This window comes from Arthrobacter sp. 9AX (assembly GCF_902506095.1).
Classification (GTDB): domain Bacteria; phylum Actinomycetota; class Actinomycetes; order Actinomycetales; family Micrococcaceae; genus Arthrobacter.
In genome coordinates this window covers 1,473,769-1,530,549 of the sequence record NZ_LR733293.1, presented here as the reverse complement: position 1 = coordinate 1,530,549, position 56,781 = coordinate 1,473,769, and the positions used below count along the sequence as shown (strand labels likewise).

The 56,781-nt window shown below is 66.0% G+C and carries 54 protein-coding genes, 1 tRNA gene and 1 pseudogene (2 of these 56 cut by a window edge); 20 read left to right on the top strand and 36 right to left on the bottom strand.

Features of this window, described 5'->3' with window-relative positions; genetic code table 11:
* The 4 genes in view from BACI348_RS07060 to manA are tightly spaced (at most 34 nt apart) and all read left to right on the top strand, a layout consistent with a single transcriptional unit that may run on beyond the window.
* A protein-coding gene (locus BACI348_RS07060; RefSeq protein ID WP_159824570.1) for a 5-(carboxyamino)imidazole ribonucleotide synthase crosses the window boundary here: on the top strand, window positions 1–828 show its 3' portion. The gene continues 369 nt to the left of window position 1, outside the view; only the last 828 of its 1,197 coding nucleotides appear in the window; the start codon falls outside the window, past its left edge; its stop codon occupies window positions 826–828.
* Window positions 825–1,409: a 5-(carboxyamino)imidazole ribonucleotide mutase gene (gene purE, locus BACI348_RS07055; protein WP_159824569.1), complete on the top strand. Its 585-nt coding sequence runs from the start codon at window positions 825–827 to the stop codon at window positions 1,407–1,409. Before BACI348_RS07060 ends, purE begins: the two co-directional genes overlap by 4 nt.
* 10 nt (window positions 1,410–1,419) lie before the next feature.
* Entirely contained in the window at window positions 1,420–3,081 is a 1,662-nt protein-coding gene (locus BACI348_RS07050) for an LCP family protein (RefSeq protein ID WP_159824568.1), read from the top strand.
* A gap of 34 nt (window positions 3,082–3,115) precedes the next feature.
* Window positions 3,116–4,363 carry a mannose-6-phosphate isomerase, class I gene (gene manA, locus BACI348_RS07045; protein ID WP_159824567.1) on the top strand — a complete coding sequence of 416 codons (1,248 nt, stop codon included), beginning with the start codon at window positions 3,116–3,118 and terminating at the stop codon, window positions 4,361–4,363.
* A 92-nt stretch (window positions 4,364–4,455) separates the two neighbouring features.
* On the opposite strand, the gene BACI348_RS07040 is transcribed toward manA, so the two are convergent.
* On the bottom strand, window positions 4,456–5,511 hold the full coding sequence (locus BACI348_RS07040) for a lipid II:glycine glycyltransferase FemX (RefSeq protein ID WP_159824566.1): 1,056 nt from the start codon (window positions 5,509–5,511) through the stop codon (window positions 4,456–4,458).
* An 86-nt stretch (window positions 5,512–5,597) separates the two neighbouring features.
* Window positions 5,598–6,620, bottom strand: coding sequence for a class II fructose-bisphosphatase (glpX, locus tag BACI348_RS07035; protein WP_201298497.1), 1,023 nt, complete (start codon window positions 6,618–6,620; stop codon window positions 5,598–5,600).
* 239 nt (window positions 6,621–6,859) lie between these two features.
* Here glpX and BACI348_RS07030 point away from each other — a divergent pair, with 239 nt between their 5' ends.
* From BACI348_RS07030 to BACI348_RS07010, 5 genes are all read left to right on the top strand, one after another.
* Entirely contained in the window at window positions 6,860–7,540 is a 681-nt protein-coding gene (locus tag BACI348_RS07030; protein WP_159829887.1) for a DUF4245 domain-containing protein, read from the top strand.
* Between the two features lie 10 nt (window positions 7,541–7,550).
* The gene (locus tag BACI348_RS07025; protein WP_159824564.1) at window positions 7,551–8,165 is read left to right on the top strand and encodes a carbonic anhydrase; all 615 of its coding nucleotides are present in this window, start codon (window positions 7,551–7,553) and stop codon (window positions 8,163–8,165) included.
* Window positions 8,166–8,241: 76 nt separating this feature from the next.
* Complete coding sequence (locus BACI348_RS07020) at window positions 8,242–9,672, top strand: class II fumarate hydratase (protein ID WP_159824563.1); 1,431 nt, start codon at window positions 8,242–8,244, stop codon at window positions 9,670–9,672.
* Between the two features lie 143 nt (window positions 9,673–9,815).
* Window positions 9,816–10,487 (top strand): TetR/AcrR family transcriptional regulator, encoded by a 672-nt coding sequence (locus BACI348_RS07015; RefSeq protein WP_159824562.1) that lies wholly within the window; start codon window positions 9,816–9,818, stop codon window positions 10,485–10,487.
* A complete protein-coding gene (locus BACI348_RS07010) occupies window positions 10,484–12,166 on the top strand; it encodes an MDR family MFS transporter (protein ID WP_159824561.1) in 1,683 nt (560 codons plus the stop codon). Before BACI348_RS07015 ends, BACI348_RS07010 begins: the two co-directional genes overlap by 4 nt.
* A gap of 132 nt (window positions 12,167–12,298) precedes the next feature.
* Here BACI348_RS07010 and BACI348_RS07005 read toward each other — a convergent pair whose 3' ends face one another.
* Window positions 12,299–12,769, bottom strand: coding sequence for an NUDIX hydrolase (locus tag BACI348_RS07005; protein ID WP_159824560.1), 471 nt, complete (start codon window positions 12,767–12,769; stop codon window positions 12,299–12,301).
* A gap of 55 nt (window positions 12,770–12,824) precedes the next feature.
* Window positions 12,825–13,379: a prepilin peptidase gene (locus BACI348_RS07000; RefSeq protein ID WP_159824559.1), complete on the bottom strand. Its 555-nt coding sequence runs from the start codon at window positions 13,377–13,379 to the stop codon at window positions 12,825–12,827.
* A 58-nt stretch (window positions 13,380–13,437) separates the two neighbouring features.
* On the opposite strand from BACI348_RS07000, the gene BACI348_RS06995 reads away from it, so the two are divergent.
* Together BACI348_RS06995 and BACI348_RS06990 are read left to right on the top strand one after the other, a co-directional pair.
* Complete coding sequence (locus BACI348_RS06995) at window positions 13,438–14,229, top strand: hypothetical protein (protein WP_201298391.1); 792 nt, start codon at window positions 13,438–13,440, stop codon at window positions 14,227–14,229.
* A 42-nt stretch (window positions 14,230–14,271) separates the two neighbouring features.
* Window positions 14,272–14,919, top strand: a complete 648-nt coding sequence (locus BACI348_RS06990) for a GNAT family N-acetyltransferase (RefSeq protein ID WP_159824558.1) — start codon at window positions 14,272–14,274, stop codon at window positions 14,917–14,919.
* A 166-nt stretch (window positions 14,920–15,085) separates the two neighbouring features.
* Here BACI348_RS06990 and phoH2 read toward each other — a convergent pair whose 3' ends face one another.
* Both phoH2 and BACI348_RS06980 read right to left on the bottom strand, forming a co-directional pair.
* Entirely contained in the window at window positions 15,086–16,504 is a 1,419-nt protein-coding gene (gene phoH2, locus BACI348_RS06985; protein ID WP_159824557.1) for an RNA 5'-3' helicase PhoH2, read from the bottom strand.
* 239 nt (window positions 16,505–16,743) lie between these two features.
* A complete protein-coding gene (locus BACI348_RS06980; RefSeq protein WP_159829883.1) occupies window positions 16,744–17,505 on the bottom strand; it encodes an isoprenyl transferase in 762 nt (253 codons plus the stop codon).
* Between the two features lie 152 nt (window positions 17,506–17,657).
* On the opposite strand from BACI348_RS06980, the gene trhA reads away from it, so the two are divergent.
* Entirely contained in the window at window positions 17,658–18,401 is a 744-nt protein-coding gene (gene trhA, locus BACI348_RS06975) for a PAQR family membrane homeostasis protein TrhA (protein WP_236557482.1), read from the top strand.
* Between the two features lie 23 nt (window positions 18,402–18,424).
* On the opposite strand, the gene BACI348_RS06970 is transcribed toward trhA, so the two are convergent.
* Together BACI348_RS06970 and mca are read right to left on the bottom strand one after the other, a co-directional pair.
* Window positions 18,425–18,781, bottom strand: coding sequence for a hypothetical protein (locus BACI348_RS06970; protein WP_159824556.1), 357 nt, complete (start codon window positions 18,779–18,781; stop codon window positions 18,425–18,427).
* Between the two features lie 98 nt (window positions 18,782–18,879).
* Window positions 18,880–19,785: a mycothiol conjugate amidase Mca gene (mca, locus tag BACI348_RS06965; RefSeq protein ID WP_159824555.1), complete on the bottom strand. Its 906-nt coding sequence runs from the start codon at window positions 19,783–19,785 to the stop codon at window positions 18,880–18,882.
* Between the two features lie 128 nt (window positions 19,786–19,913).
* Between mca and BACI348_RS06960 the strand changes: the two genes are divergently transcribed.
* Both BACI348_RS06960 and greA read left to right on the top strand, forming a co-directional pair.
* On the top strand, window positions 19,914–20,381 hold the full coding sequence (locus BACI348_RS06960; protein ID WP_159824554.1) for a DUF4307 domain-containing protein: 468 nt from the start codon (window positions 19,914–19,916) through the stop codon (window positions 20,379–20,381).
* 142 nt (window positions 20,382–20,523) lie between these two features.
* Window positions 20,524–21,018, top strand: coding sequence for a transcription elongation factor GreA (gene greA / locus BACI348_RS06955; protein ID WP_159824553.1), 495 nt, complete (start codon window positions 20,524–20,526; stop codon window positions 21,016–21,018).
* Between the two features lie 84 nt (window positions 21,019–21,102).
* Here greA and BACI348_RS06950 read toward each other — a convergent pair whose 3' ends face one another.
* The 4 genes from BACI348_RS06950 to BACI348_RS06935 are packed head-to-tail and all read right to left on the bottom strand — an operon-like array spanning window position 21,103 to window position 25,339.
* The gene (locus BACI348_RS06950) at window positions 21,103–21,738 is read right to left on the bottom strand and encodes a rhomboid family intramembrane serine protease (protein ID WP_159824552.1); all 636 of its coding nucleotides are present in this window, start codon (window positions 21,736–21,738) and stop codon (window positions 21,103–21,105) included.
* Between the two features lie 9 nt (window positions 21,739–21,747).
* Window positions 21,748–22,986: a threonine ammonia-lyase gene (gene ilvA / locus BACI348_RS06945; RefSeq protein WP_079595700.1), complete on the bottom strand. Its 1,239-nt coding sequence runs from the start codon at window positions 22,984–22,986 to the stop codon at window positions 21,748–21,750.
* Between the two features lie 3 nt (window positions 22,987–22,989).
* The gene (locus BACI348_RS06940; protein WP_159824551.1) at window positions 22,990–24,339 is read right to left on the bottom strand and encodes an AI-2E family transporter; all 1,350 of its coding nucleotides are present in this window, start codon (window positions 24,337–24,339) and stop codon (window positions 22,990–22,992) included.
* A 25-nt stretch (window positions 24,340–24,364) separates the two neighbouring features.
* Window positions 24,365–25,339, bottom strand: a complete 975-nt coding sequence (locus BACI348_RS06935) for an aldose 1-epimerase family protein (protein WP_159824550.1) — start codon at window positions 25,337–25,339, stop codon at window positions 24,365–24,367.
* A 131-nt stretch (window positions 25,340–25,470) separates the two neighbouring features.
* Between BACI348_RS06935 and galT the strand changes: the two genes are divergently transcribed.
* Window positions 25,471–26,631, top strand: coding sequence for a galactose-1-phosphate uridylyltransferase (galT, locus tag BACI348_RS06930; protein WP_159824549.1), 1,161 nt, complete (start codon window positions 25,471–25,473; stop codon window positions 26,629–26,631).
* Window positions 26,628–27,815, top strand: a complete 1,188-nt coding sequence (gene galK, locus BACI348_RS06925) for a galactokinase (RefSeq protein ID WP_236557481.1) — start codon at window positions 26,628–26,630, stop codon at window positions 27,813–27,815. Before galT ends, galK begins: the two co-directional genes overlap by 4 nt.
* A gap of 97 nt (window positions 27,816–27,912) precedes the next feature.
* Here galK and BACI348_RS06920 read toward each other — a convergent pair whose 3' ends face one another.
* Window positions 27,913–28,854 carry a Bax inhibitor-1/YccA family protein gene (locus BACI348_RS06920; protein ID WP_159824548.1) on the bottom strand — a complete coding sequence of 314 codons (942 nt, stop codon included), beginning with the start codon at window positions 28,852–28,854 and terminating at the stop codon, window positions 27,913–27,915.
* 487 nt (window positions 28,855–29,341) lie between these two features.
* Here BACI348_RS06920 and BACI348_RS06915 point away from each other — a divergent pair, with 487 nt between their 5' ends.
* The 4 genes from BACI348_RS06915 to BACI348_RS06900 are packed head-to-tail and all read left to right on the top strand — an operon-like array spanning window position 29,342 to window position 33,494.
* Window positions 29,342–30,637 (top strand): branched-chain amino acid ABC transporter permease, encoded by a 1,296-nt coding sequence (locus BACI348_RS06915; RefSeq protein ID WP_442858493.1) that lies wholly within the window; start codon window positions 29,342–29,344, stop codon window positions 30,635–30,637.
* A gap of 9 nt (window positions 30,638–30,646) precedes the next feature.
* A complete protein-coding gene (locus BACI348_RS06910; protein ID WP_159824547.1) occupies window positions 30,647–31,615 on the top strand; it encodes a branched-chain amino acid ABC transporter permease in 969 nt (322 codons plus the stop codon).
* Window positions 31,612–32,715 carry an ABC transporter ATP-binding protein gene (locus BACI348_RS06905; protein ID WP_236557479.1) on the top strand — a complete coding sequence of 368 codons (1,104 nt, stop codon included), beginning with the start codon at window positions 31,612–31,614 and terminating at the stop codon, window positions 32,713–32,715. Before BACI348_RS06910 ends, BACI348_RS06905 begins: the two co-directional genes overlap by 4 nt.
* Entirely contained in the window at window positions 32,712–33,494 is a 783-nt protein-coding gene (locus BACI348_RS06900; protein WP_159824546.1) for an ABC transporter ATP-binding protein, read from the top strand. The genes BACI348_RS06905 and BACI348_RS06900 overlap by 4 nt, the downstream gene beginning before the upstream one ends.
* 72 nt (window positions 33,495–33,566) lie before the next feature.
* On the opposite strand, the gene BACI348_RS06895 is transcribed toward BACI348_RS06900, so the two are convergent.
* The 23 genes and pseudogenes from BACI348_RS06895 to BACI348_RS06785 form a co-directional block, all read right to left on the bottom strand.
* A complete protein-coding gene (locus tag BACI348_RS06895) occupies window positions 33,567–34,919 on the bottom strand; it encodes an ABC transporter substrate-binding protein (RefSeq protein WP_159824545.1) in 1,353 nt (450 codons plus the stop codon).
* A 214-nt stretch (window positions 34,920–35,133) separates the two neighbouring features.
* Window positions 35,134–35,210: transfer RNA gene (locus tag BACI348_RS06890), tRNA-Leu, on the bottom strand.
* A 20-nt stretch (window positions 35,211–35,230) separates the two neighbouring features.
* Window positions 35,231–36,241 (bottom strand): N-acetyltransferase, encoded by a 1,011-nt coding sequence (locus BACI348_RS06885; protein ID WP_159824544.1) that lies wholly within the window; start codon window positions 36,239–36,241, stop codon window positions 35,231–35,233.
* 136 nt (window positions 36,242–36,377) lie between these two features.
* Window positions 36,378–37,859 carry an NAD(P)/FAD-dependent oxidoreductase gene (locus BACI348_RS06880; protein ID WP_159824543.1) on the bottom strand — a complete coding sequence of 494 codons (1,482 nt, stop codon included), beginning with the start codon at window positions 37,857–37,859 and terminating at the stop codon, window positions 36,378–36,380.
* 60 nt (window positions 37,860–37,919) lie between these two features.
* A complete protein-coding gene (locus BACI348_RS06875; RefSeq protein ID WP_159824542.1) occupies window positions 37,920–39,302 on the bottom strand; it encodes a S8 family serine peptidase in 1,383 nt (460 codons plus the stop codon).
* Window positions 39,303–39,308: 6 nt separating this feature from the next.
* The gene (locus BACI348_RS06870) at window positions 39,309–40,256 is read right to left on the bottom strand and encodes a Ppx/GppA phosphatase family protein (RefSeq protein ID WP_159824541.1); all 948 of its coding nucleotides are present in this window, start codon (window positions 40,254–40,256) and stop codon (window positions 39,309–39,311) included.
* Window positions 40,253–40,924, bottom strand: a complete 672-nt coding sequence (locus tag BACI348_RS06865; protein WP_159824540.1) for a DUF501 domain-containing protein — start codon at window positions 40,922–40,924, stop codon at window positions 40,253–40,255. The genes BACI348_RS06870 and BACI348_RS06865 overlap by 4 nt, the downstream gene beginning before the upstream one ends.
* Window positions 40,925–40,952: 28 nt before the next feature.
* Window positions 40,953–41,633, bottom strand: coding sequence for an FtsB family cell division protein (locus BACI348_RS06860; protein ID WP_159824539.1), 681 nt, complete (start codon window positions 41,631–41,633; stop codon window positions 40,953–40,955).
* 123 nt (window positions 41,634–41,756) lie between these two features.
* The gene (gene eno / locus BACI348_RS06855; RefSeq protein WP_159824538.1) at window positions 41,757–43,037 is read right to left on the bottom strand and encodes a phosphopyruvate hydratase; all 1,281 of its coding nucleotides are present in this window, start codon (window positions 43,035–43,037) and stop codon (window positions 41,757–41,759) included.
* A 133-nt stretch (window positions 43,038–43,170) separates the two neighbouring features.
* A complete protein-coding gene (locus BACI348_RS06850; protein WP_159824537.1) occupies window positions 43,171–43,782 on the bottom strand; it encodes a MazG nucleotide pyrophosphohydrolase domain-containing protein in 612 nt (203 codons plus the stop codon).
* Between the two features lie 76 nt (window positions 43,783–43,858).
* Entirely contained in the window at window positions 43,859–44,995 is a 1,137-nt protein-coding gene (locus tag BACI348_RS06845) for an adenosine deaminase (RefSeq protein WP_159824536.1), read from the bottom strand.
* Window positions 44,996–45,022: 27 nt separating this feature from the next.
* Window positions 45,023–45,763 (bottom strand): DedA family protein, encoded by a 741-nt coding sequence (locus BACI348_RS06840; RefSeq protein WP_159824535.1) that lies wholly within the window; start codon window positions 45,761–45,763, stop codon window positions 45,023–45,025.
* A gap of 125 nt (window positions 45,764–45,888) precedes the next feature.
* Window positions 45,889–46,518 (bottom strand): DedA family protein, encoded by a 630-nt coding sequence (locus BACI348_RS06835; RefSeq protein ID WP_159824534.1) that lies wholly within the window; start codon window positions 46,516–46,518, stop codon window positions 45,889–45,891.
* A gap of 6 nt (window positions 46,519–46,524) precedes the next feature.
* Complete coding sequence (locus tag BACI348_RS06830; protein WP_201298496.1) at window positions 46,525–47,829, bottom strand: thymidine phosphorylase; 1,305 nt, start codon at window positions 47,827–47,829, stop codon at window positions 46,525–46,527.
* Between the two features lie 23 nt (window positions 47,830–47,852).
* Window positions 47,853–48,260 carry a cytidine deaminase gene (locus BACI348_RS06825; protein WP_268892327.1) on the bottom strand — a complete coding sequence of 136 codons (408 nt, stop codon included), beginning with the start codon at window positions 48,258–48,260 and terminating at the stop codon, window positions 47,853–47,855.
* Between the two features lie 4 nt (window positions 48,261–48,264).
* The gene (locus BACI348_RS06820) at window positions 48,265–49,590 is read right to left on the bottom strand and encodes an ABC transporter permease (RefSeq protein ID WP_159824531.1); all 1,326 of its coding nucleotides are present in this window, start codon (window positions 49,588–49,590) and stop codon (window positions 48,265–48,267) included.
* The gene (locus tag BACI348_RS06815; protein ID WP_159824530.1) at window positions 49,587–50,960 is read right to left on the bottom strand and encodes an ABC transporter permease; all 1,374 of its coding nucleotides are present in this window, start codon (window positions 50,958–50,960) and stop codon (window positions 49,587–49,589) included. The genes BACI348_RS06820 and BACI348_RS06815 overlap by 4 nt, the downstream gene beginning before the upstream one ends.
* The gene (locus tag BACI348_RS06810; protein ID WP_159824529.1) at window positions 50,953–52,545 is read right to left on the bottom strand and encodes an ABC transporter ATP-binding protein; all 1,593 of its coding nucleotides are present in this window, start codon (window positions 52,543–52,545) and stop codon (window positions 50,953–50,955) included. Before BACI348_RS06810 ends, BACI348_RS06815 begins: the two co-directional genes overlap by 8 nt.
* A gap of 182 nt (window positions 52,546–52,727) precedes the next feature.
* Window positions 52,728–53,835: pseudogene (locus BACI348_RS06805) on the bottom strand (BMP family lipoprotein).
* Between the two features lie 256 nt (window positions 53,836–54,091).
* Window positions 54,092–55,111, bottom strand: a complete 1,020-nt coding sequence (locus BACI348_RS06800) for an NADP-dependent oxidoreductase (RefSeq protein ID WP_159824528.1) — start codon at window positions 55,109–55,111, stop codon at window positions 54,092–54,094.
* On the bottom strand, window positions 55,108–55,536 hold the full coding sequence (locus BACI348_RS06795) for an organic hydroperoxide resistance protein (protein ID WP_159824527.1): 429 nt from the start codon (window positions 55,534–55,536) through the stop codon (window positions 55,108–55,110). Before BACI348_RS06795 ends, BACI348_RS06800 begins: the two co-directional genes overlap by 4 nt.
* Window positions 55,537–55,570: 34 nt before the next feature.
* Window positions 55,571–56,005, bottom strand: a complete 435-nt coding sequence (locus BACI348_RS06790) for a MarR family winged helix-turn-helix transcriptional regulator (RefSeq protein WP_159824526.1) — start codon at window positions 56,003–56,005, stop codon at window positions 55,571–55,573.
* 201 nt (window positions 56,006–56,206) lie between these two features.
* Window positions 56,207–56,781, bottom strand: the 3' portion of a protein-coding gene (locus BACI348_RS06785; RefSeq protein ID WP_159824525.1) for an amidohydrolase. The gene runs 625 nt beyond the window's last position; 575 of the gene's 1,200 nt are visible here — the last part of the coding sequence; its start codon lies beyond the right edge, outside the window; the stop codon is at window positions 56,207–56,209.

The following is a 56,781-nucleotide window of genomic DNA, read 5'->3' as shown; positions in this document are numbered from 1 at the left end:
TCCAACGTGGCAGGACTGGTCAGCTTTGGCGAGGAGACCGGCTGGCCGGTTGTCCTGAAGACACCGCGCGGCGGCTACGACGGCAAGGGCGTACGGATCATCTCCTCCCCGGACGAGGCCGCCGAAACCACTGACTGGTTCGACGCCATGAGCCCCCTCCTCGTTGAAGCGAAAGTGGAATTCAGCCGCGAACTGTCCGCCCTGGTTGCCCGGACTCCTGACGGCGAAGCCCGGGCATGGCCAGTAGTGCACACGGTCCAGGTGGACGGCGTCTGCGACGAAGTCATTGCCCCTGCGCTGGATATCCCGGTGGAGGTTGCCGCCGCGGCGGAGGACGCCGCCCTGCGGATCGCCAATGAACTGGGAGTAACAGGGGTCCTGGCCGTGGAGCTTTTCGAAACGCCTGGAACCGGGGCCGGCTTCCTGATCAACGAACTCGCCATGCGGCCGCACAACACCGGCCACTGGACGCAGGACGGCTCCGTGACCAGCCAGTTTGAGCAGCACCTCCGGGCCGTCCTGAACCTGCCGCTGGGCGCCACGGATGCGCTGGCGCCGGTTGTGGTGATGAAGAACTTCCTTGGCGGCGACAACCGGGACCTGTTTTCCGCCTATCCGCTGGCCCTTGCCAGCGAACCGGCCGCCAAGGTGCACTGCTACGGAAAGTCCGTGCGCCCGGGCCGAAAGATCGGCCACGTCAACCTGGCAGGAACGTCGACGGCGGAGGTTGACTCCGTCCGGCGCCGCGCCGCACTGGTGGCAGGCATCATCCGCGACGGGCGGGTGCCGGCCGAAGAACCGCCAGCAATTCTTGAGGAGAACGCATGAGCGCCGAAGCCAACCCCGCCAAAAGTTCCGCCGCAAGCCCCTTGGTGGGCCTGGTGATGGGTTCGGATTCCGACTGGCCCGTTATGGAGGCAGCAGCCGACGCCCTGGCGGAGTTCGGCATTCCCTTCGAAGCTGACGTTGTGTCCGCCCACCGCATGCCCCTGGAGATGATCCGCTACGGCCAGACGGCGCACGAACGCGGCATAAGGGTCATCATCGCGGGGGCCGGCGGCGCCGCCCACCTGCCCGGAATGCTGGCCAGCGTCACACCACTTCCCGTCATCGGTGTGCCCGTACCGCTGAAGACCCTGGACGGGATGGACTCGCTGCTCTCGATCGTCCAGATGCCGGCCGGAGTTCCCGTGGCCACGGTATCCATCGCCGGAGCCCGCAACGCCGGGCTCCTGGCGGTCCGGATGCTGGCGGCGGGCACCGATGAACTTGCCTCCTCCCTGCGTTCGGACCTCATCGAGTTCGCCGCAGACCTCAATGCCGTGGCTACCCGAAAGGGGGCCAACCTCCGGCAGAAGGTCAGCGAGGTCTTCGCAGAAGGCAACGGCACGCTCCGGGGCAGCCGTTAGGAAGGCGGCCATGTCCAGCAGCAAGATCCAGCAGTCGCCCTCGGACACTGCACTGACCGATCCCGTCCGGTACCCGGTAAGCGCCTCTGCCCAGGTCCGGACGAAGCGCGGCTTTGTGCTTGTCCTGATGACCCTCCTGGTTCCGGGCAGCGCCCAGCTCGTGGCCGGCGACCGCAGACTCGGCCGGGCCGCCCTCCGGGTGACGCTCTGCGTCTGGGCAGCACTCGTGCTGGCCATCATCCTGCTGCTGGCCAACCGGACCCTGCTCCTGAACATCATCACCAATCCCTTCGCCTCGCTTGTCCTCATCATCGTGATGGTGGCACTCGCCGCCGGGTGGGCGGTCCTGTTCATCAACACCCTGCGGCTCATCCGCCCGGTGCTGCTGGCACCGCAGGCCCGGCCCGCCGTCGTCATCGCCCTGGTGCTGGCGATGGTGGCAGGCAGCGGCTCGCTGGGGTACGCCGCCTACCTGCTGAACGTGAGCCGGAACGCGATCGGCAGCATCTTCTCCGCCGGCCCTGCCATCGAGCCGGTGGAAGGCCGCTACAACTTCCTGATGATGGGCGGCGACGCCGGTGACGACCGCACCGGACGGCGCCCCGACAGCCTGTCCGTTCTCAGCGTCGATGCCAAGACGGGCCAGACGGCCATCATCTCCATTCCCCGCAACTTCCAGAACGCCCAGTTCAGCGCGGACTCTCCCATGCGCGCCATCTACCCCGACGGGTACAACTGCGGCGACGAATGCCTGATCAACGCCATCAACACCGAAGTCACCAACGAGCACGCCGACCTCTACCCGGGCGTCGCCGACCCCGGCGCTCAGGCCACCCTTGAGGCCGTGTCCGGGACGTTGGGCATGGATATCCAGGCCTACGTGCTGGTGGATATGGATGGCTTCGCCAAGCTCATCGACGCCATGGGCGGGATCCGGATCAAGGCCGGCGGCTGGGTCCCCATCAGCGGTGAGACCATCGACGAGGCCAACGGCATCCACGGCATGCCGCTGGGCTGGATTCCGGCCGGCGACAACACGCTCGACGGCTTCCATGCCCTGTGGTACGGCCGCTCACGCGAATTCGTGGATGATTACGCCCGGATCGCGCGCCAGCAGTGCGTCCAGCAGGCCATGCTCAAGCAACTCGATCCTGCCACGCTGCTGGCCAAGTTCGAGGACATCGCCAACGCCGGAACCAAGGTGGTTGACTCCAACATCTCCTCCTCGCAGCTGGGCAGCTTCCTGGACCTGGCCATCAAGGCCAAAGGCAAGGAAGCGAAACGGCTGACCCTCGGCCCGCCGGACTTTGATGCATCGTTCTCCACCGTTCCCAACTTCGACATCATCCACGACCGTGTGGACCAGCTGCTGGCCTCGGCGTCGGAAGCCCAGTCCGCAGGCGCGCCCGACGACACCCTGGTGGCCCCGTCCGACGCCGCAGGACACCTGCAGGCCGCACCGGCCCCGGCCGCACTAGCCCCGGCCGCCCGGCCGGCAGCCGGGGGCATCCCGGCGCAGCAGTCTCCCGCGCCGTCGGACTTCACGCCGGTGACCACCACCCCTGACGGTGAGCCGATTACCGAGGAGCTGCTCAACGGGCTCAAGCGCCAGGGCAACGAACAGGCCATCCGTGAACTGGTGGCAACCAACGGCCAGTGCGCCCCGTTGTAGGGCACCGTTCCCGCCAAACCTAGGAGACAGCAACTTGTACGAGATTCAGAACGTCCTCCGGGATTACGCCTGGGGATCAACCACGGCGATCGCCGCCCTGCTGGGGCGTGCTGAGTCCGGGCGGCCGGAAGCGGAGCTGTGGATCGGGGCGCACCCCGACTCCCCCTCGGTGGCCCGCGTACCCGAGGACGGCTCGGACACCGCCCTGGACGCCTTGATTGCCCGCGACCCCGAGCATTTCCTCGGCGCGGACTCGGTAGCGCGGTTCGGGCCCAGGCTGCCCTTCCTGGCCAAGATCCTGGCCGCCGCCCAGCCGCTGTCGCTGCAGGTCCACCCCAGCCTTGAGCAGGCAAGGGCCGGTTTTGCCCGGGAGAACGCGGGCGGCGTTGCCGCGGACGCGCCCCACCGGAATTACCGGGACGACAACCACAAGCCCGAGATGATTTACGCCCTGACGCCCTTTGAGGCGCTGTGCGGTTTCCGGCCGGCAGCCCAGACCCGGGAAATCCTGCAGCATGTGGCGGCAGCCTTTGATGCCGTGGAAGGCGACGCGCCCGCGCTGATCGGTGCCCTGCTGGCGGATCTCCAGACAGCCGACGAGAGTGCCGGCCTCCGGGCTGCCTTCGAGCGGCTGATCACCGGCGGCAGGCCAGTGGCTGAGGATACTGCCCTGGTGGTTGCCGCGCTTCTGTCCGGCGCCCCGCTGGCACCCTATGAAACCGAGCTTGGCACGGTCATCAGCCTCAATGAGAAGTACCCCGGTGACCCCGGAGTCCTGATTTCGCTGCTGCTCAACCGGATCTCGCTGGAACCCGGTGAAGCGGTCTACCTGCCGGCAGGGAACGTGCACGCCTACCTGCACGGGCTGGGCGTGGAGGTCATGGCGTCCTCGGACAACGTGCTGCGCGGCGGGCTCACGCCCAAGTTCATTGACGTCCCAGAACTGCTGCGGACCATTGATTTCCAGCCTGTCGCCGTGCCGATGCTCCCGGCGGAGCGGACGGTTATGGACCAGGAGCTGTTCCGCCCGCCGTTTGGGGAATTCCAGCTCCAGCGGATCGAGCTTGCCCCGGACGCCGGACCCGTTCCGCTGGCACAGTCCGGCGCCGCCGTGGTGATCGTAGTGGCCGGGGATATCTACCTGGACTCCCCCAAGGGCGACCTGCAGCTCTCCCGGGGCGGCAGCGCTTTCCTGGCCGCGGCCGAGGCGCCCGTCAACGTCCACCCGGTCGCCGGCAGCACGGAGCCTGCACTGGCGTTCGCTGTCACCACCGGCCTTTAGCGGCGCTCAGCCCGCTAGAGCAAAGGGCGACGGCGGCACCTTGGTGGGTGCCGGCGTCGCCCTTTGCCTGTGGTGCAGTCAGCTGCCTGAAGTCAGCTGCCCGGGCGCAGCTTCCGGATCAGTGGCCGGACGCGCCCGGCGGCGGTCTTCAGGAGCCGGCGTCCCTGCTGGAGTCCGCGGCGGGCCAGGGGCATGGCCTGGGCGTAGGCGGGGTAGAACGGCGAGAGCGGTTTTTCCCACGTGCCCAGGAGCATGTTTTCGTGCTTGGCGAACTGTTTCTTGAAATCGGAGATGCCGTCGTTGAGCAGGCCGTTGAAGTCGTAGCGGGAGCACCCGTCCTCGCGCATGGCCTGCAGCGCGGCCCACTTGACGCCGTAGTTCACGCGCTGCTTCTGCCCTTCGGCGGAAACCCCGCCGTAGAGTTCAAAGGCGGTGGACCCGCTCCTGGCCAGCCAGACGAAGGCCAGCATCTGCTCGCCGTCGAACGCCGCGATGATCGGTGACCCGTCGCCCAGGTTCCTGAAGATATCCCGGTAGTACTGGTCCTCGTGGATACCGAAGCCGGCGCGCTCGGCCGTGTCGTGGTAGATCGCCAGGACCTGTTCCAGCTCGGAATCGTTTTTGACCTTGCGGAACTCGACGTCGCTGCGCATGGCTTTGCGGATGTTCGCCCGGGTGGACTTGGACATCTCTGCCATCAGATCGTCATCGGTCCGGGTCAGGTCCAGGATCAGCGTCCGCGGGATCAGCACCGTATTGGTGGTGGCCCGGAAACCGGCCGAGGCTACGGCGCCCGCGAAGGCCGAGTCCGCATCCCAGTCCGGTTCGATGCTCAGCGCCACTGTGCGGTGGCGGACGGCCGCGTGGTCCGCAAGGCTGGCCAGGACGGCCGGAGCGTCCTCCACCGAACACATCGGGCCGCGGGGGATGTACACCAGGGCGCGGAAGGGGAACGGGAGGCGCCGGATGAGCAACTGGGCGCATCCAATGGTGTTGTCACCGTTGTTGACCAGCACCCGGTCCACCGACCAGCCGTGCATTGCCTTGGTTTCGCCCCAGCCCCATAACTGCTGCGGATGTCCCTGAAACCGGTCAACATGTTCGTCCCAGAGGGCGCGGTCAGTACAGGGAACAACAGCAGGAATCATGGCTTCAACCCTATACCAAGGCCTCAAACGGCAGATCCCCGGAGCGCGCGGGGCGCTCCGGGGATCTGCGGCAGACGGGAAGGGGCTCAGCTCTTGCGGGCGTATCCTTCCCACTTGCTGGCCTGGTGCTCACCTTCCACGAACCGGATGGTGCCGGACTTGGAACGCATCACGATGGACTGGGTCAGGACCTTGTCCTTGGAGTAGCGGACGCCCTTGAGCAGGTCGCCGTCGGTGATGCCGGTGGCGGCGAAGTAGCAGTTGTCGCTGGAGACGAGGTCGTTGGTGGACAGGACCCGGTCCAGGTCGTGGCCGGCGTCGAGGGCCTTCTGCTTCTCTTCATCGCTGGTGGGCCACAGACGGCCCTGGATAACCCCGCCCAGTGACTTGATGGCGCAGGCAGCGACGATGCCTTCGGGGGTGCCGCCGATGCCCATCAGGGCGTCCACGCCGGTGCCGGAGCGTGCGGCGGCGATGGCGCCGGCAACGTCACCGTCCATGATGAATTTGGTGCGGGCTCCTGCTTCGCGGATTTCCTCCACAAGCGGGCGGTGCCGGTCGCGGTCCAGGATCATCACGTTGAGCTGGTTGACCTTCACGCCCTTGGCTTTGGCAATCAGGTGCAGGTTCTGCTTCACGGGCAGGCGGAGGTCCACCATGTCCGCAGCTTCCGGCCCGGTGACGAGCTTCTCCATATAGAACACCGCGGAGGGATCGAACATCGAGCCACGCTCAGCCACGGCCAGGACGGCGAGGGCGTTGTTGATGCCCAGTGCGGTCAGGCGGGTTCCATCGATGGGGTCGACGGCCACATCGCATTCCGGGCCGGTGCCGTCGCCAACGCGTTCGCCGTTGAACAGCATGGGGGCTTCGTCTTTTTCGCCTTCACCGATGACCACAACGCCGTTGAAGTGGACCGTCTGCAGGAAGGAACGCATGGCATCAACGGCCGCGCCGTCTGCCGTATTCTTGTCGCCGAAACCTACCCAGTGCCCGCCGGCGATGGCTGCGGCCTCGGTGACGCGGACCAGCTCAAGCGCAAGGTTGCGGTCCGGCTCGTCATTGCCCACGGCCAGGGACGGGGAGATCGTTGAGTACTTCTGGGTCATGGACGCTGGTGACACGTGAACCTCTTCTTCGAGTGGCGATCATTGAACCCGCTGGCGCCGGAACAGCAAAAGCGGTGATTCCTCTAATACCGATCATAGTCGCGGCGCGGGTTTGGCGGATGCGCGATGACGTGGCCTCGCAATGTTCCTGCCGGCCACACAGCAGGCAGGACTCCCGTGCTCCACCCGGAGAGTGTGAGTTGTGCACCGGCATGGGGGACTATGGAGGGGTGAGCGACATGCAGGAAAAGACCAATCCAACCCCCGAACCGGCCGGATCCGGAAGCAGCAGCGAACCCGGTGCAGCCGGCGGGCCGGCCCCGGTTAGGCCTGTGATTCCGGCGGCGGCAGCCAAGCGGGCCAACGCCTCGGTGATCGGGATGATCATCGCGCTGGTTGTCAGCATTGCGGCCTTCCTGCCCATCGTCCTGATGAACCCCTCCCCCAAGAATGACGGCTACCGGCCCGACATCGATGTCAGCGCCGCAGCCCGTAACGCAACGGATGTGGCAGGATTCACACCGGCGGCCCCGGACACGGGCAACGCCTTCCGGCCCAATTACGCCCGCTGGGAGGCCGGCACGGGCAGTGGGGTGCCCGCCTGGGAGGTGGGATACATCACGCCAAAGGAGTCTTTCATTGGACTCATCCAGACCCGGGCCGCCAACCCCACCTGGCTCCTCCAGCAGACACAGAACGCACCGGTCACCGGCTCCCGGAACGCGGGCGGCCGGGAGTGGGAACTCCGCGATACCGGCAAGGGAGACAAATCCATGGTGCTGGAGTACCGGGGAACCACCGTGATCCTCGCCGGGTCCGCGCAACTGGACGAATTCGCCACCCTGGCGGCCGCCGTCGTGAAATCCCTGGACAGCAACCCCGCCGTCACAGATTCCCCCGCGGCCACCCCCGCCCCCTAAAGTAAGGAGGGTGACTACCAACCTGACTCCTGCCCTTGCCTGGCGCCGGATGCGCGAAGGAAACGAACGCTTCGTGGCCGGCGAATCCTCACACCCGAACCAGGATTCCTCGCGCAGGTCCTCCCTCGTGGAGAACCAGCACCCCTTCGCCGTGATTTTTGGCTGCGCGGACTCCCGGCTCGCCGCAGAGATCATTTTCGACGTCGGCCTCGGCGACGTCTTCGTGGTGCGGACCGCAGGACAGGTTATTGACGACGCCGTGCTCGGGTCGCTGGAGTACAGCGTGGGCGTGCTGGGCGTACCGCTGATTGCAATCCTGGGCCACGACAGCTGCGGCGCCGTCAGCGCCACCAAGTCGGCCGTGGAAACCGGTGCGATGCCGGCGGGATTCATCCGCGACCTGGTGGAACGCATCACGCCGTCAGTGCTGACCTCCATCCGCAACGGCCAGCACGAGGTCAACGACATGGTGGTGGAGCACGTCAAGCAGACGTCCCAGCGCCTGGTGGACAGCTCGCGTGTGATTTCGGACGCAATTGAAAGCGGACGCACCGCCGTCATCGGCCTCTCGTACAGCCTGTCCGAGGGCCGCGCCAACGTTGTTTCCGGGATCGGCGAGCTCTAGTGCCCAGGTAAAAACCCGCCCGTAGCATGCTCTTCACGGTTTTCGATGAGGTGCCTGATCGCCCTAAGCTAGCCCCATGACTTCCACTGAAGAGTTCCGCATTGAACATGACACGATGGGCGAAGTCCGCGTCCCCGTGAACGCACTGTACCGCGCACAGACGCAGCGGGCAGTGGAGAACTTCCCGATTTCCGGCAAGACCCTGGAACGTGCCCACATTGAGGCACTGGCCCGGGTCAAGAAGGCCGCTGCCCAGGCCAACGCTGAACTGGGTGTGCTCGACGGCGAGCTTGCCAAGGCCATCGCAGACGCGGCGGACGAGGTGGCCACCGGGAAGTACGACGGCGACTTCCCCATCGACGTCTTCCAGACCGGTTCCGGCACGTCCTCGAACATGAACACCAACGAGGTCCTGGCGGAACTGGCCACGCGCGCCCTCAAGGCCGCGGGCAGCGACAAGGTGGTCCACCCGAACGACCACGTCAACGCCTCGCAGTCCTCCAACGACGTGTTCCCAACGTCGGTGCACGTTGCCGCCACCTCGGCACTGATCAACGACCTCATTCCCGCCCTCGGTTACCTGGCCGAGTCGCTGGAGCGCAAGGCCGTGGAGTTCAAGGACGTTGTTAAGTCCGGCCGCACGCACCTGATGGACGCCACCCCGGTGACCCTCGGCCAGGAATTCGGCGGCTACGCAGCGCAGGTCCGCTACGGCATCGAGCGCATCAACGCCTCCCTCCCCCGCGTTGCGGAAGTTCCCCTCGGCGGCACGGCCGTGGGCACCGGCATCAACACCCCGGCAGGCTTCCCGGAGCGCGTGATCGAACTCCTGGCCACCGACACCGGCCTCCCCCTCACCGAGGCCCGCGACCACTTCGAGGCCCAGGCCAACCGCGACGGCCTGATCGAGGCATCCAGCCAGCTGCGCAACATCGCCATCTCGTTTATGAAGATCAACAACGACCTCCGCTGGATGGGTTCAGGCCCCAACACCGGCCTGGGCGAGATCGCCATCCCCGACCTGCAGCCGGGCTCGTCGATCATGCCGGGCAAGGTCAACCCGGTCATCTGCGAGGCCTCCATCATGGTGGCCGCCCAGGTCATCGGCAACGACACCGCCATCGCCTGGTCCGGTACCAACGGCGCCTTCGAGCTGAACGTCGGCATCCCGGTCATGGCCGCCAACCTGCTCGAGTCCATCCGCCTGCTGGCCAACACCAGCCGGGTCATGGCGGACAAGATGATCGACGGCATCACCGCCAACGTGGAGCGCGCCCGCTTCCTGGCCGAGGCTTCACCGTCCATAGTTACCCCCCTGAACAAGTACATCGGCTACGAGAACGCGGCCAAGATTGCCAAGACGGCAGTGGCCGAGGGCCTCACCGTGCGCCAGGCCACCGTGAAGCTCGGCTTTGTCGGTGACGGGGAAGGCAAGGTTTCCGAGGCGGACCTGGACAAGGCGCTGGACGTCACCACCATGACGGCCCCGGCGCACAAGGCCCAGTAACAACCCAAGCGGCTCCGCGCTCAAGCACGACGGCGGCCGCTCACCTTCGCGATGAAGGTGGGCGGCCGCCGTCGTGCTTTAACCGCTAAAGCCCGGGAAAGCTGAAATTGCACTGAAGCCGAAATAGTGTAAAACTTTACTTTGTGAATGAAAGTGCAGTAATTGAAGGCGGGCTCCGGGAGCGGAAGCGCGCCGCCACCCGGGCGGCCATTACCGCTGCCGCCCGCGCCCTGACCGCCGAGCGCGGCCTGACCGGCTACACGGTCGAGGAAGTCTGCGAGCGCGCGGACATCTCCCGCCGGACGTTCTTTAACTATTTCCCCGCCAAGGAAGACGCCGTGATCGGCCACGCCGACGAGGACATGCCCGCCGGGATCCTCCAGGAGTTCATCGACGGCGGCTCCCCCTCACCCGCGGGTGACATCTCCCCCACACTGTTCCGCGACCTCGTCCGGCTGTCACTGAAGCTCTCTGAGGACATGGAGGCCTCGGAGGAGGAAACCCGTCAGCTGATCGCCGTCGTCAAGAAAGAGCCCCAGCTGATCCTGCGGCTCATTGGCGTCACCGAGCGGCGGGAAGCGCAGTTCGCCCGGGACGTGGCCCGGCGGGAAGGCGTCGCCACCGACCACCCCGTGGTCCAGATGGCCGTCACCCTGCTCAGCACCATCGCCCGGAAAAGCAGCATGGCCTACTTCGCCGACGGCAACACCCGCCCCTACAAGGAGCTCCTGATGGAGAACATCTCCGCCGCCAGCCTGCTCTTCTCACAGCCATTCGAACAGCCGGAAACCACCGTCGCAGAAGGACAACCATGAGCATCGCCACCAAACCGGCAGCGGGTCCGCTGCTGCTGACCCAAAAACGCATCTGGATCATCTTCTCGGCGCTGATCGCCGGAATGCTGCTCTCCAGCCTGGACCAGACCATCGTCTCCACCGCCATGCCCACCATCGTGGGCAAGCTGGGCGGCGTGGAGCACCAGGCCTGGATCACCACCGCCTACCTGCTCGCCACCACCATCGTGATGCCCATCTATGGCAAGTTCGGTGACGTCCTGGGCCGGCGCAACCTGTTCCTGATAGCCATCGCCCTCTTCACGCTCGCGTCCGTGGGCTGTGCCCTTGCCACCGATTTCTGGGGCTTCGTGATCTTCCGGGCCATCCAGGGCCTGGGCGGCGGCGGCCTGATGATCCTCTCGCAGGCCATCATCGCGGACATCGTGCCGGCCAAGGACCGCGGCAAGTACATGGGACCGCTCGGCGCCATCTTCGGCCTCTCCGCCGTTGCCGGTCCGCTGCTCGGCGGCTTCTTTGTGGACCACCTGACCTGGGAATGGGCCTTCTACATCAACATCCCCATCGGTATCGCAGCCTTCGCCATCGCCTGGTTCACCCTGACGCTGCCCAACAAGAAGGCCGAAAAGCGGATCGATATCCTGGGCGTGATCCTGCTGTCTGCCGCCACCACATGCCTGATCTTCTTCACCGACTTCGGCGGCAAGAAGGACGAAGGCTGGGACTCCCCCCTTACGTGGGCCTTCGGGGCCGGCATGGTCCTGTCCGCTGCCGCCTTCGTGATGGTGGAGCGCCGCGCGGAGGACCCCATCATCCCGCTCAGCCTGTTCCGCAACCGGATCTTCGTCAACGCCACGGCCATCGGCTTCACCCTGGGGCTGGGCATGTTCTCCGCGATCGCGTTCGTGCCCACGTTCCTGCAGATGTCCTCCGGCACCTCCGCGGCTGAGTCCGGCCTGCTGATGCTGCCCATGATGGCGGGCCTGATGGGCACCTCCATCTACTCCGGCATCCGGATCTCCAAAACCGGCAAGTACAAGATGTTCCCCATCCTGGGTGCGGCCTTCACCATGGCTGCCATGTTCTGGATGACTACCCTCGCCGCCAGCACCCCCATCTGGGTCATCTGCGTGCAGCTGTTCATCTTCGGCGCAGGCCTGGGCCTGATCATGCAGGTGGTGGTCCTGGTGGTCCAGAACTCCGTCCCGGCCAGCCAGATCGGCACCGCCACCAGCACCAACAACTACTTCCGCGAAGTAGGTGCGGCAATGGGCGTGGCCATCTTTGGCTCCATCTTCACCAACCGGCTCTCGGAGTCCCTCACGGGCGCCTTCACCGGCGCCGGCGCGTCCGCGGACCAAGCGGCCCAGTCCACCAGCACGCTTGACCCGCAGGCGCTGAACCAGCTTCCGGAACAGCTGCGCGACGCCATCGTCAACGCATACGCGGATTCACTGGCACCGGTGTTCTGGTACCTCATCCCGTTTATTGCCGTGGCGCTGCTCCTGGCGCTCACCCTGAAGCAGATCCCGCTCTCGGACACTGCCGGAATGGTGGCCCGCGGTGAGGCCGTGGGCGGTGAGGAGGCCGAACGCCTCGCCGCAGGGCTGACGGGCGCCGCTGCCAACCGGGCTGTCACTGTTGAGGAGTCCGCCACGGTGAAGGACGACGACGGCGAGCTGGTCTCCCAGCGCAGCTGACCGCCGTGCCACTCCTCCCGGCCGTGGTTCAGGAGTGGCTGAAGAACCGGCAGGGGCGCCGCAATCCTGGGGGGTGCGGCGCCCCTGTTGGGGTGTTCCTTCGCGAATGAGGGTTGCGCGAGGGTATGAAGGTCAGGGTTCGAAGTGGGCGGCTTCAGCCGGTTCCAGCGCGCGCCGGATACTGGTGAGGTGCCCTGCCATCAGGTCGGGAAGTTCGTCAAGACCGAACCAGCCGACGGCGAGGGACTCGTCATCATTCACCCTTGCCGTACCCGAGACGTAGCGGCAAAGGAACACCACATCCAGGAATTCGCACACGTCGCCGTTGGGGTAGGTGACGGGGCCAACGGCCCCGACGGAAACCACGCGCTCCGGCTCGGCCACGACAGCCGTTTCCTCAAAAATTTCCCGCACCAGGCCCCGCGCCGGCTGCTCCCCCGGATCGAGCATTCCGCTGATCAGGGCCCACTGCCCGTTGTCGGCCCGCCGGGCGAGCAGGACCCGGCCGGAGTCATCAACCACCACGCCCCGGACGCCGGGGACCCACAGTGGGTCGTTGCCGATTTTCTTGCGGAGTTTCAGGATGTAGTCAGGTGCAGGCACCCCGCCAGCCTATCGAAGTGACCGGGAGCAGCACCGATCCGGCCCGTCATGGCCGTTACGCCGGCAGGAGCATCGCAGCCGCCGTCCCGGCCAGCATAAAAGGGCCAAACGGGATGGACGACTTCAACGTCCCCAGGCGCGCCGCCAGCAGGGCAACGGACCACAGGCCGCCCAGGAGGAACGCCAGGAAGGTGCCTGCGAAAAGGTGGCCCCAGCCGAGGTAGCCAAGGTACATTCCCAGGACGCCGGCGAGTTTGACATCACCAAACCCCATTCCCGGCGGGTAGGCAAACCGCAGGATGAAATAGAAAAGCCAGAGGATCGCGGCCCCGGCCACGATGCGGAGGGCGGGCATGGCCAGCACGCCCTCCGGCGGCCCACCGGCCCCTGGGGCCGTGCCGCTGCCGATATCTCCAAAGACTGCAGCCGCGAGCAGGAGGACACCAGCCACGGCGTAGGACGGGAAAACGATCCGGTTGGGCAGGAGGTGGTGCTGCACGTCGATCACAGTGAGCCTGACGGCCATCACCGCGAAGTAGGCGCAGGCGGCAACGACCAGCCAGAAGGCCAGCGGGGTGTGCTGCCAGAGTTCGCCCAGTCGTTGGATCACCCTCGGATGCTACTGGATTTCCGCTGGCCCCCGCACTGCCCGCGCGTAAACTGTGGATATGGCGACCTGGGACTCCCGGCACCGGATGATTCCGGACAGCAGCTCGGCCGCCGCTGACCCGGCCCTGTTCCGGAATCTTTGCAGGTCCTCACCCTGGAAGTGGCAGTCGCTGCGCTTTGAATACTGGGACGAGCCCTTCGCCGAGGCACCCAGCCCGGCCGCGCCCCTGGTCCGGGCATGGCTGCGCCGGCCGGGCGCACTCCGGCTCGAAACTGCGGACGGACTGGTCCTGCACAGCACCACGGGAATCAACGATTCGAAGGACGGACTGTACGTCAGCGCCACGCGGAAGTCCTGGCTCCTCCCGCCGCACCTGGTCACACCCGTCTACGACGACCACGGACTGGTGCGCCGTCGCCCGGAAGCCGCCTATGGTGAGCCGGGATTTGGCAACGGCCGGTTCTCCGCCGCCCTGGACCCGGTGGAACTGGCCGGCAACGCCCCGGTGCCCATCGAATTCCCCGGCAGCAATACAGTGGAGATACACGAGGTCAACCGCCGGGAGCACGAGGGCCGCCCCGTCCTGGAAGCCGTAGTGAGCCCCACGGCCGCGTACCATCCCACCCACCCGGCAGCCCCCCTCTGCCTGCCCGGACAGTCGCGGATCCGGGTGGACCTGGGGACGGGTGTGTGCGTGGCCAGCCAATCCCTCGAACCCGGGACGGATGAATACGGCCACTGGCTTCGTATCATCGGCGTGGACGAGTACATGCTGGACGATCTGTTCGTTGCGCAGTCAATGAGCCTCACGGACGTCCGGCAGCACATCAGCTGGGACGTCCCCGCCTGACCGTGACATGCCAGGCTGCAGTCCTTCGGCTAGGCTTCGCTGATGATTCCACTGAACGACGTCTGGCCGCTATTCGGCCTGCGGCTGACCACGCCCCGCCTTGAACTCCGCCCCATCCGGGACGAGGACATCCCGGCGGCCGTAGAAGCCGCCCGCAGTGGGATCCACGAGCCCAGCCGGAATCCTTTCAGTACGCCTTGGACCGAACTTCCTGCCGATGAACTCGGCCCCAACATGGCCCGCTGGTACTGGCGTTGCCGCGGTGAATCCATACCCGAATCCTGGACCCTGCTGCTCGGCATCTGGCACGAGGGCGAGTTCATCGGCTGCCAGGACGTCGGTACCAAGGACTTCGCCGCGCTCAAGACCATCTCCACCGGGTCGTGGCTGAAGCAGTCCGTACAGGGCCGCGGCCTCGGCAAGGAGATGCGTGCCGCCGTCGTCCTTTACGCCTTCGGCTGGCTGCGTGCGGAAGTAGCCGAATCCGAAGCGGCCCTTTGGAACGAAGCGTCCATCGGCGTGTCCCGGTCCCTCGGCTACGAACTGAACGGCACCACCCGGAAGGCGTGGGGCCCCAAAGTCGAAACCGTCCAACACGTCCGCCTCACCCCGGAGACGTTCAAACGCCCCGACTGGGAGTTGCGGGTAGAAGGCCACAAAGCAGCAGCGAAGTTCCTCAAGGTCACCTGAGTCCGTTTCCTCGACTGGGGTTCGTCCGTCCCCAGCACTTCGCCGTCGCTTAGACACCTCCCGCCGCGCCGCTTCGGTCGCTGGGCGACCTGCGCACCGCTCTGGTCGGCGATGCGCTCCTAAGCGAAGCACTGGGACCGGCCTCGCACCTGTCAGGACAGGCGACTTATCCTTCGAGCAGTTCCGTGACCAGGGCTGCGATCGGCGAGCGCTCGGAGCGGGTCAGGGTGATGTGGCCGAAGAGCGGGTGTCCTTTCAGGGTTTCGACGACGGCGGCGATTCCGTCGTGGCGGCCGACGCGGAGGTTGTCGCGCTGGGCGACGTCGTGGGTGAGGACGATCTTCGAGTTCTGGCCCATCCGGCTCATGACCGTGAGCAGGACGTTCTTTTCGAGCGACTGGGCCTCATCCACGATCACGAAGGCATCGTGCAGGGAGCGGCCGCGGATGTGGGTGAGCGGCATAACCTCGAGCATGCCGCGGTCCATGACCTCCTCCACCACTTCCTGGCTGACCAGCGCACCGAGGGTATCGAAAACAGCCTGGGCCCAGGGGTTCATTTTTTCGGATTCGGAGCCGGGCAGGTAGCCGAGTTCCTGGCCGCCCACGGCATACAGGGGCCGGAACACAATCACCTTGCGGTGTTCGCGGCGCTCCAGCACTGCCTCCAGGCCGGCACACAGGGCGAGTGCGGATTTGCCGGTTCCGGCCCGGCCCCCGATGGACACAATCCCGACGGCGGGGTCCATCAGCAGGTCGATGGCCAGCCGCTGCTCAGCGGACCGCCCGTGCAGGCCGAAAACGTCACGGTCACCCTTGACAAGGCGGACCTGCTTGTCGGCGCCCACGCGGCCCAGCGCCGAACCCCGGTTGGACAGCAGGACCAGGCCGGTGTTCACCGGAAGTTCTGCCGCCGCCGGGATGAACACCGGCTCGTGCCCGTAGAGGGTGTTGATTTCCTGTTCGCCGGCTTCCACCTCGGCCACGCCGGTCCAGCCCGAGTCCTTTACGAGCTCGTTGCGGTACTCGTCGGCGGTGAGCCCCATGGCGGAGGCTTTGACGCGCATGGGCAGGTCCTTGGACACCACGGTGACGTTCCGGCCCTCGTTCGCGAGGTTCTTCGCGACGGCGAGGATGCGGCTGTCGTTATCTCCGCTGCGGAAGCCCAGCGGCAGCACCTCGGCGGAGATGTGATTCAGTTCCACCATCAGGCTGCCGCCGTCGTCGCCGATGGGAATCGGCTGGTTCAGGCCGCCGTGTTTGACCCGCAGGTCGTCGAGGAGCCGGAGGGCCTTGCGCGCGAAGTAGCCAAGTTCGGGGTCGTGCCGCTTGGCCTCAAGCTCGGTGATGACCACAACCGGAACAATGACCTCATGTTCGGCAAACCGCAGCAGCGCCCGTGGGTCGGAAAGCAGGACAGAGGTGTCGATCACGAAAGTGTGGATGGTGGCTTCCCTTCCAGAGACAGCAAAACCGGCCGCGGCTTCTTCCGCTGCACCGGTTTCCAGAATGGCTCGCTTGGCGCGAGAGGTAGCTTTCTCTCCCTGGTCGGAAAGGACCGGGGGCAGTTGTTCAGAAATAGCCACATCGACTCCAGCCCCGGGCGCAAGCCCGGATGTGTTAGTGGTGAGCCGGCTCGGCCGTGAGGCCGGGTCCGGCCTCCCATACAACCGGTGCGATGTCTCGCTCCATGTACTGGCCTCCCCGATCAGCCGGCGGTTTTGCCTGCTGATGGATATAACGTAAATCCATCGGCAGTAATTTCCGCAACCATTACGCGGCGATTTCTGTTGCGGCCTCGTAAACTCCCGGTAAACCGCGGATGTCAGGCCCCGAAGCGCCGCTGCCTGCCCGCGTAATCGCGGAGGGCACGCAGGAAATCGACCTTGCGGAAGGCAGGCCACAGCGCTTCGCAGAAGTAGAACTCGCTGTACGCGCTCTGCCACATCAGGAACCCGGAAAGGCGTTGTTCGCCGGACGTGCGGATCACCAGGTCCGGATCAGGCTGGCCCCGCGTGTAGAGGAAGCGGGAGATGTCGTCCACACAGAGTTCGTCTGCCAGCTTGCTGATGTCCTTGCCTTTGGCCACGGCATCGTGCAGCAGCTCCCGGACAGCATCGACGATTTCCCGCCGGCCCCCGTACCCCACGGCAACGTTGACGTGGATTTTCTCCCGGACCGGGGTGCGCGCCGTCAGCTTGTTGAGCCGCTCCGCCAGGTAATCCGGCAGGAGCTCAGGAGCGCCCATGGCATGCACGGAGACATTGGCGTCCTCGTCCAGCCGGTCCAGGGTGTTGGCGATGATGCCCATCAGCAGGTCAAGTTCTTCACTGGACCTGTTCATGTTGTCCGTGGACAGCATGTACAGCGTGACCACCTTGATTCCGAGTTCCTGGCACCAGCCCAGAAACTCATGGATCTTGTCCGCGCCGGCCTGGTGGCCCTGGCTGGTGGGGGCATTGAACTGCTTGGCCCAGCGCCGGTTGCCATCCACCATCACGCCGATGTGCCGCGGAATGCGGTCCCGGGCAAGGTCCTTGAGCAACCTGCGCTCATAAAAGCCGTAGAGGAACCCGGGCAACTCCACGCGCTCACTCACCTGACTTCCTTGCTGTACGTTCCGCTTTGCACATCCTAGGCTACCGTCCGCAGCGGCAGGGGCAGTCCCGGCAGGACAATCCGAAATAAGCCCCAGGTTACCCGCGGGTAACTTACCGGGCCGTAAGTTATTCTGGAGCAATGAACAGCGACACCCCGGAGGCTCCCCGGACGCCGCCGAGCCACGATTCAACCGCCGGATCCGGCTCTGCAGCGAACCCCGTGGACGAGGCCGCTGTCCGGCTCGCCGGGCTCCTGATGATCAAGCCCAAATGGCGCGGCTGGATCCACACCGTCACCGCTCCGCTGGCATTGGCGGCGGGCATTGTGCTCATTGCTCTGGCCCCCACAGTGGACCGCAAGGTCACGTCAGGCATCTTTGCGGCCACCGGAGTGCTGCTGTTCGGCATCAGCGCCGTTTACCACCGCGGCAACTGGTCCCCGAAGGTCAAGAGGGTCCTCAAACGCCTGGACCACACCAACATCATGCTGGTGATTGCAGGAACCTACACGCCGCTGGCCTGGACCCTCCTGGAACGGCCCCAGGCAGTCCTGCTGCTCTGGGTCATCTGGTCCGGCGCCATCCTGGGCGTCCTGTTCCGTCTGCTGTGGACGGATGCGCCGCGCTGGCTGTACGTTCCCATCTACATTGCCCTGGGCTGCGGATCCCTGTTTTACCTCCCGCAGTTCTTCCAGGCAAGCATTCCCGCTGCCGTACTGATCTGCGTGGGCGGCGTCCTGTACATCACCGGGGCGGTTTTTTACGCGCTGAAGAAGCCGAACTTCAGCTACCACCACTTTGGCTTCCACGAGCTTTTCCATGCCCTGACGGTGGTTGCGTTCGCCGCACACTTCACGGCCATCACCCTGGCCGTCCTCAGCTAGGTAACCGCAACTCGGCCGGCCGCCTAGTGGCGGCGACCGCCGGGACCGGCGTCAGTACCGCCGTCGGCCGGGCCCTGGAAGGGCTCGCCGGCCGACGAACCCGCAGATGAATCAGCAGGCCGTTCCTCGGCCTCTGCCGCTTCGACGTCGGCGGCAGCGGCCGCTGCCATGCGCTCCTCCTCCACCTGCGCGCGGTAGCGGACACGGCGGATGCGGCGGACCATGTCCACGATGAGCAACGCCGTGGCCACCACAAAGAAGGCCGTCATGATGAAGCCCAGGAGGCCCGGGGTGACCTGGTCCTCCGAGATCCCCTCACGCAGCGAAGGCGTGGGCAGGGGCGTGGGCGTGGTGGCCAGGCTGAGGAGCAGACGGTGCACGTTAAATACCTTCTATGGAACGGGTGTCAGCAGGCAGCAGATGCAGCCGTCCGGATCCGGACGCTTCTTCTACGCGGCATAGAAATTGCCCGCCGGTTCTATCTTAGCCCCGCGAAGAGGTCCTTTTCGGGCAGTTCGGCGGGCACCCGGGAGCTGATCAGTGAGTAATCCTCCCAAGGCCACGCCCGGCGCTGCATCTCCGGGGACACAGCGAAGAAGAACCCCAGCGGGTCCACCTGCGTCCTGTGTGCCCGCAGGGCGTCGTCGCGCACTTCAAAGAAGTCGCCGCAGTCCACCTGCGTGGTGGTGGGGTGGGGTGCCGGCGGCGGAGTGTGGCCCTCGGCGTCGGCCTCCAGCCACGCCGCCAGCCGCTCGGCGTACGGCGACTGCAGGCCCGCCTCCTCCAAGGCGAAGTGCAGGGCACGGAAGCGTTCGGGGCTGAAGGCCCGGTCGTAGTAGAGCTTGCTGGGCTCCCACGCTTCCCCGGCCCCGGGGTAGCGTTCCGGATCGCCGGCCGCTTCGAAGGCCTCAACGGCCACGCGGTGGGCCATGATGTGGTCCGGATGGGGGTAGCCGCCGTTTTCGTCGTAGCTCAAGATCACGTGCGGCTTGTAGGACCGGACCAGGCGCACCAGGGGGGCGGCGGCATGGTGCAGCGGCAGCGTGGCGAAGGATCCGGCGGGCAGGGGCGGCAGCGGATCGCCCTCGGGCAGGCCCGAGTCCACGAAGCCCAGCCACCGTTGCCTGATGCCCAGGATTTGGGCCGCCCGTTCCATTTCGAGGCGCCGGGCACCGGCCATGTCCCGCCGGGGGTGCGGTTCGCCTTCCACTGCCGGGTTCTGGATGTCTCCGCGCGATCCGTCGGTGCAGGTGGCCACCATGACTTCCACCCCCGAGGCCGCGTACTTTGCCATGGTGGCGGCACCCTTGCTGGACTCGTCGTCCGGGTGGGCATGGACGGCGAGCAGCCGGAGCGGCGCCTGGGAGTTGCTGGACGCTGTCATCGAAGGACTGCTCCTCTATTCTTCATATCTCGGCTTGTGGCTGCTGTTTGTATCACTGGGCGGGCGGTGGACCCCGGCCGGTGCCGCCGGTCGGGAAAGCGCCGGCGGAAGGGCACTAAACTGGTCTGGTGACTTCCCCGGACCAGCCGGCCCCATCCGAGCCCGCGAACACTAGCCTAGCCAATCGTTATGGCGCTAAAAAGCGCAGGCTCTCCCCTGCCGCCCGGCGGGCCATCGGCGGCGTTGCGCTGGCCGCGGGCATCGGATTCATGGCCTGGGTATCGACGTCGAATTCCCTCTCCAGCGTGAGCTTCAAGGACGTCGGCTACGCCACCACCGACGCCACCTTGGCCGAGGTGGACTTCCAGGTGACCAGGGAACCGGGGACGGCCGTCAAGTGTGCCATCAAGGCGTTGGACTCCAAGTTCGCCGTGGTGGGCTGGAAGGTGGTGGACATTCCGCCGTCGCAGGCTGAGGAAACAGCCGACGGCGGGCGGACGGTTTCGCAGCGGGTCGCCGTCCGCACTGAGTCCCTTTCCGTGTCGGGCGTGGTGGACAGCTGCTGGATCCCGGGCGGTTCCGACCGGAAGATGTGATCCGCGCCGCTTCCATGTTGGGTTAAGTCCACAGGATTGACTACAATGGAGCAATACCTTTACCCCGCTGAGCTGGTTACTGTTCCACAAGTGGCCACCGTGGCGGGGTCTTTTGCATGTAGGACCATTAGAGGAGAAGTCCGTGTCTACCACCAACAGCGCAGCTGCAGCCTGGCTTACCCAGGAAGCTTTTGACCGCCTGAAGGCAGAGCTGGACCACCTTTCCGGCGCTGGCCGCGCGGAGATCGTCCAGAAGATTGAGGCAGCCCGGCAGGAGGGTGACCTCAAGGAAAACGGGGGTTACCACGCCGCCAAGGAGGAGCAGGGCAAGATCGAGGCCCGCATCCGCCAGTTGACTGCCCTGCTTCGGGACGCCCACGTGGGCGAGTCTCCGGCCGATGACGGAATCGTTGAGCCCGGCATGATCGTGGTTGCCAGGATCGCCGGTGACGAAGAGACCTTCCTGCTCGGTTCACGCGAGATCGCCGGCGATTCCGATCTGGACGTCTTCAGTGAGAAGTCCCCGCTGGGTGCTGCCATCCTTGGCCACAAGGAAGGCGAGACGCTCAGCTACACGGCGCCCAACGGCAAGGACATCAAGGTAGAGATCCTTTCCGCCAAGCCGTACGCCGGATAGCGGCAGTCCGGACAAAAAGCGCTGGCCACCCCGAGGGGTGGCCAGCGCTTTTTTGGTGCAGGAACGGTCCTTCGACGGCGGCACTCAGAACTCGTTCAGTACCGCGGTTTTGCGGGGGCGGAGGAGCAGCGCCGCCACCACTCCCCCGGCGGCTCCTCCCAGGTGCGCCTGCCACGAGACATAGCCGGCAACCAACGGCAGTACGCCCAGCAGGATGCTCCCGTAGCCCATGAACAGCACTACCGCCAGGAGGATCTGCCGCCAGCTGCGGTTGAAGAATCCGCGGACCAGGAGGAAGGCGAACAGCCCGAACACCAGGCCGGAGGAACCCACGGTAATGCCGCCGTTTCCGATGAGCCAGACCGTCAGCCCCGAGCCGAGCCAGCTGAGCGCCAGCGCTGTCAGGAATACCCGCAGACCGGACAGGAACACCAGGAAGCCGAAGATTATCAGCGGCAGGCTGTTGGACAACAGGTGGTTCAGGTTGGCGTGCAGGAGCGGGAAGGTGAAGATGTCCAGCAACCCGTCGGCGCTCCTGGGGCGCAGGCCGAACGTCCGGTTGAGCGAACGCAGCATCAGTGCGTTGAACAGTTCGATGGCAAAGAGGAGCGCCACGAAGCTGCCCAGCACCAGCAGGCCGCCCTTGGCCCGGGCGGCAATGGTCCGCCGGTCTCCGAAGTCCTTGCCTCCGAAACCTTTGTACCCCGTCAGTCCGGCCATCCAGTCCCCCTAGTGCACCACGATCGGTTGGAATCCCTCGGCCCGGAGCGCGCTGAGCACCTGCTCCCCGTGCTGGTGGCCCTTGGTTTCCAGGTTAACGGTGATGGAGACGTCACCCATGCTGATGGACCCGCCCACGCGCGTGTGGTCCAGGCCCGTGACGTTGGCGTCGTTCTCGGCGATGATCCTGGCGATCGTCGCGAGCGAGCCCGGGCGGTCGTCGAGCATCATGCGGACCGTCATGTAGCGTCCCGCGGCGGACAGGCCCCGCTGGATGACTTTGAGCATCAGCATGGGGTCGATGTTGCCGCCGGAAAGGACTACGGCAGTGGTCCCGGGATTTTCGATCTTGCCGTCCATGAGGGCTGCCACACCCACGGCCCCGGCAGGCTCCACCACCATCTTTGCCCGCTCCAGCAGGAAAATCAGGGCCCGTGCGAGGGAGTCCTCGCTGACGGTCACAACATCGTCCACCAGTTCGCGGATGATGCTGAAGGGCAGCTGGCCGGGCCGGCCCACTGCGATGCCGTCAGCCATGGTGGAGACCTTCTTCAAGGGCACCAGTGCGTCAGCGGCGAGTGAGGGCGGGTAGGCTGCGGCGTTCTCGGCCTGAACACCGATGATCCGGATTTCGCGGCCCAGTTCCTTGGCCCGGGCTTTGATGGCGACGGCGACACCTGCCAGGAGCCCGCCCCCGCCGACGCCCATGAGGACTGTGTCCACGTTGGGCACCTGCTCCAGGATTTCCAGTCCCAACGTTCCCTGGCCGGCAACGACGTCCACGTTGTCGAACGGGTGGACAAAGACCGTGCCGGTCTCGTTGCTGTAGCGCTGGGCTTCAGCCAGGGCCTCGTCCACATTGTGCCCGTGCAGGATGACCTCAGCACCGTGGCTGCGGGTCGCGGCCAGTTTGGGCAGGGCTACGCCCAGCGGCATGTAGATGCGGGCTTTGATGCCCAGGCTCTTGGCGGCCACTGCGACGCCCTGGGCGTGGTTGCCGGCGGACGCGGCCACCACACCGCGCTTCTTTTCCTCCGGCGACAAGCGGGCCATCCGCACATACGCGCCGCGGACCTTGAACGATCCTGCACGCTGCAGGTTCTCGCATTTGAAGTAGACGTCCCCGCCGACCATCGCTCCCAGGGCCCGTGACGATTCCACAGGGGTCCGCGCAATAATCCCGTCGAGCAGCTTCTGCGCCTCCAGGACATCGTCCAGCGTGACGGGAAGGGTTTCAAGGATGTTCACGGACTAATCTCCTCTGGATTTCGGCCCCGGCGCCGCGTCGTTGGTGCGGGCGTCGGGATGTTCTGCGTGTGTGCCGGCCGCGGCGCCGCTCCCCTCACGGAGGGCGTCCGGCGGGTCAACATGCGAAATGGTGTTGTCCGGGCCGGCGCCGGTCACCGAGGGGCCGCCGGGCGCTGCCAGCACTTGATCATGTTCCCACGTTCTGGCGGCGATGTAGCGAACGGCCGAATTTGCGACGGCGAGGATGGGCACCGAGAACAGCGCCCCGGGGATCCCGGCCAGGTAGGAACCGGCCGCTACGGAGAGGATCACGGCCACCGGATGCAGGGCTACGGCCTTGCCCATCACGAGCGGCTGGAGGATGTGGCTTTCGAGCTGCTGGACCAGCAGCACGATCCCGAGCATCACCAGGGCGTTGACCGGTCCATTGGCCACGAGCGCCAGCAGGACCGCGATGACACCGGTGACCAGGGCACCCACCACCGGGATGAAGGAGCCAATGAACACCAGGACGCCAAGCGGCAGGGCCAGGGGCACACCGATGATGGCGGCACCGACACCGATGCCCACGGCGTCCACCATGGCGACGAACAGCTGGATCCGGGCGTAGCTGACCATGGACGACCAGCCCTTCCGCCCTGCGCCGAACGCCGCGGCCCGGGCTTTCCTGGGCAGGAGCCGGACCAGGAAGGCCCAGATGCGGTCGCCTTCGAGGAGGAAGAAAATCGTCACAAACAGCGCCAGGAGCATTCCCGCGGCGAAGTGGCCTGCGGTGCTGCCGAAGGACAGGGCGCCGCTGAGGATGCTGCTGCTGTTGCTCTGCAGCGCGTCGGTGGCTTCCTTGACGTACTGGTCAATCTGGGCGGCGGTCAGGTGCAGGGGTCCGGCCGAAAGCCAGTCCTGGACCTGCTTCACGCCCTCCAGCGCTTGGGACCAGAGCTCACCGAATCCGATGAGGAGCTGCCTGCCCACCAGTGCCAGGGAGCCCACGATCAGTCCGATGAATCCGAGGACCGTCACGGCCACCGCGAGGCCACCGGGAAGTCCCCGCCGCCGCAGCCAGGCGGTCACCGGGCTGAGGAGGCCTGCGAGGAGCGCGGCCACCATCACCGGGATGATCAGGAAGCTGACCTGCCGCAGCAGCCAGACCAAGGCACCGGCCACCAGGAGGATGAGGCCCAGCCGCCAGGCCCAGGAAGCGGCGATGCGCACGCCGTAGGGAATGTCCTGGTCCAGCTCACGGTCCGTCAGGACCCGCAGCGGCGGCCCTGCCTGCGCCGGTACGGGCGGGGCGGTTGGCTGCCGTACTGGCTGTTGAGGGTCGGGCGTTACGGGATCCTCGGCTGGCGTCATAGCCTAATACTTCCGCAGCCGTGCCCTAATGGGAAACTGCTGCCCCCTCGGCGTCCGGGGCGTAGTCGATTCCCCACGACATGGTGAACGATTCCCCGGGCGGCAGCCAGCGCAGGCCGTCCCCGGTGTTGAAGGCATTCGCCGGCCCGGTCATGGGTTCGACTGCCACTGCGCGGCTGCGGCCCGGGTACTGCGTGCTGACAAAGACGTGGACGTACCGGCAGGTTTCGTCCTGCCAGAGGCTGACCCGGCCGCCGCCGGACGCCGCGAGGGTGTGGCGGGCCCTGCCGCCGTCGAACGTCAGGTCGGTGAGGGCAACGTCCACGCTCAGGGGCGCAATATGCTGGCCGGCCCGGAAGTCGGTGTCCCTTTCCACCGGAGCGCTGCTGCGCGGGATGAGCCGCTCATCGGCGAGCAGCTGGGTGCCGGCGGAAACAGTCAGCACCAGGTCCTCAACGGGAGTGTCGCCGAGCCGCAGGTACGGGTGGGCGCCGAGGACGAAGGGCGCCGGCGATTTGGCGTCGTTGGCCAGCGTCTGGCGGACAACAAGCCCAAGGTCCTCCGCCAGCAGGTACTGCACCCGGTGCCGCACCAGGAAGGGATAGCCGTGCTGGGGGAAGATGGTGGCTTCCAGCGTGACTGAGTGTTCCGACTCGTCCACCAGCGCGTAAGAGGAGTTCCGGAGGAGTCCGTGGCTGGCGTTGTTGCGTGCCACCTCGGTGATGTCCAGCTGCTGCTTCCTGCCGTCCAGGAACCACTGCCCGTCTTCAACCCTGTTGGCCCAGGGAGCCAGGGTGATGCCGCATCCGCCCGGCGGAATCTGGTCATCGCCGAAGGTCTCCGTCAGCTGCACTCCACCCCGGCTGTACAGCCTCAGTCCGGCTGCCAGCTCAGTGACGACGGCCAGCGCATCTCCCCGGCGCAGTTCGTACTGCCGGCCCGTGGCATACGCCCGGTAGCCTGAATCGGCGCTGGTTTCGAGGGACGAATCGGAAGTCATGAGCAATACCGTACAACCCAACCCGCGACCGCGCACTCCAACGGATGTTACTTTTTGTTTGATTCTATTCTTTTTTGAGCACACTGTGGCAGAATGGTGTTAAGTCGCTGCACCACCAAAGGACGGGATCCATGACCGGAATCACCAGCACCAGGCTCTCTGACGGCCGGGAATTGATCTACTTCGACGACGCCCACGCCCCCAAGGCGCGTACAGCGGAAACCACCACCGACCACCGCGGCCTGCCGCCGCGGGGCGAACCGGGAGAAGTCCGTTTTGATGCCCTGACCGGCGAATGGGTTGCTGTCGCCGCCCACCGCCAGAGCCGCACGCACCTTCCGCCGGCGGACCAGTGCCCGATCTGCCCCACAACGGCCGGCAACCCGTCCGAGATTCCGGCCGATGATTACGACGTGGTGGTCTTCGAGAACCGCTTCCCCTCGCTGGGACCCGCCCTTGGTCCGGTACCGGAAGAAGCCGGCTGGGGAACAAAAGGGCCCGCCTATGGCCGCTGCGAGGTGGTTGCCTTCACCCCCGCCCACACCGGCTCCTTCAGCGGATTGACTGAGGCCCGGTCCCGCACCGTCATTGAGGCATGGGCACAGCGCACCGAAGCGCTCAGCGCCCTTCCGGGAATCAAGCAGGTCTTCCCGTTCGAAAACCGCGGCGCGGACATCGGCGTGACGCTGCACCACCCGCATGGCCAGATCTACGCCTACCCCTATGTGACCCCGCGCGCAGGAGTCCTGGGGGCAGCCGCCCGTCAGTTCTACGACGCAGCCGACGGCCGGCAGACGCTCACGGGTTCACTGCTGCGCTCCGAGCGCGAAGACGGCAGCCGGATGGTCATGGAGGGCCAGAACTTCAGCGCCTATGTTCCGTTCGCCGCCCGCTGGCCCCTGGAGATCCATCTGGTTCCCCACCGCCAGGTGCCGGACCTGGCGGCCCTGAGCGGAGAGGAGAAGGATGAACTGGCACACGTCTACCTCGACCTGCTCAAACGCCTGGATGCCATCTACCCCACCCCCACTCCGTATATCTCGGCGTGGCACCAGGCGCCCATCGACTCCCTGCTGCGCCCCGCAAGCTACCTCCACCTCCAACTGACATCGCCGCGCCGTGCCGCGGATAAGCTGAAGTTCCTCGCCGGGTCGGAGGCAGCCATGGGTGCCTTCATCAACGACACCACACCCGAAAGCGTGGCCGAGCGGCTGCGCAACGTCACCGTTCCGGCGTCCACCCCCTCCCCCGCTGCCCTGCAGGCAGCCCTGCCTGAAGGAGCAACAGCGTGAGCGCTGTCCGTGATTCTTTGACCGCGCCCGGACCGGCAAGTGCCCACGACCTTGCAGCCCGCTTCACCCGGGAATTCGGCGGCCCTCCGGCAGGCGTCTGGCAGGCGCCGGGCCGGGTCAACCTGATCGGCGAGCACACCGACTACAACGAGGGCTTTGTGCTGCCCTTCGCCATCGACCGGACCGCCCGGGTGGCTGTGGCCGTCCGTCCGGATTCCGGCGTGCGGTTGCTGTCCACCTACGGTGACCAGGGAGTAGTGACCACCTCGCTGGATTCCCTCCAGCCCGGTTCAGCCAAGGGCTGGACCAAGTACCCCCTGGGAGTCATGTGGGCACTCGGGCAGCGGGGCATCGATGTTCCCGGCATCGACCTGCTGCTGGACTCCAATGTTCCGCTGGGCGCCGGGCTGTCCTCATCCCATGCCATCGAGTGTGCGGTCATCTCAGCGCTGAACGATCTGACCGGGGCCGGGCTGAAGGCCGAGGAGATGGTCCTTGCCACGCGGCAGGCCGAGAACGACTTCGTGGGGGCACCCACCGGGATCATGGACCAGTCCGCGTCGCTGCGCGGGGCAAAGGGCCATGCCGTGTTCCTGGATTGCCGGAACCAGGACGTCAGCCTGGTCCCGTTCGAAACGGAGCCGGCGGACCTGGTGATGCTGGTGATCGATACAAAAGTTTCGCACTCCCATGCCGACGGCGGGTACGCGTCCCGGCGCGCGTCCTGTGAGCTGGGCGCAGAGGTCCTCGGAGTCAGGGCGCTGCGGGACGTCCAGGTGGGCGATCTCGAAGAGGCCTCCGGCCTGCTGGACGAACTGACATTCCGGCGCGTCCGTCACGTGGTCACGGAGAACGACAGGGTCCTGCAGACCGTGGAGCTCCTGGCGTCCGCGGGGCCGGCGGCCATCGGCGCCCTGCTGGATGCAAGCCACGCGTCCATGCGCGACGACTTTGAAATCTCCTGCCCGGAACTGGACCTGGCGGTGGAGGCCGCCCGCGCCAACGGTGCCATCGGTGCCCGGATGACCGGAGGCGGTTTCGGCGGAGCGGCGATCGCCCTCACACCGGTGGGCTCCGGGCAAAAGGTGCGGGACGCCGTCGTCAAGGCCTTTGCCGGCGCCGGATTCACTGCGCCGGACATCTTCACGGTGACCCCGGCGGCCGGTGCCATGCGCATCGGCTGAGTCTTCGGTTAAACAGCTGAGGGCTCCACCATCGGTGGGGCCCTCAGCTGTTTATTGGTTACTTAAGCGCGTACCACGGCGGGACGCGCCTCTGCGGTTAGTCGTCCCCGCGCAGGATGGCCAGCAGGCGGATGATCTCCACGTACAGCCAGACCAGGGTGACGGTGAGGCCGAAGGCCGCGGTCCAGGAGAATCGCTGCGGGGCGCCGCTGCGGACGCCGGCTTCGATGCTGGTGAAGTCCATGACCAAGGAGAAGGCGGCCAGGCCGATGGCGAGCACGCCAATGACAACGCCCACGATGCCGCTGCGCAGGCCGAACGGTTCCTGGGTCACGCCGGTCATCATGAGGACCAGGTTCACGACGGAGAACAGTGCGTATCCGACCAGGGCGATCATAAAGAACCGCATGGCCTTGGGCGTGGCCCGCACCTTGCCGCTCTTGAACAGCACCAGGGTTACGGCAAATACGGAGAGGGTACCGATCACGGCCTGCAGGCCGACGCCCGGGTATTGGGTGTCGAGGATGCGGGTCAGGCCGCCAAGGAACAGGCCTTCAAGCCCGGCGTAGGCAAGGATGAGCGCCGGGGAGGGCTGCTTCTTGAAGGTGTTGACCAGGGCCAGCACGAAGCCGCCCAGGGCGCCGACAATCATGAGCAGCGAGGCCAGCCCCAGGCCCACAGTCAACGTGACCGCGGCACCCAGCACAACAAAACCGAGGCAGGCAGCGGTCTTGACGATGACGTCGTCGAACGTCATCCGGCCGGTGTCTGCAGGACCGGCTGCAGGCTGGTTGTACATCTGCTGCAGCTGCTCGTCGGTCATGGGCTGCTGTGCGTAGCCCTGCTGGCCGTAAGGGGCCTGTCCATACGGCTGCTGCCCATAGCCTGGCTGGCCGAAAGGCTGCTGGCCGTACGGGGCCTGCCCGTAGGGAGCCTGTCCGTAGGGAGCATGTCCGTATGGAGCCTGCGGGACAGGCGGTGCCTGGGTGGCTCCACGGAAGCTCTTTCCGTTGAAGATCGGGTTGCCGCCAAGTGCCATTGCGGGATTCCTCCATGTGGTGGGTGTGTGTTGTGTTCCTTGTGGTTCACGCTACCAATTTTCACGTCGCGGCACCCGTAAAAGTTCCCGCCGGGACAGCGGTGAAACCCAACCGTGACGTGGACCGGCCGTCCGGCGGCTGCACGATCGGAACCGGCCCGGGCGGACCGGCCAAAGGAAGCACTGCCACTCAACAAAGGTTTTCCCCTGCTGCTCCACTCCGTTCTGGAATCCGGGGGCGCCAGTTGTTACCTGATCGCTACCAACAAGGCCGGAACCACGGTATTTGCGGGTTCTTTTGCGCTGTAGCATAAGCCAAGCAGGGTGACGGAACTCACAATCGTGATGGGTGCCGGGCCAGTGGGTGCCATCCCCGTCCTGCGACCGTTCGCAACGGCTGCAGAGGCGCAGCCGAGACCGCCCCCACGTGGAGGTTTTCACTTTGAGAAGTACACCCCAAGGCCAGCCGGCCGCAAGACGCGGTGGATTGTTGAGACTGCTGGGAGCCATCAGTGCTTCCATCCTGGCAATCCTCCTCGTGACCGCACCGGCATCCCAGGCCGCTTCCCCCTCACCGACACCATCCCCGTCGAACCAGACCTTCCAGAACAACATCAGCGGATTCCTCCGCGACGACACGCGGGCACCACTGGCAGGTGTGACCATTACTGCCAAGAGCGGCGATTTCACCGGAACCACCAAGTCGGCCGCCAACGGATCCTGGAACATCGGCGTGCCGCAGCAGGGCACCTACACGGTGGAACTGGATGAGTCCACCCTGCCGGAAGGCATTAAGCTGGCGGACGGCCAGGAGAACCCACGTGACGTGACGTTCAGCCAGACCTCCAACCTTTCCGTGATCTTCGCCTTCGGCAAGGGCATTGTGGTGCAGCAGCAGGACTTCGGGCAGAACCTGCTCAACCGGCTCGTTGCGGGACTCAGCTTCGGTCTCCTGCTGGCCCTCGCCTCAGTTGGCCTGTCGCTTATTTTCGGCACTACCGGCCTGACCAACTTTGCCCATGGTGAGATGGTGACGCTGGGTGCGGTCCTGGTGTTTGCCTTCAACGCCATTGGCCTTCCGTTCTGGCTTGCACTGATCCTGTCCGTACTGGGCGGCGGCCTTTTCGGGTATGCCCAGGACAGGGGCCTGTGGCGGCCGCTGCGCCGCCGCGGCACCGGCCTGGTGCCCATGATGATTGTCAGCATCGGCCTGGCCCTCGCGGTCCGCTACGTCATCCAGTTCTACTTCGGCGGCGCCACGCAGCAGCTGCCGTTTGCCCAGAGCCCCGAGATCCAACTGGGGCCGGTGTCCATCTCACCGAACAACCTCTGGTCACTGGGCATCAGCGCCGTGGTCATTGCGTTGATCGGCATCGTGCTGCTCAAGACCAGGCTGGGCAAGGCCACCCGCGCCGTGGCAGACAACCCCGCCCTGGCTGCGGCGTCGGGCATCGACGTGGACGCGGTCATCCGCCTCGTGTGGATCACCGGCGGCATGCTCGCATCCCTCGGCGGAATCCTTTGGGCCTACTACCGCCCGGGTGTCACGTTCGACATGGGTTCAGCCATCCTCCTGCTCATCTTCGCCGGGGTCACCCTGGGCGGCCTGGGCACCGTCTTCGGTGCCCTGATCGGGTCAGTCATCGTCGGCATCTTTGTGGAGCTCACCACGGTATTCGGCCTCGCCGCCGACCTTAAGTACGTGGGTGCCCTGTTCATCATGATCGTTGTCCTCTTGTTCCGGCCGCAGGGAATCCTGGGCCGGCGCGAGCGTGTGGGATAGGAGACAGCCATGGATTTTGGATTCATTCTGGCCAGTGCTGCCGGTGAAATTTTCAGCCCGACAACGGCCGCGTATGCCCTGGCCGCACTCGGACTCGCCGTGCACTTCGGATACTCCGGGCTGCTGAACTTCGGGCAGGCCGGCTTTATGGCGGTGGGAGCCTACGGGTTCGCCATCTCCACCCTCAGCTTCGGCGTGCCGTTCTTCGTCGGGCTGCTGATCGCCATCATCGCCTCCTCGATATTTGCCCTGCTGCTGGGCATCCCCACCCTGCGGCTGCGCGCCGACTACCTTGCCATCGTCACCATCGCGGCGGCCGAAATTGTCCGATACATCGTGACCACCAACCAGCTCACCCCGGTGACCGGTTCAGCCAACGGCCTGGCCGCGTTCGAGGGCGGCTTCTATGCGATGAACCCCTTCCCCGAAGGCTCCTACTTCGGTATGAACAACCGCGACTTCTTCATCCGGGTGGTGGGCTGGGGACTGGTGGCCATCTGCTGCACACTTGTGTGGCTGCTGATGCGGAGTCCATGGGGACGCGTCCTGAAGGGCATCCGCGAAGACGAGAACGCTGTCCGGTCCCTGGGAAAGAACGTCTACGCCTACAAAATGCAGGCCCTCATCATCGGCGGCATCCTCGGCGCCCTGGCCGGCATGGTGTTCACCCTCCCCCGCGGTGCGGTGCAGCCGGCGAACTACGGCACCGAGCTGACGTTCTTCCTGTATACCTGCCTCCTGCTCGGGGGCCTGGGCACTGTGCTCGGACCCGTCGTCGGGGCGATGATCTTCTGGGTGGTGCTCTCACTGACCCAGGGGATCCTGTACGGCCTGATCGAGTCCGGGGCCGTCACGTGGCTTAATACGGTCCAGGCCGGGCAGCTGCGCTACATCCTGGTGGGCGTCGCCCTGATGCTGCTGATGATCTTCAGGCCGCAGGGCGTCTTTGGAAACAAAAAGGAGCTGGCATTCGCATGAGCATGCACGGCACAGAACCAACAAACCCGGGCTCCCCGGAGCCGGACTACATGACCGACACCCGGCCCATCGCGGCCGGCGAAACCGGACCGGGCTGCAAAAAGCGCGATCCCATCGTGGTGGCGGAGAACGTGACCCGCAGTTTCGGCGGCATCAACGCGGTGGACGTCGACTACCTCGAAATTCCCCGCCACAAAATCACCGCGCTCATCGGTCCCAACGGTGCCGGCAAGACCACCCTCTTCAACCTCCTGACCGGTTTCGACACACCCAACACCGGCAAATGGCAGTTTGAGGGCAGGAGCCTGGCCGGGGTCTCCCCCTACAAGGTGGCGCGGATGGGCATGGTGCGCACCTTCCAGCTCACCAAGGTCATGGGCAAACTGACGGTTATGGAGAACATGCGGCTCGGTGCCGCGAACCAACCCGGCGAAAGCCTCGCCAAGGCCCTGTTCAAGGGCATCTGGGGCGGCCGGGAGAAACAAATCACGGCCGAGGCTGATGTCCTCCTGGAGAAGTTCAAGCTGGACACTAAAAAGGACGACTACGCCGCTTCCCTGTCCGGCGGCCAGCGCAAGCTCCTCGAAATGGCGCGCTCGCTGATGGTGCGGCCCAAGCTGGTGATGCTTGATGAGCCCATGGCCGGCGTCAACCCCGCGTTGACGCAGTCGCTGCTGGACCACATCAAGAACCTCAAGGCAGAAGGAATGACCGTACTGTTCGTCGAACACGACATGCACATGGTCCGCCACATTGCCGATTGGGTGGTGGTGATGGCGGAGGGCAAAGTGGTCGCAGAGGGCCCGCCCGGCGAGGTGATGAAAAACCCCGCTGTCATCGATGCCTACCTGGGCGCGCACCACGACGTGGACCTGGGCGACTCGGAAGGCATCAAGGAACTGGCAGCCGAGCTGGTGAGCGATGAGGAGTCAATCGTGGGAACCGAAAACGCCGGCATCATCGCCGTCGACGTGGTTGCCGTGGAAACAGAAGAGCCGCAGGCAAGCGACCGGATCCGGGGGGATGAGACCCGCGGCCGCCACAGCGGCGCGGAGTCGGACATCAGCGGCCGGAACGGCACAGACAAGGACAGCCAATGAGCAGCAGCACCAGCGCGGCCCAAGCCGCCCAGCCCGTCAGCGACAGTGACTCCGTGGTGAAGGTCACCAATCTGGTGGCCGGGTACCTGCCGGGGGTCAACATCCTCAACGGCTGCAGCATTGAAGCCCGCAAAGGCGAACTTATCGGCATTATCGGGCCCAACGGCGCCGGAAAGTCGACCCTCCTGAAGGCCATGTTCGGCCTGGTCAAGGTCCACTCGGGCAGCGTTGTGGTCCGGGGGCAGGACATCACGGGACTGAAAGCCAACAAGCTGGTGACCCGCGGTGTGGGCTTTGTGCCGCAGACCAACAACGTGTTCGCCACCCTGACCATCGAGGAAAACCTCCAGATGGGTATGTTCCAGCGTCCCAAGGACTTCGCCCAGCGCTTCGACTTTGTCACAAGCCTGTTCCCCGAACTCGGTAAGCGCCGCGCCCAGCGGGCGGGCTCGCTGTCCGGCGGCGAGCGGCAGATGGTGGCCATGGGCCGGGCCCTGATGATGGACCCGGCTGTTCTGCTGCTTGATGAGCCATCCGCCGGCCTGTCCCCGGTCAAGCAGGACGAAACCTTCCTGCGCGTCCATGAGATCAACCGGGCGGGCGTGTCCGTGATCATGGTGGAGCAGAACGCCCGCCGCTGCCTGCAGATCTGCGACCGCGGCTACGTCCTGGATCAGGGCCGGGATGCCTACACCGGCACCGGCCGTGAGCTCATGAAGGATCCCAAGGTCATCCAGCTCTACCTCGGCACCCTGGCCGACACCGTCGAAGAGGGCTAAGCGCCGCAAACACAAAGGGAGCCTCCGACCAACAGGACGGAGGCTCCCTTTGTTGTGTCTCAGGAAGTGCTGCTACAGCTTGCCAAACTCAGACTGGAGGGGCTTGAGCTTGTTGTCGTTCGTGTACTCGTAGATGCCGATGTAGGCTTCGGTCGGGTCACCGGCGTCGGAGAACGTGATGGGACCGGACTGGCCGTCGTAGTCGATATCCTTGCCCTGGCGGAGCAGCGTGACGCAGGCGGCGAAGGTTGAGCACTTTTCGCCGGACTCGGAAACTGCCTTGAGCTGCTTGGCGATTTCAGGGCCGCTGGTGCTGCCGGCAGCTTCCGCTGCCAGGGAGATCAGGTTGACAGCATCGTAGGATTCGCCGCCATACGTGAAGTCCTTCAGGGCCGGATCCACCTCGAGAAGCTTCTTGGTGAAGGATTCCTGGGCGAACGTTCCCGGGAAGGTACCGTGCGCTCCAAGCATGGTGCCTGGCTGGAAGTCCTTGCTGTAGTCCGAGGTGTTGCCGTCAACCAGGAACAGCTGCCCCGGCTTCGCACCCTTGCCGGTGATGAGCGGAATGATGCTCTTGGCTTCGTCGAAGGTGATCAGCACATAGGCATCCGGCTTGGCCGCGATCACCTTGTCCACCTGGCTGCCGAATTGCGTGTCGCCGGTGTTGAAGAGTTCCTCCGCAACAACCTGGCCGCCGGCCGCTTCAAACGCGGCCTTGACGTTCTTGGCGAGCCCTGTGCCGTAGGCGTCGTTCAGCACCACCATGCCAATGGTCTGGGCACCACAGGTTGCCATGTAGTTGCCCAGGACCTTGCCCTGGAGCACGTCCGAGGGAGCGGTGCGCCAGTAGAGGCCCTTGTCATCCCAGGTGGTGAAGTCCGGGGAGGTGTTGGCGGGCGAGAACTGGATAACGCCTGCACCGGTGATCTGGTTGATGACCGTCTTGGAGACGCCGGAGGACGCCGCCCCGATGATCGCATTGACCCCCTGGCCGAGCAGGGCGGACGTGGACTGGGTGGCGATGTCCGTCTTGGTGTCACCGGAGTCGCGGTGCACGACCTCGATGGGCTTGCCCAGGACGCCGCCGGCGTCGTTGACTTCCTTGACGCCCAGGTTGACGCCCGCGATTTCGGGCGGGCCAAGGAAGGCGAGGGAACCGGTGGTGGGCAGCAGCGAACCGAGCTTCAGCGGCGTTGCTGTTGATCCGGTGGACGGAGGAACAGCGCCGCCCCCGCCCGTAGCCTGTGCCGTGCTTCCGCTGGTGGAGCCCGGGGCCGGGCACGCAATTCCTGCCGCAGCGGCGGTGGTGGACTCGGACGCCGTGGGTGTGGACGAACCGCCGCAGGCTGTCGCCATAAAGGCGACGCCGATGCCAAGCACTGTCAGCTTGGCGGCGCGGGTTCCCGCATGGGGGAATAAAGTCATTTACGAGCTCCTCGATCTAAAGGTGCGAACGGCCTTTGACACGAAAAATCAGGTGTTCCTGATTTAGCTTCAAGCTAGTGCAAATCCCAAGCGAAGATAAGTGACTGAGGTCACATCTATATAACAGTCGTTGCATATGCGAAATTAAAAGCGGGAAGCCGCCCGCGGTGCGGGCGGCTTCCTTGCGTGCGGCCTCTGCAGGCCGGCGGCGGGTTGGTACCCCAGGTGGGACTCGAACCCACAACACGCGGATTTTAAGTCCGCTGCCTCTGCCAATTGGGCTACTGGGGCAACGGCTCCATGGTATCCCGTCAGAGGCGGGTGAATGGTTCGGCATACCGGAAAACACCATGGATGCCTCCGGGCCAGAGGGCGAGCGGCAGGAGCTGGAAATGGTCTCCCCACACGTCCTCGGGCGGAAGGACCCCCAGCGTGGCGGCGGGGACAAAGCCAAACCGCGGATAATACTCCGTGCTGCCCAGGAGGGCGATGCCGCTCTCCCCCGCTGCGTTTGCGCGGGCAATGCTTTCGTTCATGAGTGCGGACCCGATGCCCCTTCTCTGGAGCCGCGGCGCAACGCCGATCGGACCGAGGCCCAGGAGGTCGTGGCCACCCACCCAACCGCGGGTGCTGATGACGTGGCCCACCACCTCCCCGTCCAGGACCGCCACCACGCTCAGGCCGGGAAGGTACTCCTTGGCTTCAAACAGCTCGCGGAGCAGGTTGACTTCCACCGGCTCCCCGTCCGCTGGAAGGCCGGTGGCCGGGGAGATGGCGAAGGCCTCAGCCGTTAGTGCGAGGATTGCGTCCCTGTCGGCCGGCGTTTCATCGCGCAGTTCCAGCCCGGGCACGGACGGCCTGACGCTACCCTGCAGCTGGCCGGTACCGTGCGCTGGCCCGGGTTCCTGCGGCCCGCCCGGCTCCTGCCGGCTGTGGGCGGAGAGTTCAGTCAGGACCTCGAGGGCCCGGGGTGCGTCCGCCACCGGGACCAGGAGGTGGTCATGGTGGAACCCGGCCAGGACATTGCAGCTGATCCTGGCTTCCGTGAGAGCCCTGCTCACCGCGGCGGTCAGTCCCACGGCTTCCAGTGCCGAATGGATCTCCAGCGTGATCCAGGCGCCCACAAAGTCGTAGGACAGTCCCTCCCTGTCCGCCTCCTCCCGGGACAGCACCACGGTGAGGCCTTCAGCTTCGCGGACCGCCGCCTCGATCCCTGGTGCCAGCGGCCGCCCATACGGCCACAGGACATAGACGTAGTCACCGGTGCGCTGCACCGGGCGCATCCCCGCGAGCAGGGCCTGCAGGTTCTTCTCGCCAGTCATGGTGCCAGTCTAAAAGGGAACTGTGCCGCGAAACGCAAACGGCGACCGTCCCCGTGAAGGGGACAGCCGCCGTCGTGCGTTGAAACAAAACGCCTGTGGCAACGGGCTGAACGCCGCGCGTCAGGCAGAACCGGCCTTACTTGGCGTTGGCCGCAACCGCTTCCTTGGGATCAACCTTCGTCTTTTCCGCCGAGCCGGGAGCGCCTGCCGGCGGTGCGGCGTCCGCTGCGGGAGCGGCCGCAGGCTTGGGAGCCGGGGTGGCTGCTGCCACGAAGGCGCCGCGCGGGTTATCCAGGTCCAGCAGCTGAGTGGTGTCGCGTCCGGCGAAGAAGGCGATGATCCAGTTGAGGATCACCCGGAACTTGCGCTCGAACGTGGGCATGGCCAGGCCGTGGTAGCCGCGGTGGGCCAACCAGGCGAGCCCGCCCTTGAGGCCGATGCTGCCCACGAGGTTGATGTTGGCAACACCCTTCCACTCGCCGAAGCCGGCCACAGCACCCAGGTTCTTGTGCTTGTAGTCCTTGAGCGGCTTGTCCCAGCGGGAGGCCCACAGGTTCTTTGCGAGGCGCTTGGCCTGGCGGAGCGCGTGCTGGGCGTTGGGGACACAGGTGCCGTCCGGCAGGCCCTTGCCGGTGAGGTCCGGCACGGCGGCGATGTCGCCGGCAGCCCAGGCGTTGTCGATGATGCCTTCATCGCCGGCGATGCGCAGGTCCGGCAGGACACGGACGCGGCCGCGCGGCTCCAGCGGGAAGTCGGTGGAGCGGACCATGGGGTTGGCCTGCACGCCGGCGGTCCAGACGAGGGTGTCCGCTTCGAATTCCTGGGCCGGGGACTTGTCCGGCAGGTTGATGAGCTTGAGGGTACCCTCGGCGCTGTCCAGGGAGGTGTTCAACAGCACCTCGATGCCGCGGCTGCGGAGGTGCTCCACTACCCATTCGGCCTGCTTGGCGGTTACCTCGGGCATGATCCGGCCCATGGCTTCCACCAGGACGAAGCGGACTTCCTCCTGCTTGATGCGCGGGTTGTTGCGGACGGCCGCCCGGGCGAGGTCCTCCATTTCGGTGATGCACTCGATGCCGGCAAAACCGCCGCCCACCACCACGAAGGTGAGGGCCTTGGCGCGGGCAGCGGGATCGGTCATGGTGGACGCAAGCTCGATGCGCTCCAGGACCTTGTTGCGCAGGGCAACGGCTTCCTCGATGGTCTTCAGGCCGATGCCCTTGTCCGCCAGGCCCTTGATGGGGAAGGTGCGCGTGATGGCACCGGCGGACAGGACGACGTCGAAGTAGGGAACCTCGAAAGGCGCGCCGCCATCGGCGGGAGCCACCACTGCGGTGCGGTTTTCGTGGTCGATCGAGGTGACCCGGCCTTGGATCAGTTCGGTCTGCTGGAGGTGCTTGCGGTGGGAGACCACAGCATGGCGGGCCTCAATGTTGCCGCCTGCCACCTCGGGCAGGAAGGGCTGGTAAGTCATGTAAGGCAGTGGATCCACGAGGGTGACGATGCCACCGGCATTCGCGATCTTCTTCTGCAGTTTGAGTGCTACGTACAGGCCGACGTACCCGCCGCCGACGACGAGTACCCTGGGACGGTCCTGGAGCTCTGGGGTGGTTGCCATAGCCACAAGGATACAGCAGTTTGTGAAAATCTTCACTAACTGTTGTCGACGCTGCCCGCCCTAGGTTTTGCGCCCCGAATCCACCCGGTCCGCCACCCCGGAATCGGGCTCCTCCGGGAACTCGCCCTGGGTCCTGGCGGCCCGCCTCAGCTGGATCACTGCTCCCGCAATAATGGCCACGAACAGCAGGCCAAAACCGATCACGACGGCGGCGCCCAGGGCACTGTCCCGCTGGGACGGGGCCTTCACGGCGGGCACGGTGGCCTCGGGCAGGGTGGCCACGGCGCTGGGGAGCTCGGCGGTGGGCACGGGAGCCGGGGTGGCCAGGTTTCCCCGCCGGTGCACGCGGATCCACTCGGCGATGGAGCCCAACGGGTTGGCCGATACTTCCGGAACATCATCCTTGAGCGCAGCCTCGGCGTTCAGCACACCGAAGCCGTACAGCGGGTCCTTGCCGGGGGCGCCGGCGTCCTTGGCGGTGGAAACGATCCTGTTGATGACCTGCTTGGCGTTCATGTCCGGCCACTTGGAGCGGATCAGCGCGGCAACGCCGGCAACGATGGGCGTGGAGCCGGAGGTTCCCTGCCATTCCGCGTAGCTGCCGCCGGGGATGCCGCCGAGCAGGTTCTCGGCGGGTGCGGCAACGCCGATGCTGATTCCCTGCGAGGACGCGTCGACGGACGCGGTTCCCTTCCGGTCCAGTCCCGCGACTGTCAGGACGCCCGGAATGGTGGCCGGCGCGCCCACCTGGATGTTGCCGCCCACCCGGTTGCCGGCAGCGGCCACAATCACCACGTCTTTTTGCTCGGCGTAGAGGAAGGCGGCATCCCAGCTCTGCGGCCACTGCGGGGTGGTGCTGCCCAGGGAGATGTTGATGACCTTGGCGCCGTTGTCCACGGCCCAACGGACGGCTTCCGGGATCTGGTCCTGGTCACTCTTGCCCGAGGGGTTGGTTGAACCCAGCCAGGTGGAGACGGAGAGGATCTGGGCTTCCGGGGCTACGCCCACGATGCCGTCCGGCGGAAGCCCCGGTCCGGGCGACGGGCTGGCTGTGGCGTCGGCAGGCTGGTGGCCGCGGCCGGCGAGCATGGTGGCCACCAGGGTGCCGTGTTCGGTCTTGGAGCCCACAATCTTCTGCCCGTCGGGTTGCCCGGAGCCGGAGGCGTCGTAGCCGCCCACAACGGCTCCCTTGAGGTCGGGGTGCTTGGCGTCAACGCCGCTGTCGATCACGGCCACCTTCACGCCGGCGCCCTTGGAGACCTCCCAGGCCTTGGTGATTCCTGATTCGGCCAGCCAGTACTGCTTGTCACGCCACTCGTCCGCGTGGGCCGCGGGCGCGGTGAAGAGTCCTGTGGCGAGGCAGCAGGCGGCCAGCAGCAGGGCCAGCACAGCCGCAGCGGCCTGGCCGGGTGGTGGTGTTTTCCCGGTCGCGTGTTTCTGCATGGGCGCTTAGCCGATGCTCAGGGCGATGCCGTCGAGGATATCGTGTTCGCTGGCCGTGGCCGTGGTGATCCGCCCGCCGGTCAGCTCGGCCAGCCGTTCCAGGATCCGGCCCCACACCAGCCCGCCAGCGCCGATGACGTCCACGCGGCCGGGGTGCATGTAGGGCAGTGCGGCACGGTCGGCGCGGTCCATGGCCAGGAGGTCGCTGGCGGCCGCACGGACAGTGTCCAGGGGCAGTTCGGTGCCGTGAATGGCGTCCGGCGAATACCCGGGCAGCCGCATGGCGTGCGCGGTGATGGTGGTGATGGATCCGGCAACACCGACGACGGCGGTGGCGCGTTCCAGCGGAACGTCCTGCCGTGCGCGGGCGATGGCGTTGTCCACGTCGGCCTGGGCGGAAGCGATCTGTTCCGCCGTGGGCGGGTCCTGGCGCAGGTGACGTTCAGTGAGGCGGACGCATCCGATGTCCACGGATTTGGCCGCTGTCACCCCGGCTGCGGTGCCAAGGACGAATTCGGTGCTTCCGCCGCCGAGGTCCACCACCAATACCTCCTGGCCGTCCAGGATGGGCAGGACGCTGCTGGCGCCGGCGAAGGAGAGGGCGGCTTCCTCGTCGCCGGAGATGACCTCCGGTTCAACGCCCAGCAGGTTCCGGATTCCGTCCACGAAGACGTCCCTGTTGCGGGCGTCGCGGCTGGCAGACGTGGCCACAAAACGCACCTGGACCGCTTCGTGCTCCTTGATGAGCCGGGCGTAATCGGCGGTGGCCGCGAAAGTACGCTCCAGGGCCTCCGGAGCGAGTTCACCGGTGGCGTCCACTCCCTGCCCCAGCCGGACCACCCGCATTTCACGGACCACGTCCGTCAGGGTGGTGGCGCCGTTGCTGCGTACGATGTCCGCGATCAGGAGGCGGATGGAGTTGGTGCCGCAGTCGATGGCGGCGACACGCGTCATTTGGCCGCCTCCGTGGTGCCGGAGGTTTTCCGGACGGGGGCGGGGCGGCCCACGATGTCCGGGAGCCCCTGCGGGCCGTGCCGGCTCAGGTCCTTGGAGGGCGCTTCCCCGGAGGTGTCCCAGGCCCCGGCGCAGTAGCACCTGTCCGCGGTCCACCATTCGCTGATGGCTGCGATGGCCCGGTCCCCGAGGGGGTTGACTCCGGGGCCGGCGGCCAGCGAGTGGCCCACCAGGACGTGCAGGCATTTGACGCGCGTGGGCATCCCGCCGGCGGAGATGCCATCGATTTCGGGAACAGGCCCGATGCCGGACCGTTCACCGATGGCGGCCCGCGCGGCGAGGTAGGCCTCGTGCGCGGAGCGGTACGCGGCGGCGAGTTCCTCATCACCGGCCAACTGGTCATTCATCTCGTTCATTACGCCGGCGGCTTCCAGCCGGGAGACTGCCGAGGTGATGACGGGATGCGTCAGGTAGAAAGTGGTGGGGAATGGTGTCCCGTTGGCCAGGCGCGGAGCGGTAGCGGCCACCAGGGGGTTGCCGCAGATGCAGCGTGCAGGAATTTCCACCACGTCACGCACCGGCCGGCCCAATTGGCGGCTCAGTACTTCCAGGTCCTGCGGTGATGGTTGGCGGGATTCGTCCCGGGCGGCTGCCGTGTAATCTTCCACTGTCGCTGGCCGTCCTTCCTGTTTTGGTTCAGTCTGTGGCCGCGCGTGTGATGGACTCCCACAGGGAATCCACCCACGGCAGATCGGCGGGGTCTTGTGCTGCTGCACCGGCCTGGCTACTGCTTTCTCCGGCCGGCAGATCGCTGCCGAAGACCCAGTATCCGGTTTCGCCCGGCATAACCATGTTAATGCGGTCGCGGGCCTGTTGTTTCACGTAGTTGGGGTCCTGCCAGCGGGAGACCTGCTGGCGCAGGCTGTTGCCTTCGGCTTCACGTGCGGCGATATCGGCGTTCAGGGCTGCTATTTCCGCCCGCTTGTCGAAGAAGATCTTCACCGTGGGGGCGAGCATGATGGTGATGGCAATCATCACCACGGCCAGCGCGAGCATGCGCCCGGAGAACGCTTTGGCGGGGACGGGCTGCTGTTCCTCGGCGGCGTCTGTGCCGGCTGTCCGGGAGGCGGCCCCACTGCCCTTCGCGCCGCCGCCGGACCCTTTTGCGGTGTGCGGGGGCTTGTTCCCTCCCGCTGCGCGGTGGCTGTCCTTGGCGGTACCCGGGGCTGCGGTTCCCTGGCCGGACGCGGCGGTGCCGGGCTTTCCCTTGCCCGAACCAAAGTCAGCGCGGATGACGTCGGCGGTCTCCGGGGCTGCCTGCGATGTGCCGGGACGGGCTGAGGCAACCTTGGGAACTTTGGGACGGCGGGTAGCCATGACACTCCTGAAACGCGCAGCCTGCCTGGGGCCGCCACTTTTTTGGGCTGGAACAATGCCGGAAACAACAACGGTGGCTATGGTCTTTCAACCATAGCCACCGGTTATTGGATTACGCGGCTACTAGCCCTTGAAACGCGGGAATGCGCTCCGGCCGGCGTAGCGTGCGGCGTCGTCGAGTTCCTCTTCGATGCGCAGCAGCTGGTTGTACTTGGCCACGCGCTCGGAGCGGGCCGGGGCGCCCGTCTTGATCTGGCCGGCGTTGGTGGCCACCGAGATGTCGGCGATGGTGGTGTCCTCGGTCTCGCCGGAGCGGTGCGAGGTGATGGTGGTGTAGCCGGCGCGCTGGGCGAGGCTCACGGCGTCCAGGGTCTCGGTGAGGGAGCCGATCTGGTTGACCTTGACCAGCAGGGAGTTGGCGGTCTTGGTGTCGATGCCGCGCTGCAGGATGGCGGGGTTGGTCACGAACAGGTCATCGCCCACCAGCTGGACCTTGTCGCCGATGGTGTCGGTGAGGGTCTTCCAGCCTTCCCAGTCGTTCTCGTCCAGCGGGTCCTCGATGGAGACCAGCGGGTAGTCGGCCACGAGCTCGGCGTAGTAGGCGCTCATCTCGGTGGCGGACAGTGCCTTGCCTTCGAACTGGTAGGCGCCGTCCTTGAAGAACTCGGAGGAGGCGACGTCCAGGGCCAGGGCGATGTCCTTGCCCGGGGTGTAGCCGGCGTTCTTGATGGCTTCCTGGATGAGGTCCAGGGCTGCGCGGTTGGACGGCAGGTTCGGCGCGAAGCCGCCTTCGTCGCCGAGGCCGGTGGACAGGCCCTTTTCCTTGAGCACGGACTTGAGGTTGTGGTAAACCTCAACGCCCCAGCGCAGGCCCTCGGAGAAGGTCTCGGCGCCGATCGGGGCGATCATGAATTCCTGGATGTCAACGTCCGAGTCGGCGTGCGAGCCGCCGTTGAGGATGTTCATCAGCGGGACCGGCAGGACGTGGGCGTTCGGGCCGCCCAGGTACTTGTACAGCGGCAGGTCAGCGGAGGCGGCGGCTGCGTTGGCAACGGCAAGGGAAACACCGAGGATGGCGTTGGCGCCCAGCTTGCCCTTGTTTGGGGTGCCGTCCAGGTCCAGCATGGCCTGGTCGATGCTGCGCTGGTCCGTGGCGTCAAAGCCGGTCAGGGCCGGAGCGATCTGGTCGATGACCGCGTCAACGGCCTTCTGGACGCCCTTGCCGAGGTAACGGCCCTTGTCGCCGTCGCGCAGCTCAACGGCCTCGTGCTCGCCGGTGGATGCCCCGGAGGGAACTGCCGCGCGGCCGATCTGGCCGTCGGAAAGCAGGACTTCAACTTCTACGGTCGGGTTGCCGCGGGAATCGAGGATCTCGCGGGCGTGGATGGCATCGATAAGCGCCATGAATTTGCTCCTTATGGGCGATTAACGGGGGAAATACAGCTGAAAACTCGACGTACTCGTCACGGACCAGCGTAGTCGAGAGTGGTCCGGGTTACGGAAACCTATCCAGCCCCCGGACGTCATGATGGCGCGGCTATCTTTGTTGGTGGTGCTGCGGAACCTGCTGCTGGTAGTTCCGGACCGCACCGCGCAGGGCACGCTCGGCATCGAATCCGCTGGCGTGGGCGGAACGTACGACGGCGAGCAGCAGCTCGCCAAGTTCTTCTTCCGTTTCCGGAATGGGTTCCCCTGCCGGCAGGGCCACGCCGGCCCGGGCCGCGCGGTCGATGGACTTCTGTGCCCGCGCCAGTGCGGGCAGGGCCAGCGGGATCCCTTCGAACGGATCCTGCCGCTCCGGCCGTTCGGCCCGTTTCACTGCGTCCCACTTCTGCACGATCTCTTCCACCGTGGCCGGAAAGCTGTCCTGCAGGGAGCCGTCCGGCCGGAACACGTGGGGGTTGCGCCGCACCATTTTGGCACTCAGGCCGCGCGCCACGTCGTCGAACCCAAAGGCACCGCGCTCCTCGGCGAGCCGCGCATGCAGCACCACCTGGAGCAGGACGTCGCCCAGTTCACCTTTCAGCATCGCGTCGAGGTGGTTCTCCCCCGCGGCTCCGGAAGAAGCTCCGGTCTCGATGGTTTCGGCCACCTCGAAAGCCTCCTCCAGGAGGTACTCCACCAGGGATTCGTGGGTGAGCGCGCCCATCCAGGGACAGTGCTCGCGCAAAAACCTGATGACGAACCGCAGCTCCCCCACCGGGGAGCTCCGGTCATCCGGCTCGTTAGCCAAGGTTGGCGTAGGCGTCGTTGATGTACTCAACGAGGGCTTCCTTCTCCTCCAGCGGCAGGAAGGAGGCCTCGGCGGCGTTCAGCGTCAGTTCCAGGAGGTCGTCGAGGTCGTAGTCGAAGGTTTCGACCAGCAGTTCGAACTCGTCGGTCAGCGTGACGCCGCTCATCAGCCGGTTGTCGGTGTTGATGGTGACGTTGAAGCCCAGCTGGTACAGCATGTCCAGGGGGTGGCTTTCGATGCCCTCGCCGAACCCGGCGATGGCGCCCGTCTGGAGGTTGGAGGAGGGGCAGATTTCCAGGGCGATGCCGCGGTCGCGGACCCAGCTGGAGAGGTCGCCCAGGGTCACCAGGCCAATGGTGTCCTCCGTGTCCTCGTCGTCGTCGAACTCCACCAGGATGTCCTCCGCGATCCGGACGCCGTGGCCCAGCCGCAGCGCGCGGCCGTCCACCAGGGCGGACTGGATGCTTTCGAGCCCGGCTGCCTCGCCGGCATGCACGGTGGCCGGGAAGTTGTGCTGGGCCAGGTACGTGAAGGCGTCCCGGAAGCGGGAAGGCAGGAAGCCGTCTTCGGCGCCGGCAATGTCAAAACCCACCGCGCCCTTGTTGCGGTGGCGGACGGCGAGCTCGGCGATCTCCTGGCCGCGGTCGGCGTGCCGCATGGCGGTGATGAGCTGGCCCACCTGGATTTCGCGTCCGGTCTCCCCTACTGCCTCAACGCCGGCCTCGAGGCCTTCCTGAACGGCTTCCACGGCTTCGTCCAGGCTGAGGCCCTTCTGCAGGTGCTGCTCCGGGGCCCACCGCACTTCGCCGTACACCACGCCGTCATCGGCCAGGTCCTCCACGAATTCCTTGGCTACCCGGAACAGGCCTTCGGCAGTCTGCATCACGGCAACGGTGTGGTCAAAGGTCTCGAGGTACCTGACCAGGGAGCCGGAATCGGCGGACTCACGGAACCACTGGCCCAGCGCCACGGGATCGGTGGACGGAAGGGTGTGGCCAACGGCCTCGGCCAGTTCGATAATGGTTGCCGGACGGAGTCCCCCGTCCAGGTGGTCGTGAAGGGAAACCTTGGGCAGGTTCTTCAGGTCAAAATCGATGGCAGGGGCAGCGTCAACAATAGGCTCAGTCACGTTCCAACCTTAGGGTGGGCGGGGATTCTATGCCAGCCGCTCCGTGCCGGCGGGCTCGCCGTCCCCCAGGGCCGGAGCGAGCATCTCCGCGGTTCCCGGATTCGGCTTCGTTGCACCGGACGTGCCGCCGTCGAGCCACTCGTCCACTTCCTCGGCGTCGTTACGGGCCAAGTGCTTGTGCCACCAGCGCAGGAGGTGGTCGATGAGGACACCGAGGACGATGGCGAACACCACGGCGATGCCCGCGCTGAGCAGCGGGTTGTGGTGAAGCCAGGGGAAGGAACTGGCCAGCAGGCCGATGCCGATGGAGTACCCCACCCAGGTGATGCAGGCGAAGGCGTCAAGCAGGAAGAAGCGGCGGTGGGAGAATCCGGTGCTGCCGGCCACATAGTTCACGGCCACCCGGCCCCAGGGAATGTAGCGGGCAGTGAAAATCAGCACCGCGCCGCGCTTGTCCAGCTCGTAGCGCGCCCAGCCAAAAGCCTTCTGGACCTTGGGCCGGCGCATCCATTTCCAGCGGTCCAGGCCGATCCGGCGGCCGAGCATAAATGCCATGTTGTCGCCGGCGATGGCACCGATCAGCGCGGTGAGGCCAAGGATCCACAGATTGGGTTCACCGCCGTGCCGGGAGAACGCCGCGAGGGCCACGATGAGGGTCTCGCTGGGGACCACCATGGCGAAGCCGTCCACAAAGAAAAACAAGAGCAGGACCGGGTAGATCCACCACTGGCCCGCTGCATGGAGCACGGCCTCATTAATAAACTCCACGCGGTCTTGCTCCTATGCAACCTGGCGCAGCCGAAAGTGACGCAGCCAAAGCGGAAATCGTTCCTAAGTGTCCCACGGCCAGGGCGCTGTTCGCTACGCCCCTGCCTGCCCGAACAACGGTTCAACTACGCTTCTGGTTCCTTCATCCGTTCCACGATCGGAGGCCGGCGCCGGATCCGGTTGACCACCAGGTCCACCACCACTCCAAGAGCCACCGCGCACACGATGGCGATGGCTGCGCCCAGGAAGTGGTTGTCCTCGAACCATTGGCCGAAAAAGAGCCCGATTCCCACCGAATAGCCTGCCCAAAGGGACGCCGAAAGGACCGTCAGGCCAAGGAAGCGCAGGTGCGGATAGTGCGTAACGCCGGCTGTGAGGTTGACCGCCACCCGGCCGATCGGGACAAACCGGGCCACCAGGATGAGCGAGGCCGGGCGCTTGCGCAGTTCCCGGCCCGCCCACCGGAAGGCGCTCTGCATGCGGGGCCCGCGCATCCACGCCCAGCGCTTGGTTCCCACCCTGCGCCCGATGAGGTACGCGATATTGTCCCCGGAGAAGGCGCCAAGTGCTGCCACCAGCATCAACAGCCACGGGTTGGGGACATCGGCGGTGGCTGCCACGGCTGAGAGGCCCACCACCACTGATTCGCTGGGGATGGGCGGGAAGAAGCCGTCAATGATGCAGCATGCGAGCACCAGGAACAGCACCCAGGGCTGACCGGCTGCTGCGAGGATAAAGTCATTGATGGCCTGCATGGGACCCTATGCTATTCGGTCCAGGATCAGCCGTTGCGCCGGACGTGATCCCTCGGGTGCGATCACCACAGCATGCTCCAGTGCTTCCCTGGCCCGGGCGAAGCGCTCCGGGGTATCGGTCAGCAGGGTCATCAGGGGCTCACCCGCCCGGACCAGGGCGCCGGGCTTGGCGTGCATCCGCACACCTGCCCCGGCCTGGACCACGTCCTCCTTGCGCGCGCGTCCGGCGCCGAGCCGCCAGGCCGCAACACCGACGGCCAGGGCATCCAGCTCCACCAGCACACCGTCCGCCGGTGCGTAGACCACCTCGGATTCCCGGGCAACCGGCAACTGGGCCCGCGGGTCACCGCCCTGGGCCTCGATCATCCGGTTCCAGACATCCATGGCGCGGCCGTCCTTCAGCGCCGCGGCAGGATCGGCGTCGTGCACTCCTGCGCAGGCGAGCATTTCTTCGGCGAGCCGCACGGTCAGCTCCACCACGTCGGCAGGGCCGCCGCCGGCCAGCACCTCCATCGATTCCTCCACTTCGATGGCGTTGCCCGCAGTGAGGCCCAACGGGGTGTTCATGTTGGTCAGGAGAGCCACGGTGTTGACCCCGGCGTCCTTGCCCAGGGCCACCATGGTCTCGGCCAGCTCGCGGGCTTTGGCCTCATCCTTCATAAACGCCCCACTGCCCACCTTGACGTCCAGGACCAGGGAACCGGTCCCCTCGGCGATTTTTTTGCTCATGATCGAGGAGGCGATGAGCGGAATCGCCTCCACGGTGCCGGTGACGTCGCGGAGCGCGTACAGCTTTTTGTCAGCGGGAGCCAGGCCGGCGCCGGCAGCACAAATGACGGCGCCCACGTCCTGGAGCTGGGCCAGCATTTCCTCGTTGCTGAGGTTGGCCCGCCAGCCGGGGATGGCCTCCAGCTTGTCCAGGGTCCCGCCGGTGTGGCCAAGCCCCCGGCCCGAGAGCTGGGGAACGGCAACGCCGAAGACGGCCACCAGCGGAGCCAGCGGCAGCGTGATCTTGTCCCCCACCCCTCCGGTGGAGTGCTTGTCTGAGGTGTACTTCAGGCCGCCGTCGGGCCGCCGCAGGCTGGAGAAGTCCATCCGCTCCCCCGAGGCGATCATCGCGGCCGTCCACCGGGCGATCTCGATGCGGTCCATGCCGTTGAGCAGGATGGCCATGTTCAGGGCGGCCATCTGCTCCTCGGCGATCACGCCGCGGGTGTAGGCATCGATGGTCCAGTCGATCTGTTCGGGACTGAGAGTGCCTTTGTCGCGTTTAGTGCGGATGATGTCGACGGCGTCGAACGCTTCGGCCATGCTGTCCGCGGCGGGGGTTTCTGTCACCGGGTTTCCTCCAGGTGTTCGGGACCGAAGGCGTCGGGCAGCACCTGGTCCATGGTTTTGATGCCTTGGGTGGTCATGAGCTCCATGCGGGGTGCCCGGAATTCGTAGAGCAGCTGCCGGCAGCGACCGCACGGCATCAGGACGTTGCCGTTGCCGTCCACGCAATAAAACGCACGGAGCAGTCCGCCGCCGGTCATGTGCAGGTTGCCCACCAGCGCACATTCAGCGCACAGGGTCAGCCCGTAGCTGGCGTTTTCCACGTTGCAGCCGCTGACGATCCGTCCATCCTCGGTAAGTGCCGCAGCCCCCACGGGAAACTTTGAGTAGGGCACGTAGGCGTTGCGCATGGCCGCGACGGCGGCGGCCTCCAGCGCGGGCCAGTCCGGGCCCGCAGTGGCGGCCACCGGGTCAACCCTTGACATAAGGAATGCCGCTGGCCGCAGGGCCCCTTGACTTGCCTACCAGCCCCGCAACTGCGAGGACCGTCACCAGGTACGGCAGCATGGCCATGAACTGGCTGGGCACCGGGGTTCCGATGATGGTCACGATGCTCTGCAGGTTGTCCGCGAAGCCGAACAGCAGGGCGGCGAAGAACGCCCCGATCGGGTTCCACCGGCCGAAGATCAGGGCCGCCAGCGCGATGAAGCCGCGCCCGCCGGAGATCTCCTTGGTGAAGCTGTCGATCGCCACCAGGGTGAAGAAGGACCCGCCGATGCCGGCCACTGCCCCGCCCAGGGTGACATTCCAGAACCGGGTGGCGTTCACGTTGATGCCCAGGGTATCGGCCGCCTGCGGGTGCTCGCCCACGGCACGTACACGCAGGCCCCAGCGGGTCTTGAACAGGCCCACCCAGACCACCAGGACGGCGATGTACATCAGGTATCCCACCAGGGACTGGCGGAACAGGATGGGCCCGATGATGGGGATGCTGGACAAGATGGGGATCTCGATGATGTCCAGCCCGGGAGGTGAATTGAACTGGGCCTTGTTGGCCTGCATCACGGTGCTGAAAAGGAAGCCCGTGACGCCGGAGACCAGGACGTTGAGCACCACGCCCACGATGATCTGGTTGACCAGGTACTTGATGCTGAACCAGGCCAGCACCATGGATACCACGGCGCCGGCAACAGCCGCGGCCGCCAGCCCGATGAAGGGGTTCTGCGTCATGCTGGCCACGATGGCGGCGGTGAAGGCGCCACCCAGGAGCTGGCCCTCGATGGCGATGTTCACCACTCCAACCCGCTCACAGAGGACGCCGGACAGGGAACCGAACACCAGGGGAACGGCGAGAGTGACGGAGCCGGCGATCAGGCCGGCCAAGGAAATACTGGGGGTCCGGGCCCCGCCCACAACCCAGATGAGGAATGCGGCAACGAACAGGACGATAAATGTCACCGTCACCCAGCCCGGCGCTGCCCGGTCCTTGGTCTTGAGGTACACGGCGTAGCCGGCGAGCCCCAGCAGGAGCACGGAGAGGACGATGCCGCCGGCAAATGCGTTCACCTGCAGGGCCGGCAGCTGGAAGAAGTCCTCGCCGGTGGAGATGCCGAAACTGGCGGTCTGGTGTGGCCCCATCAACCCGAAGAAGACCAGGGCGATCAGCCCGAAGGCAGTGAGCAGGACCGGGGTCCGCCAGGTCACCGGCTTGGCGGAGACCGATGAGGGGCCGGAATCAGGGGTACTGCTGTCCGGCTGCGGCTGACCCGGCCGGGGCGAGGAAACTGTTGTGCTCATGCTGCACCTCCGGTGGTTGCTGCCTTGCGGGACTTGGCGGTGCGGGCCGGCTTCCTGCGCCGCGGGTTCAGGCCGAAGACGGCCCGGACAAGTGGCGGTGCCGCGATAAAGAGCACAATCAGGGACTGCACCACCAGGACGATGTCGATGGGGGTGCCGGTCTGGATCTGCATCTGGACCGCTCCGGCACGGAAGGCGCCGAACAGCAGGCCGGCGGCGAAGGTGCCCCACGGCGTCGAACGTCCCAGCAGCGCAACGGTGATGGCGTCGAAACCGTAGGTGGCTGCAACGCCGTCGGTCAGGACCTTCTCGGTGCCGGCCACCTGGGCCACGCCGGACATACCGGCGAGCCCGCCGGCGATAGCCATCACCAGGATGGTGGACCGCGACACGTTGATGCCTGCGGTCTGCGCCGCCTTGGGGTTGGCACCCACGGCCCGGAACTCGAAGCCCACCGTGGAGCGGTTCAAGAGCCACCACACCAGGACAGTGGCGGCGATGGCCAGGATGAAGCCCAGGTGCAGGCGGTATTGGGTGCCAAAGATCTGCGGGTAGACGGCGCTGGGATCCAGGATGGGCGAGATGGGGTTGGTCTCCCCCGGCCGCTGGAAGGCCGGTGTGTTCAGCAGGTACCGCAGGAAGTAGAGCGCGATGTAGTTGAACATGATGGTGAGGATGACCTCGTGGGCGCCTGTCCTCGCTTTGAGGACGCCAACCAGCCCGCCCCAGAACGCGCCGCCGATGATGCCGGCCGCCAGGACCAGCAGGAGGTGCAGCCCCAGGGGCAGGTGGAGCGCGAAGCCCACCCAGGCTGCCAGGATGCCGGCAACAATGATCTGCCCCTGGGCGCCGATGTTGAAGAGTCCGGCGCGGAAGGCAAGCGCGACGCCGAGGCCGGCCGTGATCAGCGGCGTGGCGATGGTGAGCGTCTCCATAAACGGCGCGAACTGCGCTGCCACCCCGTTGCCCCGGGGGTTGAAGACCGAGCCCTGGAACAACGCGATGTAGGACCTGGTGGCGGCGTTCCACACTGCCGTCAGGAAATCGGTGGGCCGGGCGAAGAAGTAGGTGGAGGTGGTGGCCACCTGCTTGTCGGTGCTCGCGATCAGGAGCCCGCCGATGATCAGGGCAAGCAGCACGGCAAGGACGGAAACCATGCTGCTGCCGGTGAAGATCCGGCGGAGCACGGTGTCCGGCCCGCCCGGGAGCTGCCCGCTTTGGGCAGTGGCAGGAACGGCCGATGGCTCCATGGCGCCGCCGGCGGTATCAACGGAGACTACGGCGGCCGTCCGGTCTTCCGCGGGGGATGCTGCCTGGGCTTCGGGGCCGGGTTCGCCGGCCGCGTGTTTGGGGGGATGCTTGTCAGACATGGTCGCCTCCTTCGGCGTCGGACGTGGAGGCCGCGGTGGTGACCTGTGCCGTGCCTTGCGGCGCTTGCTGCACGGGGGCGTGTTCCTCCGGCGGGATTCCGGCCATCATGAGGCCCAGGACGTCGCGTCCGGTCCCGGCGGGCACAACGCCCACCAGTTTGCCTTTGTAGAGCACTGCGATGCGGTCGGCCAGTTCCATGACCTCGTCCAGCTCCGTGGAGATGATCATCACCGGCGTTCCCTGGTCGCGTTCGGCCACGATCCGGCGGTGCAGGAACTCAATGGAGCCCACGTCAACGCCGCGGGTGGGCTGGGAGGCGATGAACAGGCGCAGCGGCCGGGACAGCTCACGCGCCATCACCACCTTCTGCTGGTTGCCGCCGGAGAGGGTGCCCGCGGCGGCAACGGCCGACGGCGTCCGCACGTCGAACTCGCCGATGCGCGCTTTGGCGTTCTCCAGGACCTTCGCCGGGCTCATGCTGATGCCCTTGGCGAACGGGGGCTTGTCGTAGAGGTCCAGGACCAGGTTTTCCGCCACGGAGAACGTGCCCACGAGCCCGTCCACCTTGCGGTCTTCGGGAACGAAACCGACGCCGGCGCCCAGGACGTCCTTGACCGACCGTCCCAGCAGCTCCTTGCCGTCCAGCGTGATGGAACCGGAAACACGGTCCTGGAGGCCCAGAATGGCTTCGGTGAGTTCAGTCTGGCCGTTGCCCTGCACGCCGGCCACCGCCAGGATTTCGCCGCGGGCGATGTCGAAACTGAGGCCGTCCACCACGTGGTGGCCGTTGGGTGCAATGACGGTGAGGTCGCGGACTTCGAAGGTCTTTTCCGTCGGCTGGGCGGGCGCCTTGTCCAAGGTCAGGCTGACGGCGCGGCCCACCATCATGGAGGCGAGCTCTGCGGTAGGGGCGGCGGGGCTGGCCGCGCCCACCACTTTTCCACGCCGGATCACGGTGATGGTGTCCGAGACTTCCTTCACCTCGCGCAGTTTGTGGGAGATGAAGACGATGGAGGTGCCGCCGGATTTGAGCTGGCGCATGATATCCAGCAGTTCGTCGGTTTCCTGTGGCGTCAGCACCGCTGTTGGTTCATCGAGGATCAGGACCTTGGCGTTCCTGACCAGTGCCTTGATGATTTCAACGCGCTGCTGGACGCCCACGGGCAGGTCCTCCACGAGGGCGTCAGGATCGACGTCGAAGCTGTACTGGTCCGAGATCTCCCTGATCCGGCGGCGTGTCTCGTCCAGGTTGAGGAAGCCGGCGGCCTTGGTGGGTTCGGCTCCGAGGGCCACGTTCTCGGCGACGGTAAAGACGGGGACCAGCATAAAGTGCTGGTGCACCATGCCGATTCCCGCGGCCATGGCGTCCCCGGGGCCGCGGAACGAGACGGCCTTGCCGTCGATGAGGATTTCACCCTCGGACGGTTCGTAAAGGCCGTACAGCACATTCATCAGGGTGGATTTGCCGGCGCCGTTTTCGCCAAGCAGGCAGTGGATCTGTCCGGGTTCAACCACCACGTCGATGTGGTCGTTGGCGAGCAGGGTCCCGAAGCGTTTAGTGATCCCTCTGAGTTCAAGTTTCAAAACTGACGACCAATCTCGAAGCGCCCAGTGATCGACCGGACGGGATATGTGGCTGCAGCACCAGCCTAGTGGCTGCAGTGCTGGGATGAGCGGGCGGTGGCCCAGAAGCGGGAGGCCGCAGCAAAAAGCGCCACCGCCCGGCCGGTCATCGACCAGCCGGGGGTGGCGCTTGTGTGCACGGGTCAGGACTTGGGGCTGGCTGCCGACTCGACCTTCAGCTTGCCGTCCACGATGTCCTTCTTGATCTGGTCCAGTTCGGACTTCAGCTCGGCGGGAACCTGGGAGTCAAGGTCGTGGAACGGGGCCAGCTGGACGCCGTCGTTGGCCAGGGTGCCAACGTACGGGGTGTTGCTGAATTTGCCGTCCTTGTCCTCCTTGACCACCGTTTCCACGGCTTCACCCATCTGCTTCATGACGGAGGACAGCATGATCTCCTTGTAATCAGGGGCAGTGAGGTAGCCGTCGGAGTCAACCCAGATCAGCTTGACGTCCTTGCCTGCATCCTTGGCTTCACTCAGGGCCGCCCCCGCACCCTTGCCCACCGGGCCGGCCACGGGCATCACGATGTCCGCACCCTGGTCCAGGAAGTTCTGGGTGAGCTGCTTGCCTACGTCCTGCTTCTCGAAGTCGCCGGTGAAGCTGCCGTCCTGGGCGTCCTTGTTCCAGCCAAGGAGTTTGACGTCCTTGCCCTTCTTCTCGTTGTAGTACTTCACGCCGTCCGCGTAGCCGTCCATGAAGATGGTGACGGTGGGGATCCTGATGCCGCCGAAAGTGGCAACCGTCCCGGTCTTGGTGGTGCCCGCGGCGAGGTAGCCGGCGAGGAAGGCCGCCTGGGCGGTGTCGTAGACGATCGGCTTGACGTTGTTGATGGGCGTCTCGTACCCGAAGTCGATGATGGCGAAGTGGCTGTCCGGGTTGGCCGTTGCCTGCGCCTTGGTGGCGTCACCGAGGAGGAAGCCGACGGTGACGGAGATCGCAGCCGGCGGTGACCATGGCGCGGAGGTTGGGCTCGAAGTCGTTGTTGGTCTTGGATTCCACCTGGTTGACCTTGATGCCGAGGTCTGCCTCGGCCTTCTTCAGGCCCTCGTAGGAGGATTGGTTGAAGGACTGGTCGTCGAACCCGCCGGAGTCTGAGACGATGCAGCCGGTGTAGTCGGTGGCCCCGGCGGACGAGGTGCTTCCGGTTTCCGGAGCTGCGCCGCAGGCGCTCAACAGAAGGGCCGAGGCGCTGACGGTAGCCAGGCCGGCCATTGAACCGCGCTTGAATTGTGCACGCAGTGATTTCTTCAATTTTCCTCCAGGATGAAGAGAGAGGCGCTACGGCTCGAATTCAATGAGTGTCCGTTTCTGCACTGAAATTCTGTTTTCACTGACGGCCAGCAGCACTGCGCCGGAGCGCACTGATGGCACCTACTTTAGTGGCCTGGAACACGTCTCCGTAGCACACCCGCACCCCATTCCGGAGATTGTTTACAAGTTGTTACCAACCAGTAAGGGGCCGCATGGTGATGCGGCCCCCTGCTTTAGTCCTTGGACCGGGAGACGGTCAGAGGCGGACCAGCATCTTGCCGGTGTTGGCGCCGTCGAGCAGGTCCATAAAGGCCTGCGGTGCGTTCTCCAGCCCGTCCACGATGGTCTCGTCGTAGCGGACCGTCCCGTCCGCAAGCCAGCCTGCCATCTTTTCGGCGAACTCGGCGGCGTGCTGCCTCTGGCCGCCCACCAGGAAGCCCTTCAACGTGAGCTGCTTGCCGATAGCGAGCATCAGGTTGTGGGGTGCCGGAGTGGGCACGGTGGAGTTGTACTGGGAGATGGCACCGCACATCGCCACCCGGCCGCCCAGATTGAGGGTGGCCAGGGCCGCTTCCAGGTGTTCGCCGCCCACGTTATCGAAGTAGACATCGATCCCGGCGGGGCCTGCCGCAGTACGCAACTGTTCCAGCACAGGACCGTCGTGGTAGTCGAAGGCGGCGTCAAAGCCGAGTTCCAGCAGCCGGGCCACCTTGGCAGCGGTACCGGCAGAGCCGATCACGCGGGACGCCCCCATCGCCTTGGCGATCTGGCCCACCAGCGAACCGACGGCACCCGCCGCCCCGGAGACGAACACCGCGTCCCCGGCTTTGAATTCCGCAACCTTGAGCAGGCCGGCGTACGCCGTCAGCCCGGTCATGCCCAGGGCACCCAGGAATGCCGACGCCGGTGCGAGCTCCGTGCGGGCGGGCGTCGCTGCGGCTGCATCCACCACCGCGTATTCACGCCACCCAAGGGCATGCACCACCACGTCACCTTCCTGGTGCCGCCCGGAACGGGACGCGACCACTTCCCCCACCGCACCGCCGTCGAGCGCTTGATCCACTGCGAATGGCGCGGAGTAGGACTTGACGTCATTCATCCGCCCGCGCATGTAGGGATCCACGGAGATGAAGAGGTTGCGGACCAGGACCTGGCCGTCCTGGAGTTCAGGCAGCGGTGACTCGGCAAGGCGGAAGTTCTCCGGGACCGGACGGCCCGACGGGCGGGACGCCAGCTGGATTTCGCGGGTGGTGGCAGGAAGTGCTGCAACGCTCATGCGGCGTACTCCAGGATCTTGATGTCCACCGTGATGTTGCCGCGGGTGGCGTTGGAATAGGGGCAGATCTGGTGGGCTTTGGCCACCAGCGCCTCAGCGGTGGCCAGATCGAGCGCCGGCAGGGCGATCTCGAGTTCCGCAGCCAGGCCGAACCCGGCAGTGTCCAAGTGCCCGAGATGGACCTTTGCGGCCACTGCCGAATCGGTCAGGTCGGCGCGTTCCTTGCGTCCCACCAGGCGGAGGGCGGAGTGGAAGCACGCGGCATATCCGGCGGCGAAGAGCTGTTCCGGGTTGGTGCCTTCGCCGGTTCCGCCGAGCTCCTGGGGGCTGGACAGCGTGACGTCCAGTTTGCCGTCGTTGGTCCGTGCGGTGCCGTCGCGGCCTTCGCCCGAGGCAAGGGCGTGTGCTGTGTAAAGGGGTTTCACGGTGTTTCCATCCTGTTGTGGGGTATCTGTGGTGTCAGACTGCGCCGTGGAGGGCTGCCGTCAGGCGGCCCAGGGTGTCGCGCAGCTGGTCAAGTTCTTTGGCTGTGAGCCCCGCGGCGTCAGCGAGTCGCTGCGGAATGGCGGCGGCTTTCCCGCTCAGCCCGCGCCCGGCCGGTGTCAGGTGGATGGCGACGCGGCGCTCATCCTCTCCGGACCGGCGGCGTTCCACCAGCCCGAGGGACTCAAGGCGCTTCAGCAGCGGTGACAGGGTACCCGAATCCAGGCCGAGCTCTTCGCCCAGTTCCTTCACACCGCGCGGCTCACTCTCCCACAGCACCAGCATCACCAAGTACTGCGGGTAGGTGAGGCCCAGATCCTCGAGGACGGGCCGGTACACGGCGGTCGCGGCACGCGATGCCGAATAGAGCGCAAAGCACACCTGGCGGTTGAGCCGCGGAGCATCAGTCATGCCACAACCATAGCGGGCAATTCAGTTGTGCACAACCAAATTGCCCGCCGGAGCCGTCTTCGAACGGGACTGCGCACTGAAACCAATCTTCATGACGCAGGGACTGCGCCTGCGCGGCGAGTCCAGGCTTCGCTGCGCAGCCCGGCACAACGGCGGTACGCGCGGCAGGGTTTGACGGCCAGGAGGGACCCGCCGCTCCGGCTAAAGGTCCCGGATGGTGCGCAGCGCCGCAGCGGTGAGCACCCTAATGCCCAGGCCCAGGGCCCGTTCGTCCAGGATGTAGTCGCCGCGGTGGAGATCGTATTCCTCGCCGCCGGGAGTCTTGGTGCCAAGCCGCATCATGGCGCCCGGAAGCTCCGCGAGGAACCAGGCGAAGTCCTCCCCGCCCATGGACTGGGGAGTCAGCACCACTGCGCTTTCACCGATTTCCGCGCGGGCGGATGCCTCGATGATGGCCGTCTCGTGTTCGGAGTTCACCACCGGAGGCACTCCCCTGGTGTGCTCCAGGCGCACGTCCACGCCGTACGGGGCAGCGACCTGGTGCACCACTTCGTCCAGGAGCTCGCCGGCGGCGTGCCAGGCTTCGCGGTCCAGGCAGCGCATGGTTCCGGCCATGTAGCCGGCACCGGGAATCGCGTTGGGTGCCGAACCGGCAGAGATCTGGCCCCAGACCACGGACACGCCGCTGCGGACATCCACCCGGCGGGAGAGGACAGCCGGGACATTCACGGCGATCTGCGCCAGGGCGAACACCAGGTCCTCGGTCAGGTGCGGAC

What these genes read in the sequence shown, in the direction of transcription:
- purE (WP_159824569.1), top strand. Translation starts at nt 825, where the DNA reads ATGAGCGCCGAAGCCAACCCCGCCAAAAGTTCCGCCGCAAGCCCCTTG.
- BACI348_RS07050 (WP_159824568.1), top strand. Translation starts at nt 1,420, where the DNA reads ATGTCCAGCAGCAAGATCCAGCAGTCGCCCTCGGACACTGCACTGACC.
- BACI348_RS07040 (WP_159824566.1), bottom strand. Translation starts at nt 5,511, where the DNA reads ATGATTCCTGCTGTTGTTCCCTGTACTGACCGCGCCCTCTGGGACGAA.
- glpX (WP_201298497.1), bottom strand. Translation starts at nt 6,620, where the DNA reads ATGACCCAGAAGTACTCAACGATCTCCCCGTCCCTGGCCGTGGGCAAT.
- BACI348_RS07030 (WP_159829887.1), top strand. Translation starts at nt 6,860, where the DNA reads ATGCAGGAAAAGACCAATCCAACCCCCGAACCGGCCGGATCCGGAAGC.
- BACI348_RS07020 (WP_159824563.1), top strand. Translation starts at nt 8,242, where the DNA reads ATGACTTCCACTGAAGAGTTCCGCATTGAACATGACACGATGGGCGAA.
- BACI348_RS07010 (WP_159824561.1), top strand. Translation starts at nt 10,484, where the DNA reads ATGAGCATCGCCACCAAACCGGCAGCGGGTCCGCTGCTGCTGACCCAA.
- BACI348_RS06995 (WP_201298391.1), top strand. Translation starts at nt 13,438, where the DNA reads ATGGCGACCTGGGACTCCCGGCACCGGATGATTCCGGACAGCAGCTCG.
- BACI348_RS06990 (WP_159824558.1), top strand. Translation starts at nt 14,272, where the DNA reads ATGATTCCACTGAACGACGTCTGGCCGCTATTCGGCCTGCGGCTGACC.
- trhA (WP_236557482.1), top strand. Translation starts at nt 17,658, where the DNA reads ATGAACAGCGACACCCCGGAGGCTCCCCGGACGCCGCCGAGCCACGAT.
- mca (WP_159824555.1), bottom strand. Translation starts at nt 19,785, where the DNA reads ATGACAGCGTCCAGCAACTCCCAGGCGCCGCTCCGGCTGCTCGCCGTC.
- BACI348_RS06950 (WP_159824552.1), bottom strand. Translation starts at nt 21,738, where the DNA reads ATGGCCGGACTGACGGGGTACAAAGGTTTCGGAGGCAAGGACTTCGGA.
- BACI348_RS06940 (WP_159824551.1), bottom strand. Translation starts at nt 24,339, where the DNA reads ATGACGCCAGCCGAGGATCCCGTAACGCCCGACCCTCAACAGCCAGTA.
- BACI348_RS06935 (WP_159824550.1), bottom strand. Translation starts at nt 25,339, where the DNA reads ATGACTTCCGATTCGTCCCTCGAAACCAGCGCCGATTCAGGCTACCGG.
- galT (WP_159824549.1), top strand. Translation starts at nt 25,471, where the DNA reads ATGACCGGAATCACCAGCACCAGGCTCTCTGACGGCCGGGAATTGATC.
- BACI348_RS06920 (WP_159824548.1), bottom strand. Translation starts at nt 28,854, where the DNA reads ATGGCACTTGGCGGCAACCCGATCTTCAACGGAAAGAGCTTCCGTGGA.
- BACI348_RS06910 (WP_159824547.1), top strand. Translation starts at nt 30,647, where the DNA reads ATGGATTTTGGATTCATTCTGGCCAGTGCTGCCGGTGAAATTTTCAGC.
- BACI348_RS06905 (WP_236557479.1), top strand. Translation starts at nt 31,612, where the DNA reads ATGAGCATGCACGGCACAGAACCAACAAACCCGGGCTCCCCGGAGCCG.
- BACI348_RS06900 (WP_159824546.1), top strand. Translation starts at nt 32,712, where the DNA reads ATGAGCAGCAGCACCAGCGCGGCCCAAGCCGCCCAGCCCGTCAGCGAC.
- BACI348_RS06895 (WP_159824545.1), bottom strand. Translation starts at nt 34,919, where the DNA reads ATGACTTTATTCCCCCATGCGGGAACCCGCGCCGCCAAGCTGACAGTG.
- BACI348_RS06885 (WP_159824544.1), bottom strand. Translation starts at nt 36,241, where the DNA reads ATGACTGGCGAGAAGAACCTGCAGGCCCTGCTCGCGGGGATGCGCCCG.
- BACI348_RS06880 (WP_159824543.1), bottom strand. Translation starts at nt 37,859, where the DNA reads ATGGCAACCACCCCAGAGCTCCAGGACCGTCCCAGGGTACTCGTCGTC.
- BACI348_RS06875 (WP_159824542.1), bottom strand. Translation starts at nt 39,302, where the DNA reads ATGCAGAAACACGCGACCGGGAAAACACCACCACCCGGCCAGGCCGCT.
- BACI348_RS06870 (WP_159824541.1), bottom strand. Translation starts at nt 40,256, where the DNA reads ATGACGCGTGTCGCCGCCATCGACTGCGGCACCAACTCCATCCGCCTC.
- BACI348_RS06860 (WP_159824539.1), bottom strand. Translation starts at nt 41,633, where the DNA reads ATGGCTACCCGCCGTCCCAAAGTTCCCAAGGTTGCCTCAGCCCGTCCC.
- eno (WP_159824538.1), bottom strand. Translation starts at nt 43,037, where the DNA reads ATGGCGCTTATCGATGCCATCCACGCCCGCGAGATCCTCGATTCCCGC.
- BACI348_RS06850 (WP_159824537.1), bottom strand. Translation starts at nt 43,782, where the DNA reads ATGGGCGCGCTCACCCACGAATCCCTGGTGGAGTACCTCCTGGAGGAG.
- BACI348_RS06835 (WP_159824534.1), bottom strand. Translation starts at nt 46,518, where the DNA reads ATGCAGGCCATCAATGACTTTATCCTCGCAGCAGCCGGTCAGCCCTGG.
- BACI348_RS06830 (WP_201298496.1), bottom strand. Translation starts at nt 47,829, where the DNA reads ATGGCCGAAGCGTTCGACGCCGTCGACATCATCCGCACTAAACGCGAC.
- BACI348_RS06820 (WP_159824531.1), bottom strand. Translation starts at nt 49,590, where the DNA reads ATGAGCACAACAGTTTCCTCGCCCCGGCCGGGTCAGCCGCAGCCGGAC.
- BACI348_RS06815 (WP_159824530.1), bottom strand. Translation starts at nt 50,960, where the DNA reads ATGTCTGACAAGCATCCCCCCAAACACGCGGCCGGCGAACCCGGCCCC.
- BACI348_RS06800 (WP_159824528.1), bottom strand. Translation starts at nt 55,111, where the DNA reads ATGAGCGTTGCAGCACTTCCTGCCACCACCCGCGAAATCCAGCTGGCG.
- BACI348_RS06790 (WP_159824526.1), bottom strand. Translation starts at nt 56,005, where the DNA reads ATGACTGATGCTCCGCGGCTCAACCGCCAGGTGTGCTTTGCGCTCTAT.